We start from the raw sequence: 55,830 nt of genomic DNA on the forward strand, positions 1-55,830 counted from the left end.
CAACAGCGCGAAGGCGAAGTCGCGCAGCGTCTCGCCGCCGAACAGCATCAGGGCGAGGACCGGGAGCAGCGTGCAGAAGGACGTCGCCAGCGAGCGGACGATGACCTCCGACAGCGAGCGGTTGACGATCTGCGAGAACGCCGCGCTCGGCATCCGCGGGATGTTCTCTCTGATTCGGTCGAACACGATGATCGTGTCGTACAGCGAGTAACCGAGGATCGTCAGGAGCGCCGCGACCGTCGACGTCGTCACCTCCCGGCCGACGAGAGCGTAGACGCCGGCCACGATCAGGACGTCGTGCATCAACGCGATCAGCACCGGCACCGCGAACTTCCACTGGAATCGCAGCGAGATGTAGATCGAGATGATCAGCAGCGACGCGATGATCGCGTAGATCGCGGACTTGGCGACGGTCTGGCCGAAGCTCGGGCCGATCTCCTCGATGTTCGGGCGATCCGCCTCGCCGAACGTCGCGTTGAGCTTGGAGACGACCGCGTTGGACCCGCCCTTCGGCAGCTCCTTCGTCGAGATCTGGACGACGTGCTGGCCGAGCTCGGGGTTCTGCAGGGTCTGGATCTTCGCGTCGGCGAGGCCGAGCGGGGCGACCGCGTTTCGGACCTGATCGACGGTCGCCGCCTTGGCCAGCGGCGCGGTGATCCGCGTGCCGCCGTCGAAGTCGATGCCGAAGTTGATGCCCTTGCCGGACATCGCCAGGGCGCAGATGAGCAGGATGCAGCCTGAGAAGGAGAAGAACCACTTCGCCTTGCCCGTGTAGTCGATGCGCCAGCGGTTCGACTTCGGCTCGGAGGCGCCGAGCGCTGCCTTGGAGGCCAGCAGCTTGGTGCCGCGCAGCGAGTACAGGATCGCCTGGGTGGCGAGCACCGCCGTGAACAGCGAGACGATGACGCCGAGACCGAGGGTGAAGGCGAAGCCCTGGACGCCCGCGGTGGCGATGATGAAGAGGATGAACGCGACCAGGAACGTAACGATGTTCGCGTCGATGATCGCCGTCAGGCCCTTGCGATAGCCCGTCGTGATCGCGGTGGCGACCGATCTTCCGGCCCGCACCTCCTCTTTCACGCGTTCGAACACCACGATGTTCGCGTCTGCCGCGACACCGAGCGTCAGGATCAGGCCGGCGATGCCGGGCAGGGTCAGCGTGATCGGGATCAGCTTGACCAGCGCGTAGAAGTACAGCGCGTAGATGCACAGCGCCAGCGCGGCGATCACGCCGAGCACGCGGTAGAAGATGATCAGGAAGAGCGCGACGATGATGAAGCCGGCGATGCCCGCCTTCAGGCCCTGGTCGAGCGCCTGGGCGCCGAGCGTCGCGGAGACCTGCGAACGCGAGACCTCGGTGAGCTTCAGCGGCAGGGCGCCGATCTTGAGGATCTTCGCCAGGTCCTGCGCGGACTGGATCGTGAAGTTGCCGGAGATCTGCGCGCCGGTCGCGCCGTCGATGCCGTCCGGGTTCTCGCGCCAGTTGATGTACGGCGCCGAGACCAGCTCGTTGTCGAGCGCGATCGCGAAGTGCTGCGAGGTCGAGATCGGGTCCCCGCCGAGCGCGTTGTCGGCGCCGCGCTGGGCGACCCGGCGCGTGATCGCCTGGAACGCCTTGCGGCCGGCGCTCGTGAAGTTGAAGGTCACGATCGGCTCGTTGCCGAGGTTCGTGTCCGCGCTCTGCTCGGGGTTCTTGATGTCCGTGCCGCTCAGGCCCGGGCGGTCCTGGATGATCCACCAGCGGTCCGGCTTGACCTCGTCGCCCTTGTTGTTGGTCGTCGACTCGGCGCGCAGGACGAGGACGCCCGCGGGGACCTCGAGGATCTCGGCGTTGGCGCGGTCCTTGTCCGACAGCGCCTCGAGGGCCTGCTCGCGGGTGTCGTAGGACTGCCCGTTGTCGAACGCCTTCTTGGTGGTCTTGTCGAACGCGTAGAAGCGCGGCTTGGCCGCCGCCTGGGACTCGCCGCCCGGCGACTCCTCCCCGAGCGGGTCAGAGCCCTTGCCGACACCGACGCTGGTGCACTTGGACGCCTGCAGAACCGCGGTGCGCAGCCCGACGACGGGCTGGCGGCCGTTGGCGTTCTGATCAGGATTGGTCTTGCACTTCTCGTCCAGGATGTTGGCTTCCCAGTCGTAGAAGAACAACTGGGCGGTCGAACCGACCTGCTGTGCAGCGCTCTCGGCGTCCGTGACGCCCGGCAGGTTGACCTCGATCTGGTCTTTGCCGGACTGGAAGAGCTCGGCCTCGGAAACACCGAAGGCGTTGACGCGCTGCTGCATGAGGTCGATCGACCGCTGCATCGCGTCCGCGTCCACGACTGGCTGCGCCGCGGTGGGCTGCGCGTGGTAGACGAGCTGGACGCCGCCCTTCAGGTCCAAGCCGAGCTTGGTCTCCTTGGTGGCGACAACTGCGATCGAGCCGCACATGAGTGCGACGACGATCAGCAGAATGAAAAATGAGCGGCGACGTTCGGACACGGGTTATCTCGCGAAAAGGGTACTTTGGGAACGCGGCACGAACGCACCGCTGGGCGGACGAAAGACTTGCTGGACTACCTGGACGGCGTCAAGACGAGCAGAAGACCGCCGTCATCATCGTAGGCCGGAAAGAGATCGGCAACCGCTTTTGCGGGCAGATCTCCTTCCGCGTTGACGGTGACGGGCTTCCCGAGTCGACGCACGCCCCACTCTAGGGCCACACCGACAGGATCTTCTTCGCCATGGAAGTCGAGACCCAGGACATCGCGCACCGGGCGGCCGATCACCTTCTCGTCCGAAAGCCCCGTGAGCTCGCGTGAGCCGCGGCCGCAGCCGATGATCCGCCCCTCCCGATCGCAGACGAAAAAGGCCGCGTTCGGCGCCGGGTAATAGTCGTCCAGCAGCTCGAACAAGAAGCCGAAACCGCACTTCGAGCACCCTTTGGGCACGTTGCGGAACCCGGCGGTGCGTTCAGTCGCAGTCGTCCGGTTGCCGCAGTTCGGGCAGATGAACAGATGGGCCATTACGAATCGGGAGAGTAGCTCTCGCGCTAAAGGCGCGATATGGACATCCGCTTAGGGGCCCGCTGATGCCTAACGGTTCGCCCGCTGCGGCACATCCGCAGCGCCTCGCGCCACCCACGCTGCTCACGGCCCAGAAGGCCGCATCGCGAGCGCGGCCGTCGCGAGCCACTGGCGGCTGCACCACATCGGTCGGACCGACCATGCATCACCGAACCCCTAGAACAGGGCCTGTCCGCTTGAGGGAGGCTCAAGACCGAGGTGGGCGAAGGCGTGCGGGGTGGCGACGCGACCGCGCGGGGTGCGCTGGATGAAGCCGCGCTGGAGCAGGTACGGCTCGTACACGTCCTCGATCGTGTCCTGCTCTTCGTGGACGGCCACGGCGAGCGTCGACAGGCCCACGGGCCCGCCGCTGAAGCGCACGCAGATCGCGTTCAGGATCTCGCGGTCCAGGCGGTCCAGGCCCTCGTGGTCGACCTCGAGCATGTCCAGCGCCGCGTAGGCGGTCGCGGCGTCGATCGAGCCGTCGCCGTGGACCTGCGCGTAGTCGCGGACGCGCTTGAGGAGGCGGTTGGCGACGCGCGGCGTGCCGCGTGAGCGCTCGGCGATCGCCCGCGCGCCGTCCAGGTGGACCGGGACCTTGAGCACGCCGGCGGAGCGGGCGACGATCGCCGCCAGCTCGCGGGCGTTGTAGAGATCGAGGCGGTGCTGGATGCCGAAGCGGTCGCGCAGGGGGGCCGTCAGCAGACCCGCGCGGGTGGTCGCGCCGATCAGCGTGAACGCCGGCAGGTCGATGGTCACGACGCGCGCGCCTGGGCCGACCCCGAGGGTCACCGGCAGCTGGCGATCCTCCATCGCGGGATAGAAGGTTTCCTCCACCGCCCGCGGCAACCTGTGGATCTCGTCGACGAAGAAGACCTGCCCCGGCTCGAGGCTGGTCAGGAAGGTCGCGATGTCCTTCTTGTCCTCGAGCGCGGGCCCCGCGCTCTCGGTGATCCGCACGCCGAGCTCGTTGGCCACGATCCGCGCGAGCGACGTCTTCCCGAGCCCTGGCGGCCCGGCGAGCAGCACGTGGTCGAGCGGCTCGCTGCGGCCGGCGGCGGCCTCGATCGCGAGGCTCAGCTGGGCCTTCAACGAGTCCTGGCCGACGAACTCGTCGAGCCGCCGCGGGCGCAGCCGCGCCTCGTTCTCGTCGTCCTCGCGCAGGTTCACGGTCTGGATGCGGTCGACGTCGGCGCCGGGGGTCCGGATCATCGGCGGGCGACTTTCAGGGCGTGCGCGATCAGTGCCTCAGGCGTGTCGCCGGGGGCGCCGTCGAGCAGCCCGTCGACCTCCTGCGGCGAGAACCCGAGGCCGACGAGGCCCTCGCGTGCGAGCGCATGCGGCTCGTCGGTTCGCGTGATGACAATCGGGTCATCCACCACGGCGGTGCCGACCTTCTCGCGCAGCTCGACGATGATCCGCTCCGCCGTGCGCTTGCCGATGCCCGGGACGGCCACCAGCCGCGCCGTGTCGCCGCTCGCGACGGCGCCGAGCAGCTCACGCGGGGTACCGCCGGAGAGCACCGCCAGCGCCATCTTCGGCCCGACGGACTGGACGCCCAGCAGCAGCAGGAACAGGTCCCGCTCCTCCTCGGTGGCGAAGCCGTAGAGCGACAGCGCGTCCTCGCGCACGACGAGGTGCGTGAACAAAGTCGTGGATTCGCCTACACGGGGCACGTGGCGCAGCGTCTCGGCGCTCACAGCGAGCCGATACCCGACGCCGGCGCAGGAGACGACGACGTGATCGCCGCGACGGACCGCGACCTCGCCCGCGACCAGCGCGATCATGCCGAGGCCCTCGCCAGCGCGGCCGCCAGCGGCGCGCCGTTGGCGTGGCAGATCGCCACCGCGAGCGCGTCCGCCGCGTGGTCGGGCTTCGGGAGCTCTGAGAGTGAGAGCAGGGACTGCACCATGCGCTGGACCTGATCCTTGGCGGCTTTTCCTGAGCCGCACACCGCGGCTTTGACCTGCTGAGGGGTATAGGACGAGCACCGGATGGATCGCTGGCCGGCCGCCAGGATCACGACGCCGCGCGCCTGCCCGACGGCGAACGCCGAGCGCGCGTTGGTGCCGAAGTAGAGGTCCTCGACCGCGACCGAGTCGGGGCGATATTCGTCGAGCAGCTCCCCCACGCGGGCGTGGATCGTCGCCAGGCGGGCGCCCTGGTCCTCCCCGGCGGGCGTCTCGATGACGCCGCCGTCGAGCGCGATCAGCCGGCCGCGGTCGTGCGCGACCACGCCGAATCCGGTGTTGGCGAGGCCGGGGTCGATGCCGAGGACGATCACGTGCACGCGTGGGATTCTCCGTTGCGTGCCGGACGCCTTCCGCCAGGATGCAGGGCGATGACGCTGACAGGAGCCCGCGGCCGGCCGGGCCGCACCACGATCGAAGGCGACCGCGTGCGACTGGAGCCGCTCGACCCCGCCCGCCACGCCGATGACCTGTTCGCGGCCGCCCAGGGCGACGACGCGCTCTGGGACTACCTCCCGTACGGCCCGTTCGCCGACGTGGCCTCGCTCACCGAGCACCTGCGCGCGCAGGCGGCGTCGGAGGACCCGCTGTTCTTCGCCGTGATCGTCGACGGCACCGCCGTGGGCGTCGTCAGCTACCTGCGCATCGAGCCCGTGCACGGCGTGATCGAGATCGGCCACATCTGGTTCGGCGGGCCGTTGCAGCGCACGCCGGCCGCCACCGAGGCGATCTACCTGCTCGCCCGCGAGGCCTTCGACGAGCTCGGCAACCGCCGCTTCGAGTGGAAGTGCAACGCCGAGAACGGCCGCTCGCGGCGCGCGGCGGAGCGCTTCGGGTTCACCTTCGAAGGCGTCTTCCGCCAGCACATGATCGTCAAGGGCGCAAACCGCGACACCGCCTGGTACTCGATCCTCGACGGCGAGTGGCCGGCCGTGAAGGCAGGCTTCGAGGCCTGGCTGGACCCCGCGAACTTCGACGCCGACGGGCGCCAGAAACGGTCTTTGACGTCAGTTCGTGGGCAGTGAGGACCCGGCGAAGCCGAAGAACCAGATCCCGAACGCGACCAGCGCCAGGCCGACCGAGACGACCATCACCTGCTCGAGCACGCCGCCGCGGCGTGTCGACGTGCGCTCGGCGCGCATCGAGCGCAGCCACGTCGCCCGGTGGCGTTCCTCCTCGCGGCCGGTGAGGCGGCCGTGCAGCCGGTCGAGGATCCCGAGCCCTTTGCCGACGATCGCCATGCCCACCGGCAGCCCGATCAGCACCAGCAGGTACGGGCCGGCGCTCGGCTGCGAGGAGCCGGCGATCCGCGACGCGAGGTAGATCAGGCCGACCGGGACGCCGATCCACATCACGACGGACCCGACGGCCATCAGCAGCACGAGGAACAACGCGGGCGGCGACCAGGACGAGCGCATAAGCATCACGGACCATCCATGTTCCCGGAATTCGCTGCGACAATCGCCGGGTGTACCGCGAGTTCGCCCCGCCGCCCGACCTCGCCCCCCACGTCGCCTGCGTGTGGGCCTCGATCCACCACGGCGGCGTGATCTTCCCGGACGGCTGCGTGGACCTCGTGTGGCATGGCACACACTTGGTCGTCGCCGGGCCCGCGACCGGGCCGGCGAGCCCTGACCTGGCATTCGGCGACCGGGTGATCGGGGTGCGCTTCCGGCTCGGCGTGGCGGGCACGGCGCTCGGCCTTCCCGCCGAGGAGTTCGCCGACGACGCCGTCCCGGTCGCCGACGTCTGGGGACCCGAGGTCGACGAGCGGGTGGCCGCGGGCGGGATGCCGGCGCTGCTCGACGTCGTCCGCGAGCGCGTGCGCGGCGTGCCCATCGACCCGCTCGCGCGGGCCGCGGCGGTCGCGATGGCCGCGCCGGGCGCCCGTGTGGACGCGCTCGGCGCCACGCTGGGCGTCAGCGAGCGTCAGCTCCGGCGCCGTTTCGCGGATGCGGTCGGCTACGGCCCGAAGACGCTCGCTCGCGTGCTGCGCTTCCAGCGGTTCCTCACGATCGCCCAATCCGGCGACGACCTCGCCCGCCTCGCCCTCAGCGCCGGCTACGCCGACCAGGCCCACCTCACCCGCGAGACCCGCCGCCTCGCGGGCCGCACCCCGCGCGAACTGCTGCTGGCCGGCGCGACCCCCGCCGGCGAGCGCTTCGCGGCGCCGGGTGCGCCGGGCGTGTCTGGCCTCGCCTGACCATTTCGGCTCACCTCGTGGCCGATTCGTTCAAGCGCTCGGCCTCGCCGCGCCCTAGCGTGCCGTGGCGATGATCGACAAGGCACAGGACTATGTGTGGGCGACGGCCCGCGTGCTCGAGCAGCGGCGCTTCGCCTTCCTCTTCGCCGATGGGGACGCCGCGCCCGTGAAGGCGGCGCTCGAGCCCTACAAGACCGCGGACGGCGGCTACGGATACGCGCTCGAGCCCGACGGGCGCGGCCCGACGAGCCAGCCGCCGCACATCTGGACCGCGCTCGAAGTGCTCGAGGAGATCGGCGAGACCGACGACGGGATCGGCGACCACATCGCGTCGCTGACCGCGCCCGACGGCGGCGTGCCGGTCGCGCTGCCGAACATGGAGCAGTGGGCGCACGCGCCCTGGTGGGGCATCGGGAGCGACGGCACGCTGCTGGCGACCGCGCTCCTCTACGCCCGCCTGCACGGCGACCACCCCTGGAAGGCCGGCGCGGAGGCCTTCTGCTGGCACGCGATCGAGGGGATCGAGAAGACGCACCCGTACGAGGTCGAGTCGGCGATCACCTTCCTCGACGCCGCGTCCGACCGTGACCGCGCGACGGCGCAGGCCGAGCGGCTCGGCAGGCTCGTCCGCGAGCAGAACCTCGTCGGCGTGCAGCCCGAGGGCTACTCGGCGGGCGAGATCCACCACCCGCACAACTTCGCCAAGACGCCGGACTCCCTCGCTCGCGCCTGGTTCTCAGATCAAGAGATCGACGCGAGCCTCGACCACCTCGCCTCCCAGCAGCGCGAGCACGGCGGCTGGGAGATCACGTGGGCGCACTGGCTGCCCGCCATCCCCTTCGAGTGGAGCGGGCTGGTGACGATCGACGCGCTGAAGACGCTGAAGAGCTACGGCCGGATCTAGCCGGCAACCCGCTCCAACACTTCGGCGTCGATGTCGAAGTTCGCGTGGATCTCGTCGGTGTCGTCGAGGTCCTCGAGCGTGTCGATCAGCTTCATCAGCTTCGTCGCGCCCTCCTCGTCGAGCGGGACGAGCGTCTTCGGCCGCTGCTGCACGGAGGCCTCGGAGACCTCGATCCCCGCCTCGACCAGGGCCGCGCGCATCGCGGTCAGGTCCGACGGCTCGCAGAGGATCTCGAAGACGTCGTCGTCGGCGACGATGTCCTCGGCCCCGGCGTCCAGCGCCGGCATCAGGTCGTCCTCGGAGTACTTCTCGCCGTCGACGACCACGACGCCCTTCTTGTCGAAGAGGTACGCGACCGAGCCGGGCTCGCCGAGGCTGCCGCCGTGCTTGGAGAACGCGTGGCGGACCTCGGAGCCGGTGCGGTTGCGGTTGTCGGTCAGCGCCTCGACCAACAGCGCGACGCCGCCCGGGCCGTAGCCCTCGTACATCACGGCCTCATAGGACTCGGTGTCCGCGCCCTCGCCGGTGCCCTTGGCGATCGCGCGTTCGATGTTGTCCTTGGGCATCGAGGCGTCCTTGGCCTTCTGCACCGCCAGACCCAGAGCGGGATTGCCGTCGAGGTCGCCGCCGCCCTCCTTCGCGGCGACGGTGATCGCGCGCGCGAGTTTCGTGAAGAGCTTGCCGCGGCGCGAGTCGACGATCGCCTTCTTGTGCTTGATCCCCGCCCATTTGGAATGGCCTGCCATGCGGGTGATTCTAGACGGGCGAGAAAAGGCGCCACACCCGCTCAATGGGTTCGTCAACAGGGCAGACACGCCGGCGACGCAGGGGTTCATTCCCCGCCCCGCACAGACCGCGCCGGCGCCACCTGAAGACGAATAGGAGCGCCATTTGCCCGCCGCCACGCGGCGCGGCTTCATGCTGGGCTCGAGCGCACTGCTCGCAAGCCTGCTGATGCCGCGCGCGGTCACCCCTGCCGTAGCCCAGACGCCGGTCGACCCGGCGTCGTTCGACGACGCCGCCTACTGGGCGTTCGCCGACCGCATGCAGGACCAGCTCGACCGCTACTGGGACGGCAAGACCTACACGCCCAAACGGGCGATGCTGAGCGCGAACCTGCTGCTCACGCACGCCGCGGCCGCGCTCGCCGGCCACACCGGTCCCGCGCGCCGCGACGACCGCGCGATCACGCTGATCCACGCGCTCTGCGAAGGCCCTGCGTGGGTCACGCAGGCGGGAACCGGCTCGCAGGGCCACAAGCCCGGCTGGCAGGACGGCATCAGCGGCAACAGCGGCATCCAGCACCTCGTGGTCGACACCGAGATCGCCTGGCCGCTGATGGTCGCCTGGCAGGCCCGCGACGCGCTCGGCCTCCCCCAGGCGACCGCCGACCTGATCGCCGACCGGATCATCTCGACCGTCAGCGGCAAGTTCTGGCAATGGCCGACATTGCGGCTGAACCAGATCAACTGGTACACGCGGATGTACGTCGCCGCCGCGACGGTCGGCGGCAACAAGCAGGACCTCCACACCCAGCTGCTGCAGCAGGTCCGCCGCTTCGTCGACGGTGCGCGCAAGCCGATGAGCGGCGCGACGGTGTCCAACCTCGGCGGCGGCTACCGCTTCCACTACCTCCCGCAGGCGCAGGAGCACCACAAGTTCAACCTCGACAGCGCCGAGTACGCGAACATCGTCTGCGGCTTCCTGGTCGCGTACAAGCAGGCGCGCGACGCGGGCATGCCGCCGCTGGACTCCGCCCGCGCGGACGTCGTCCGCGCCTGGAGCGAACGGGTGCTGACCGGCTACTGGACCCACGCCGGCTACCTGAACTGGGACACCGGGCTCGGCTTCAAGCGCTGGCACCAGGGCAAGAAGCTCGGGCTCTCGCAGGCCGCGCTGCTCGGCATCGCCGTCTGCCCGGAGCTCGCGCCGCACGGGCAGTGGGCCAAGTACATGCTGGACCGCTCCTTCGAGCTCTTCGACCGCTGGGTCGCGCGCGACCGCGGCCTGCCGCCGGCGAACGCGTTCAGCGTGCCCTCGATCGACAACAACGAGTCCTCGCAGGTGCTCGCGGCCGCGCGCGTGCAGTCCAACGCCGCCCAGGCGGCGCTCCTCGGGCTCGGCAGGATGCGCGGCGAGCAGCCGCCGCCGCTGTACGCCTACGACCCCGACGTCGGCCGCCTGGCGATCACCACGCCCACGTACAACACCGCGATCGTCGCCGTCTCGCGCAACGCGTTCCCGTACGGCGGCGTCGACATCGCCCGGCTCTTCGACGGACAGCAGGAGGTCGCGGGCGGCGTCGGCGGCCGCCCGCCCGCGTCGTTCGGCGTCACCGTGCGCAGCGGCGGCAAGCTCGTCGCCGCCTCCCAGCACGCGGTCGAGCAGGGCGACAGCGATCCGCTCGAGCTGCTCGAGGCCCCGCGCGGGACCGGGAAGGCCCCGACCCCGTACCCGAAGCGCCCCTACGCGGGCGCGTTCGAGACGATCCGCGTGCGCGGCACCCGACGCGAGAACGGCGTCTCGATCCAGACCACGCACCGCTTCGCGGCGACGTTCATCGAGACCGAATGGCGGGTGAGCGGCGCGAGCGGCAAGACGATCGACGCGCTCTTCCCGAGCTGGGGCTCGACCGCCCGCGTCACCGCGGTCAACCAGCGCGGCGAGCGGCGCGGCATCACCCGCAACATGTCGCTCTCCGACATCGCCTGGTTCCATGTCGAGAGCGAGCGCAGCGGCTACGTCGTGGTCGTCGACGGCGGCAAGAGCGCCACCGTCCCGCGCCCCGCCAAGCAGTCGAGCGCGCCGAAGCCCGGACCGACGCTGACGATCCGGGCGAAGGGCACGACGATCAAAGCGCGAATCGCCCCTGCCTCCAACGCGGAGGAGGCGAGAGCGATCGCGACGCAGCTGATCACAACATAAAGGGGTCAGGCCCCTTTAGGTTCACGCGGTTGGGGCCGCCTCGAAGCGGCTCGGACCTAAAGGGGCCTGACCCCTACTGAACCGGGACCGCCGTAGGCGTCTCGGTCGGGACGGGTGTCTCGGTCGGGACGGGCGTCGCCGTCTCGACCGGGGCGGGCGTCGGCGTCGCCGTGGGGGTCGGGGTCGGCTGCGGCGCGACGGGCGTCGGCGCCGGCTTGACGATCCCCTTCGGCGGCGGCGCCGGGGTCGGCGTGAAGACCGGCGGGCGGTCGCCGCCGAACGCCTTCTTCTGCAGCTCGGTCATCGCCCGCGAGCGTTCCTTGGAGCCCTTGGGCAGCTTCTGCAGCTTGCGCAGCATCCGGTTGACCTCGGCGCGCTCGGCCGGCGAGGCGTTGCGCTGGTTGAGGACGCGGAAAGCGAAGCCGAGGCGGGTGAGCTCCGAGCGCGACAGCATCGCGGCGCGGGCGCGAGCGACCTTCGGCGGGCGCTTGGCCTTGGCGCTCTTCGGCTTGGAGACCGCCACGGAGGTCGGGGCGGCCGTGGCGCGCGGCGCCACCGGCGTCAGCACCACCGCGGCGGCGCTCCCCGGCTTCCCCGGCCGCGGCGCCCGCTGGACCGCGTCCTGGATCACCAGCTCAGGGTCCACCGACGCCACGTCCTGGCGGTGGCGGGAGTGCTCGGCCAGCTCCGGGACCGCCACCGCGCCGCCGCCGACGATCAACGCGCAGCAGGCGCCGGCGGCGACCTTCTGCACGCCCGCGAACCCGCCGCCGCCCAGCAGCTGGGCGACGATGCCCCACGGGCTCCAGCCCGCGAGCCGGCGCAGGCGCGACGGCGTCGCGGTGCGCAGGTCGCGCTGGTAGGTGCGGCAGTCCGCGCAGGTCCACAGGTGCCGGCGCGCGATCTCGCTCGCGCGCACGCCCGCCAGCGCGGCCTCGTCGAGCGCGGCGCAGACGCTCGTGCAGGCGGTCTCGCGCGCCGCGGCGGTGCGGCGCAGGTTCTCGCGCGCCCGCGCCAGCAGCGAGCGCGTCGTCTCGACCGTCGTGCCGAGCCGGCCGGCGACGTCCTCGTGGGACAGCCCGTCGATCGCGCTCATCACGAGCACCGAGCGCTGCCGGTCAGGGAGGCGGTGGATGTCGCCGAGCAGCGCGCGGGCCTCGGCGCGGCGGGCGAGCTCGTCCGGCAGCTGCGCGGTGAGCGCCGGCATGCCGTCGAGCTCGATGTCGCCGACGGGGCGGGTCCGGGCGCGGCGCAGCTCGTCGACGCAGGCGTTGTGGACGAGCCGCAGGAGCCACGCACGCGGCTCCATCGGCACCACCCCGCCCCGCAGCGCGGTGTGCACGCGCAGGAAGACGTCTTGAAGGACGTCCTCGGAGTCGTGACCGGAGGCGTACAGCAGCCGGGCCGCCTGGCGTCGCAGGGCGGGACGGTGGCGTTCATACACCACCGCGAGCGACTCTTCGTCACCCGCGGTGAAGCGCGCGAGGAGGGCGCGGTCCTCTAGTGAAGTGGAGATGGTCCTGTGCGGTTGGGGAGAGATCGGCCGGTCGTCGATGGTGCAGACGTATCGCTACCGACTATGTGTCGCCTCTTCTTCGTTCCTTACATTCTTGTGATGCGAGCCGCGGAACGTGACGCGCGCGCCGCCGCCTACGAGCGCGCGCGCCCGGAGATCCTGGAACACGTCCCACGCACCGCGAGGCGCGTATTGGACCTCGGCTGCGCGACCGGCACGACCGGCGCGGCGCTCAAGCAGCGCCAGCAGGTGGAGGTCGTCGGCGTCGAGCTCGAGCCCGAGTATGCGCGCGAGGCGGCGACCCGGCTGGACCACGTGATCTGCGGCGATGTGGCGACCGCGGAGCCCGAGGGGCGCTTCGACACGCTGATCGCGGCCGACGTCCTCGAGCACCTCCCGGACCCGTGGAGCGCGCTGAAGCGCTACACCGCGCTGCTCGAACCGGGCGCGACCGTCGTCGTGAGCCTGCCGAACGTCGCCCACTGGAGCACCTACGCCCACCTCGCCCGCGGCTCGTGGCCGCGCAAGCCCGAGGGCATCTTCGACGCCACCCACCTGCGCTGGTTCACGCTGCGCGACGCGCAGGAGCTGCTGGCCGGAGCCGGGCTGACGCCGCGCACCGTCGTGCGCCGCGGGTGGATCTACACCCGCGGCTCGCGCCTCGACGTCCTCGCCCCGCCGCTGCTGCGCGTCCCCGGCCTGCGCACGATCTTCACGTTTCAACACGTCCTCGCGGCCAATCTCTGACTAAAGTCAGAGATATGCATGTCGAACAGGTCAGGTCGTTCAATCGCACGGTGACCGAGCGGATCGGCGCGCTGCAGGACTCCTATCTGGCCACGGACCGCCCGCTCGGCGCGGACCGCGTGCTGTGGGAGGTCGGCGACGGCACGGATCTGAAGACGTTGCGGACGCGGCTGAACCTGGACTCGGGCTACCTGAGCCGGCTGATCGCCGCGCTCCAGCGCGAAGGGCTGGTCGAGACCGCGCCGGGCGAGGACAAACGGGTGCGGGCGGTGCAGCTCACCGAGGCGGGCCGGGCCGAGCGGATGGAGCTGGACCGCCGCAGCGACGAGCTCGCCGAGTCCCTCCTGGCGCCGCTGAGCGCCTCGCAGCGTGAACGGCTGACGGACGCGATGGCGACCGTCGAGCGGCTGCTCACGGCGGGTCTGGTCGAGATCGCGCGCGAGGACATGAACAGCCCGGACGCCCAGTTCTGCCTGGGCGAGTACTTCAAGGAGCTCGACGCGCGCTTCGAGGGCGGCTTCGACTACGCGCGCAGCCTGCCGACCGACGACGCCGTCTTCCTCGTCGCCCGACTGCGCGGCGAGCCGGTCGGCTGCGGCGCGATCAAGGTCGCGCAGAGCTACCTCAAGCGGATGTGGATCTCGCCCAAGGTGCGCGGCCTCGGCCTGGGGCGGCGGATGCTGAGCGAGCTCGAGGCGCTCTCGCCCAACGGGGTCGCCCGCTTGGAGACCAACCGCGTGCTGACCGAGGCGATCGCGCTCTATCGGGCCGCGGGCTACGTCGAGGTCGAGCCCTTCAACGACGAGACCTACGCGCACCACTGGTTCGAGAAACGGCTCGCCTGAATATCCTGCGGCCGCATGCCCGTGACCGATCTCTCTCGGATCTTCAAGGCCTACGACGTCCGCGGCATCTACGGGGACGACATCGACGGCGACACCGCTGAGGCGGTCGGCCGCGGCCTTGCCCGCGCGCTCTCGGACCTCTCCGGCAAGCCGGTGGGCGAGCTCAGGATCGGCCTCGGCCGCGACATGCGGCTCTCCGCCCCGGAGCTGGCCGCCCGCTACCGCGACGGCATGGTCGCCGAGGGCGCCCACGTGGTCGACGCCGGGCAGGTCGGGACCGAGATGGTCTACTGGCTCGTCGGCTCGCGCGACCTCGACGGCGGCCTGATGTGCACCGCCAGCCACAACCCGAAGGCGTACACCGGCGCGAAGATGGTCGAGCGCGGCAGCGTCGCGCTGTCGGGTGACCGCGGGTTGCAGGAGATCCGCGCGCACATCGAGAACGGGCTCGGCGATGCCCCCGGCGGCGGCTCCTACGAGGAAGTCGACATCTACGAGGCGTTCCAGCGCGAGGCGCTGAAGGTCATCGACCCGAGCGTGGTCAAGCCGCTCAAGGTCGTCCTCGACGGCGGCAACGGGATGGCGGGGCCGATGGTCGGCCCGATCCTGAAGCGGTTGCCGCTCGACCTGGTCGAGACCTACTGGGTCCCGGACGGCGAGTTCCCGGACCACGAGCCGAACCCGCTGCTGCCCGAGAACCGCGAGTTCATCGTGCGCAAGGTGGTCGAGACCGGCGCCGACCTCGGCATCGCGTGGGACGGCGACGCGGACCGCTGCTTCTTCATCGACGGCGCCGGCGAGTTCGTCCCCGGCGACTTCCTCACCGCGCTGCTCGCCGCGAGCATCCTCGAGAAGGTCCCGGGCGCCGACATCCTCTACGACGTGCGCGCCTCGCGAGCGGTGCCGGACACGGTCACGCGGCTGGGCGGACGGGCGGTCGTGAACCGCGTCGGCCACGCGTTCTTCAAGACGCGCATGCGCGACGAGGGCGGCGAGTTCGGCGGCGAGGTCTCCGGCCACTACTACTTCAAGGCCTTCTACAACGCGGATTCGGGCACGATCCCGGCGCTGCTGATCCTCGAGCTGCTCTCCAAGCGCGAGACCACGCTGGCCGAGCTGCTGGCCGACCTGCGCTCGAAGTACTTCATCAGCGGCGAGATCAACTCCACGGTCGCCGACCAGCGGGCCAAGATGGACGAGATCAAGGCGCGCTACTCCGACGCCGAGATCACCGAGCTCGACGGCGTGTCGATCGACTACGAGGACTGGCACTTCAACGTCCGCCCGTCGAACACCGAGCCGCTCCTGCGCCTCAATCTGGAGAGCCTGATCTCCCAGGAGGACATGGAGCGCCGGCGCGACGAGGTCCTTGCCCTGATCCGGTCGTGATCCACCGCTTGCCGATCCCGACGCCGTTCCGGGTCGGCCGGGTGAATTGCTACCTGATCGACGACGACCCGCTCACGCTGGTCGACGTCGGGCCGAACTGGGGCGAGGCGCTCGTCGCGCTCGAGGCCGCCGTGGGCGCGACGGGGCGTCGGCTCGAGGACGTGGAGCGGATCGTCATCACGCACCAGCACGCCGATCACGTCGGGCTGGTGCGGATCGTCGCCGACCGGTCGGGCGCCGAGGTCTGCGCGCTGGAGGCGTTCGCGCCGCTGGTGGAGGACTTCAGCGCCTACGCCGATCGCAACGACGAGCTGGCGCAGGCCGTCATGCGCCGCCACGGCGTGTCGGTCGACGTGGTCGCGGTGCTCGCCGCGGTGACCCGCGCGCACCGTGGCTGGGGCGGGAGCGCGCCGGTCACCGCGCTCCTGCGCGACGGCGGCGAGCTCGCGTTCGCGAACCGGCGCTTCGACGTCCATCATCGGCCCGGACACTCGCCCTCGGACACGATCCTGTTCGATCCCGGGTCGAGGGAGCTCGTGGCCGGCGACCACCTGATCAAGAACATCTCCTCCAACCCGGTGATCTCCGCTCCGCTGGACCCTGCGGCGAAGCGGCCGAGCGCGCTGCTGACCTACATGGCCTCGTTGCGCGCCACGCGCGAGCTGCCGGTCGAGACCGTCTTCCCCGGCCACGGCGAGCCGTTCGGCGACCACGCGGCGTTGATCGACGAGCGCTTCGCCATGCACGAGCGCCGCGCGCGCAAGATCCTCGGGCTGATCGAGGAGCGGCCGCGCACCGGGCACGAGCTCGCCCACGCGATCTGGGGCGGCGTGGCGCTCACGCAGACGTTCCTGACGTTGTCCGAGGTGCTCGGGCACATCGACCTGCTGGCCGAGCGCGGCGAGGTCGCCTCGTTCGAGGACGAAGGCGTGGTGCGGTGGAAGACGTCGAAGTAGTCATCGTCTCGGTGCTGCTGTCCGTGGTGGTCCTGTCCGCCGCGGCCCGCGCGATCAACGTGCCGTACCCGATCGTGATGGTGCTCGGCGGCGCCCTCATGGGCTTCGTCCCGGGCCTGCCCGAGGTCGCGATGAACCCGGACCTCGTGCTGCTGATCTTCCTGCCGCCGCTGCTGTACACGAGCGCGTTCTTCGCCAACCTCACCGACCTGCGGGCCAACCTGCGGCCGATCACGCTGCTCTCCGTCGGGCTCGTGCTGTTCACCGTGGTCCTGGTCGCGGTCGTCGCGCATGAGCTGATCGACGGCATGTCGTGGCCGGTCGCGTTCACGCTCGGCGCGATCGTCGGCCCGACGGACCCGATCGCGGCCACCGCGATCGCGCGGCGTCTGGGCGTCCCGCGCCAGCTCGTCTCCGTCCTCGAAGGCGAGTCGCTGATCAACGACGCGACGGCGCTCGTGGCCTACAACATCGCCCGCGCCGCGGTCTTCGGCGCGAGCTTCTCGCTGCTGGACGCCGGCTGGGACTTCGTCTGGAAGGCGGCGGGCGGCGCGGCGCTCGGGCTGCTCGTCGGCTGGGTCATCGCCGAGGTCCGCCGGCGGCTGGACGATCCGCTGATCGAGAACACGATCAGCCTGCTGACCGGGTACGCCGCGTACGTCCCGGCCGAGAAGCTGCACCTCTCGGCGGTCGTCGCGGCGGTCACGGTGGGGATCTACGTCGGATGGCAGGCGCCGCGGATCGCCTCCCCGGCCACCCGCATCCGCGGCTTCGGCATGTGGGAGCAGCTCCAGTTCCTGCTCAACGCGATCCTCTTCGTGCTGACCGGGCTGCAGTTGCCGACGGTGCTCGACAGCCTCGACGCCACGCACGCCGGGGAGCTCACCGGCTACGCGGTCGCCATCAGCCTGGCGGTCATCCTCGCCCGGCTGGTCTGGCAGAACACGATCATCTACGTGGTCCGCGCGCTCGATCGCCGCGCCTCGCAGCGGGCGCGCCGGACGACGTGGCGCTATCGGCTCGTCGGCGGCTGGGCGGGTATGCGTGGCGCGGTCTCGCTCGCCGCGGCGCTCGCGCTGCCGAGCGACTTCCCACAGCGCGACCTCGTCGTGTTCCTCACGTTCGCGGTGATCTTCGCCACTCTGGTGCTGCAGGGGTTGACGCTCGCGCCGCTGATCCGCTGGCTCGGGGTGACCGACGACGGGTCGCTCGAAGCGGGCGAGGAGCTGCGGGCGCGCCTGGTGGCGACCGAGGCCGCGCTGGCGCGGATCGCCGCGCTACGGGACGAGGACTGGACCCGCGACGACACGCTCGAGCGCTTGGAAGGCGCGTACACCTACCGCCGCCGGCGCCTGAAGGCGCGGGCGGGCAAGATCGAGGACGACGGCTACGAGGACCGCTCGTTCGCCTACCAGACCGTGCTGCGCGAGGTCCTGGAGGCGCAGCGCGGCGAGATCGTCCGGCTGCGCAACGAGGGGACGATCTCCAACGAGGTCATGCACCGCCTCGAGCGCGAGCTCGATCTCGAGGACGAGCGGCTCGAAATCTAAAGGGGTCAGGCCCCTTTAGGTTCAGGCGGGGCGGGCGAAGTCGGCCGGTTCGATGAGGCCGTGCCGGAGGGCGCCGATCATCGTCTCGACCTGCTGGATCATCCGCTCGCGGTCGAGCTTGTGCAGGGCGCGATGGATCAGGTCGGCGCGCCGGTCGAGCTCGATGTCGAAGCGCTCGGCGACCTTGTTCGTGACCGTGACCTCACGCCAGACCTCGCAGGAGCCGCAGCGCAGTTGCATCCACCAGGACTCCGGCGTGACCGGCTCCCAGTTGACGGGGTTCACGAAATCCTTGCCGCAGGCGGCGCAAGCATGAAGGTCATCCTCAGCCGGACGCTTGTTCCGACCGAGAGCCCGTGAGAGCCAGTTGGAGTCCGGGGAGGTCATGTCCCCGAGTATCGGCAGGCCCTGCCCGATTCTCCAGGGTGCAAACCGAACTTTTTATGACGAGCTAGCCGCGTGTCACATGGCTTACGGGAGCCATTCCAGCATGGCGCGGGCCGCCTCGTCACCCTCGCGTACGGCGTAGTTCGTGCCGCGGTCCTCGGGGAAGATCTGGGTCGTGTTGGCCAGCACCAGCCCGCGCGTCGGGGTCTTCATGGCGGGGATCTTGGCGCGGTAGCCGACGGTGACGATCGGCTGGGCGGCGGGTTCGCGGTGCAGCCAGGTCTGCTTGACCCAGCTGTGGTCGAACGCGGGCGTGACGGCTTTCAGGCCGGGTGTGTAGGTGTCGAGGACGCCCTGCGCGTCGAGGTCGAGCAGCTCGTGCCCGCGAGGCAGGTAGTTGGCGACGTAGAGGAAGCGACGCCCGTCGTAGCGGGCGGGGTCGATGAAGTTCGTGTGCTCGATCAGGCCGACGAACGGGAGCGCGTCGTCGCCGATGTTGGTCCAGTAGTAGGGCGAGAACTGGCGGTCGAGCTCGATCAGCAGGCAGAGCGCGGTGAAGTACTCGATGTCGCGCAGCTGGGCGAGGTAGTGCTCGGGGACGAGGCCGGGGGCGGCGAGCTGCTCGAAGACGTCGGACGGGACCGTCGCCAGGACGGCCTCGTAGCGCTCGGGCTCGAGCGTCTCGAAGTCGCGCGGGTCGTGGCCTTTGCGGAAGGAGTTGGGCGCGCCGGGGGTGATGACGAAGCCCGGCTCGACCTTGGCGGCGGGGCGGTCGATCAGCACGCGCCCTCCCCCGTGTTCGATCCTGCGTCGCAGCTCTTCGAAGAGCAGTTCCCAGGAGTGCTTGGGGTAGCCGAGCTTCTCCTCGGCGGCGTCGTCGCCGCGGCGCAGGCGGAACTTGTTCTGCAGCCAGACCATCGCGATGTCGTCGGCGCGCTCGCCGAACTTGCCGCGCAGCAGCGGGCCCCAGAGCGTGCGGTAGGCGGCCTTGCCCATGTAGCGCTCGATCCACTTGCGGGCGGTGACCTTCTCGAACGGCGCCGGGTTGCCCGGGCCCCGCTGGATGGCGAGAACCGCCATGCCGAGGCGGATGCGCGCGAGCGGCGGCATCGGCTTGAAGCGCAGCAGGTCCATCGGGGTCACGAACGGCCACTGCTTGCCCTGGGTGAAATAGGCGACGCTGGACGTGATCCAGTCCAGCTCGTCCTCCATCCCCAGCTCGTCGTAGAGCCCCGCGATGTGGCGGTCGGTCGAGAACAGGTGGTGGTAGTAGCGCTCGAGCAGGTGGCCCTGGCCGACGTCGAGCGTCGCGGCCTGGCCGCCGAGGCCGGGCCAGCGCTCGTAGACGTCGACCGTGTGGCCGGCTTCGGTCAGGCGCAGGGCGGCGACGAGGCCGGCGACACCGGCCCCGAGGACGGCGATCCTCATCGGTCTTCGGGCTCCTCGAGGTTGATGCGTTCGCCGACGACGTAGAGCGGGCGCTTCTTGACCTCGTCGTAGATGCGCCCGATGTACTCGCCGATGATCCCCAGCGTGATCAGCTGGATGCCGCCCAGGAGCAGCACGATGATGATCGTCGTCGGCACGCCGCGCTCGAAGATGTTCGCGTAGCGGGCGACGATCGTCAGCGGGATCGCCAGGAAGGCGATGACGCTGAACAGGAAGCCGAGGAACGTCGCCCACTGCAGCGGGCGGCTGGAGAACGACGTGATCGCGTCGAAGCTGAACCGCAGCATCTTGCGCAGCGGGTACTTGGTGACGCCGGCGTGGCGCTCCTGGCGCACGAACGGGACGGCGATCTGGCTGAAGCCGATCCAGACGGTCATGCCTCTCAGGAAGCGGTTGCGCTCGGGCATCGCGAGCAGCGCGTCGAGCGCCTTGCGGTCCATCAGGCGGAAGTCGCCGGACTCGACCGCCAGATCCAGGCCGGTGAGCCGTCTGAAGGTGCGGTAGAAGCCGCGCGCCGTGATCCGCTTGAAGGCGGTCTCCCCCAGCCGCTGCTCGCGCACGGCGTACACGACGTCGATCCCCTCGCGCCAGCGCTCGATCATCTCCGGGATGACCTCGGGCGGGTCCTGGAGGTCGCCGTCGAGCATCACGATCACGTCGCCCCTGGCGTGCTCGAGGCCGGCGGTGAGCGCGGGCTGGTGGCCGAAGTTGCGCGCGAGGCTGACGATCTTCACCCGCGGATCGCGCTCGGCGGCCTTCGCCATCGCGTCGCGCGTGCGGTCCTTGGAACCGTCGTTGACGAGGATCAGCTCGTAGTTGAGGTGGCCGAGCGCCTTTTCGACCCGCTCGGTGAACGGGTCGACGGTGTCCTCTTCCTCGTACATGGGCGCCACGACGCTGAGCAGCCCCACCTCGCGGTTCATGGGCGCCAGGGTACCGGCGCGAATACGCTGTGCACCCATGGCCGACGAGGGCGCGGTTGAACGCGAGCTGTTCGAGGTGGGCCGCAAGCTCGCGGCGGCGCTGCCGACGACCCGCAACCCGCTGAAGGCGCTCGACGACAAGGCCATGGATCTCGCGTCCTCGGACGCCGAGCTCAAGGCGGCGCTGTTCCGGTTCGTCGACGTCGTCCCGGCCTGTCGCAACCTCGACGACCTGGCGCGGCACCTGACCGCCTTCCTGGAGGACGTGGGTGAGCCGCCGCCGCCGATCGGCGTGGCGCTTCGGATGGGCGGCTCGAAGGCCGGGCGCCGCGCGCTGGGGATGGCGGCGGCGTCGGGCGTCAAGCACATGGCGCACCGGTTCATCGTGGGTGAGGACCCTCGGGCGGCGCTGGGTGTGCTGCGCGATCTGTGGAAGGACGGGGTGGCGTCCTCTGTCGACCTGCTGGGCGAGGCGACGGTCACGCAGGCCGAGGCGCAGCGCTACGCGGACCGCTGCGCCGACGCGCTGGACACGATCGCTCGCGCCGCGTCCGGCTGGCCGTCGCGTTCGCAGCTCGAGCAGGACACCGCGGGCGCGCTGCCGCGGGCGAACCTGTCGGTGAAGGTGAGCGCTCTGACGCCGCTGCTGCGGCCCGACGCGCCGGAGCGCGGCAAGCGCGATGCCGCCGACCGGTTGCGCCCGCTGCTCCGGCATGCACAGGAGCGCGGCGCGCACCTGCACATCGACATGGAGTCGATGGACTCGCGCGATGCCGTCCTGGATCTGATCCTCTCGTTGCTGGCCGAGGACGAGTTCCGGCCGGGGCCGTCGGCCGGGTTGGTGCTCCAGGGCTACCTGCGCGACTCGCCGGACACGTTGGACACGATCCTGGCGTGGCTGGACGGCCCAGGAGCAGGACGTGCTCATCCCTTGACCATCCGGCTGGTCAAGGGCGCCTACTGGGATCACGAGCTCGTCCAGGCCGCGCAGCACGGCTGGTCGCCCCCGGTCTTCGACGTCAAGGCCGACACCGACGCGAACTTCGAGCTCCTGACCCGGCGGCTCCTGGACGCGCGGCCGAAGGTGCGCGTCGCGATCGCCTCACACAACTTGCGCAGCGTCTCACACGCAATTGCGTACAACCGGCTCAGCGGCGGCGCGGATTCCGACCTCGAGTTGCAGGTTCTGCGCGGTCTGGGCGATCCGCTGCAGGCCGCGATCGCATCCTTGGGGCTACGCGTTCGAACGTATTGCCCCGTAGGAGACCTCGTCGCGGGGATGGCGTACCTCGTCCGGCGCCTGCTCGAGAACACCTCGAACGAGTCGTTTCTGTACGAGCAGGCCCGCGGCGTGCCGCTCGAGGTACTGCTCGCGCGCCCCGGCGGCACCGTCGCCCGAACCCCCTGACCGCGGGCGAGGTCTCGCCGCGCGGTGCCACGCCGCGTCCCGGGTGCGACGCCACGCGCGGACTCGCCGCGCGGTGCCACGCCGCGTCCCCGGGCGCGACGCCCACGCGCGGACTCGCCGCGCGGCGCGGCGGCGCGTCTCGACGCCCGGACTCGCGGCGCACCGGCGCGGCGCGACGTGCGCCCGGACTTCCCGCCCGGCGGCGCGACCGCACGCGTGGCCGTTGCCGCGGCGCGCCGGCGCGGCGCAGCGCGACGCGCGGGGTGCCGCATACGGGTGTGATGCTCCGCTCCCGCATAGCGAAACACCAGCAACACACCCCCACCCGCGCGCCAACTCGACCGGTCGGTTGTGATCCCTCCGGCCGGTCACTTTGACCAAATCGATCATGGGATCGGGGGTGTGATGCTCCACCGTCCTGTGAGGACGGCGCAGCATCACACCCCTGTTGTGGGCACCCGGCGGGCGCGGCGGGAGGCGGGCGCTGACAGACTGTCGGGCGTGTCCCTGACGCCGTTCAAGAACGAGCCGATCCTCGAGCTGCGGCGGGCGCCGGTGCGGGCCCAGCTGCGCGGTGCGCTGGAGGCCTTCGACGCCGAGCCGGTCATCCAGGTGCCGGTGTGGGTGGGTGACGACGCGCGGCATGGTGGCGCGCTCGTGTCGGTCGACCCCGGCGAGCCCGAGCGCGTCGTGGCGGAGTCCGCGATCGCGTCCGACGCGGATGTCGACGCCGCCCTGGCGCTCGCCACGCGCAGTGAGTGGAGGCACACCTCCGCTACGCACCGGGCCGACGTGCTCATACGCGCTGCTGCGTATCTACGCGAACGGCGGCTGGAGGTCGCGGCGCTGGAGGTACGCGAGACCGCGAAGCCGTGGCGGGAGGCCGACGCCGACGTGTGCGAGGCGATCGACTTCCTCGAGTACTACGCGCGGGCGGCGGTCGCGCTCGCCGAGCATCCCGCGGGGCTGCCGGGGACCGCCGGCGCGGAGCTGATCCAGCTGCCGGGTGAGCGCAACGAGCTGCGCTGGTCGCCGCGCGGCGTCGTGGCGGTCATCTCGCCGTGGAACTTCCCCGTGGCGATCCCGCTCGGGATGGTCGCCGCGGGGCTGGCGACGGGCAACGGCGTCGTGCTCAAGCCGGCCGAGCAGGCGCCGGCGTGCGCGTACATGCTCGTGCGCGCGCTGCGGGAGTCCGGTCTGCCGCCCAGCGCGCTCGCGCTGCTGCCCGGCGAGGGCCCTGTCGGCGCGCAGCTGGTCGGCGACCCGCGCGTGCACACGATCGCGTTCACGGGGTCGGGCCCAGTCGGGTTGGAGATCGTCCGGCGCGCGGCCGAGCTCGCGCCCGGGCAGAAGCATCTCAAGCGCGTCGTCGCCGAGATGGGCGGCAAGAACTGCGTGATCGTGGACTCGGACGCCGATCTCGACGACGTCGTGCCCGCGCTGGTGAAGAGCGCGTTCAACTACGCCGGCCAGAAGTGCTCCGCGGCCGCCCGCGTGCTCGCCCACGAGGCGATCCACGACGGGCTCGTCGAGCGCCTCGCCGGCGCGATCGAGGTCCTGCACGTCGGCCAGGCGTCGGATCCCGAGATCGACGTGCCGCCGGTGATCGAGCGCGAAGCGCAGGACCGTGTCGCCCGCTACGCCGCCACCGCGCAGGCGACGGGCAGGATCGCCGCGCGCGCCGCCGAGCTGCCCGACCGCGGCTTCTTCGCCCGCCCGACGCTCGCCACCGACCTCCCGGCCGACTCGCCGGTGCTGCACGAGGAGATCTTCGGCCCGCTCCTGGCGGTCGAGCGCGTCAAGTCGGTCGAGGAGGCGTGCGACCGCGTCGACGCGTCCTCGTTCGGGCTGACCGGCGGGCTGTTCAGCCGGAGCCCGCGCACGGTCGACTACGTCGCGGGTCGCACACCCGTCGGCAACCTGTACGTCAATCGTGAGATCACGGGCGCGATGGTCGGGCGCCAGCCGTTCGGCGGGAACCGGCTCTCCGGCACCGGCACGAAGGCGGGCGGTCCCGCGTACCTCCTGCAGTTCGTCGAGCCGACGGTGATCACGGAGAACACGGTCCGGCATGGCCTCGTCGTTTGAGGGCGTCTACGCCGCGGCGCTGACGCCGCTGCGCGAAGACCTGACGATCGACCGCCGGGCGTACGCCGCGCACTGTCGCCGCCTGCTCGACGAAGGCTGCGACGGCCTGGCGATCTTCGGCACCACCGGCGAGGCGAACTCGTTCAGCGTCGGCGAGCGCGTGAGCGCGTGGCAGGACCTCGTGGCCGACGGAATCCCGCCTGAGACGCTGCTCCCCGGCACCGGCGCGTGCGCGCTGACCGACGCGGTGACCCTGACCCGCGAGGCCCTCGCGGCCGGCGCGCCCGGCGTCCTCGCACTGCCGCCCTTCTACTACAAGGGCGTCTCCGACGACGGGCTGTTCGCCTTCTTCGCCGAGCTGATCGAGCGCGTGGCCGACGACCGGCTGCGCCTCTTCCTCTACCACATCCCGCCGCAGACGATCCTCGGCTTCTCGTTCGCGCTGATCGCCCGGCTGCTCGACGCCTATCCGGGGGTGATCGCCGGCACGAAGGACTCCAGCGGCGACGCCGCGCGGATCGAGGCCGTGTGCAAGGAGTTCCCGCAGCTGCGCGTGTTCGCCGGGACGGAGTCGCTGCTGCTCGACACGCTCCGCTGGGGCGGCGCCGGCTGCATCTCGGCGACGGTCAACGTCACCGCGCCACTCTCCGCCGAGGTGTTCCGCACCCGCGACGACGCGGCGCAGGCCCGGCTGACGGCGCGCCGCGAGCACCTCGAGCGCTTTCCGGTCATCCCCGCCCTGAAGGCGATCATGCGCCACCGCACGGGCGAGGACACCTGGCATGTCCGCCCACCTCTGGTCGGGCTCGACGACGACCGCGCGCGCGAGCTTCTCGCCGGGCTCTGACGTCCGAGGCGCCACGTGCCGTGAGGTTCGAGCGCGGACATCTCTTGGGTAATGAACCAGAATGGCGTACTCCCAGGACGACCTCCCACTCCGGAACTACGACCGCCAGCGCGCGTCGGCGATCGCGGCCAAGCTGCCCGCGTTCAGCCAGCACGAGCTCGCGGTGATCCGCGCGTACGAGGCCGAGCACGAGCAGCGCGCCGTCGTGCTGGAGCGGATCGCGGAGCTGTCGGTGGGCGAGCCGTGGTCGGGCTACGACGACGAGTCGACGGAGACGATCCTGATGACGCTGTCCGGCGCGGATCCGGGCGTCGCGCGCCAGGTCGCAAATTACGAACGCGAGCACCGGGCGCGGGCGAGCGTGATCAAGGCCGCGGGCCGCTAACGGTGTCGATCTCGTAAAGAGTGCGGGCTGTCCGGCCGATGACAGGGCCGACATGCCCTCACTCGTCACACGCCTCGGTATCCGCGGTCAGCTGCTGATCGCTCCCGCCGCCGTCCTCATCCTCACCGCGATTCTCGGCGTCATCAGCATCCGCCAGCTCGGCGCTTCGGCTGACATGGCGAAGACCCAGGCGTCCGAGACGGCCGCGGTCGAGGTCCTCCGCGACTCCAACTCCCGCCAGTTCGAGGGCGACCGCTTCCAGCACCTCGCGCTCGCCTCGGCCGATCAGAAGGAGTTCGACGCCAACCGCGCCGAGGCCGCGGACGTGATGAAGGAGTCCGCCGACGGCTTCACGGCGTTCGCCGCCGACGCGCGCACGCCAAAGCTGCGCGACGAGGCGCGCAAGCAGGCCGAGCTGATGACCCGGATCCAGAGCGAGCGCGAGCGTGCGCTGGCGCTGGTCAAGCCGGGCCAGCCGCTGCCTGAGGAGGCGGCGAAGATCATCGACGGCGTCGAGACGCTGATCGAGCAGGCCGACGAGTCCAACGACGCGCTGGTGACCGACGAGCAGAAGGTCACCGACCGCATCGCCGCCGACGCGTCCGCGACGGCCGCCCGCGGCAAGCGCCTCGTGATCGTCGTGCTGGCGCTGGCGGCCCTGCTGGCCGCGCTCGTGAGCTTCGCGATGGCGCGCCCGCTGGTGAGCGCCTCGCGGCGGCTGCTGACCGCGGCGAGGGGCATCGCGGCAGGTGACCTCGACCAGAACGTCGACGTCGCCGCGGCCGGCGAGCTCGGGGCGACCGCCGCCGCGTTCGGCGACATGGTCACCTATCTGCGCGAGGTCGAGCAGGCGGCCGGGCGGATCGCCGACGGCGACCTGACGACCGACATCGAGCCGAAGTCCGAGCGCGACGCGCTCGGTCACGCGCTGCACCGCATGACCAACAGCCTGCGGGACATGATCGGCGAGGTCGTCGCGACCGCCACGACCGTGAGCACCTCCTCCGACGCGGTCACCCGCACCTCCAACGAGTCCGGCCGCGCCGTCGCGGAGATCGCCGGCGCGATGAGCGAGATCACGAGCGGCGCCGAGGCGCAGCTGCGGATGGTCGCGGGCGCCACGCAGTCCGCCGCCGACATGGCGCAGGCCGTCGACGCGTCCGCCGAGGCCGCCCGGCAGTCCGCGGACGCGGCGAGCGAGGCCCGCGAGCTCGCCCGCGAGGGCGTCGAGGCGGTGCTCGAGGCGTCGACCGCGATGGTCGCTGTGCGCGAGTCCTCGCGTGCCGCCTCTGAGGCGATGTCCGGCCTCGAGGGCAAGTCGAGCCAGATCGGCTCGATCGTCCAGCGCATCACCGAGATCGCCGAGCAGACCAACCTGCTGGCCCTCAACGCCGCCATCGAGGCCGCCCGGGCGGGCGAGCAGGGCAAGGGCTTCGCCGTCGTCGCCGAGGAGGTCCGCCGGCTCGCCGAGAACGCGGGCGGGGCCGCCCGCGAGATCGAGGGGCTGATCGGCGAGATCCAGTCCGAGACGATCGCGGTCGTCCAGATCGTCACCGACGGTGCGGCCCGGACCGAGGAGGGCACGGGCACGGTGGAACGGACCCGCGAGGCCTTCGAGCGCATCGACGCCGCGATCGAGCGGATGCACACGCGGATCGCCGAGGTGGCCGACACCGCCCGCGACGTCGCCGCCGGCAGCGAAACGCTTCAGAGCGATCTCAACGAGGTCGCGAGCGTCGCCGAACGCTCGACCGCGGCGAGTCAGCAGGTCTCGGCCGCGGCGCAGGAGACGACCGCGTCGGCCACCGAGATCACCGGCTCGGTCGAGCGCCTGCACGGCACCGCGGACGAGCTCCAGCGGCTCGTCGCGCGATTCCAGCTCGTTTAGTACTCGATCACGCTGCGGATGCCGTCCTGGTGGTGCATCAGGTCGAACCCGCGATTGACCTCGTCCAGCGTGATCCGGTGCGAGATGAACGGGTCGACGTCGAGGTCGCCGTCCAGGTAGCGCTGCACGAGCTGCGGGACCTGGTCGCGGCCCTTGACGCCGCCGAACGAGGAGCCGGCCACGCGCCGGCCGGTGATCAGGTAGCGCGGGACGATGTCCAGCGTCTCCCCCTTGCCGGCGACGCCCGCGACCGTGCACAGGCCCCAGCCCATGCGCGCGGCCTCGACGGCCTGGCGCATGACGGCCACGATGCCGGTGGCCTCGAAGGTGTAGTCGGCGCCGAAGCCGCCGGTCTCGTCGAGGACGCGCTGGACGGTGTCCTCGCCGCCGATCCACGTGTCCGTCGCTCCCTGGCCTCGCGCCAGCGCCAGGCGGTCCTCGGACAGGTCGACGCAGATGATCCGCTCGGCGCCCTGCAGGCGCGCGCCGGCGACGGCGCCCAGGCCGACCATGCCCGCGCCGAAGACCACGCACGTCGAGCCGGCCTCGACCTTGGCCGTGTACATCGCCGCGCCGAGGCCGGTCGAGAGCCCGCACGCGAACAGCGCGCAGCGGTCCAGCGGGGCCTCCTCGGGCACCTTGGCCAGCGCGATCTCCGGCATCACCGTGTACTCGGAGAAGGTCGAGGTGCCCATGAAGTGGCGGATCGGCTCGCCGTCGCGGGAGAACCGGGTCGTGCCGTCGGGCAGGTGGCCGAGGTTCTGCTCGGCGCGGATCGCCATGCACAGGTTCGTCCGCGGCGACACGCAGTGCACGCACTCGCGGCATTGCGGCGAGAACAGCGTGACGACGTGGTCGCCGATCTTGAGGTCCTTGACGCCCTCGCCGAGTTTCTCCACCACGCCCGCGCCCTCGTGGCCGAGCACGGCCGGCGCGTAGCCGGACGGGTCGGCGCCGGAGGCCGTGTACATGTCGGTGTGACAGACGCCACAGGCGACCAGCCGCACGAGGACTTCACCGGCCTTGGGCTCGGCGAGGTCGATCTCCTGCACGTTCAAGGGGGCCCCGAACTCCTCCAGGACCGCGGCTCGCGTCTTCATGGCGCGCACCCTACCTAGGGCGCAGCTTCACCCGCAGCCCGTCGGGGCTCATCGTGAACCCGAGCTTCTCGCGGGGCGGCGCGCCCGCGAGCTCCCACTCGAAGCTGCGCGCGAGCATCGCCAGCGCGGTCTTGCCCTCCAGGAACGCGAGGTTGCGGCCCGGGCAGAAGCGCGGCCCGGCGCCGAACGAGAGGAACGTCTTCGGGTCATGGCCGTTGGTCAGCCAGCTCCCCGGGTCGAATCGCTCGGGGACGGCGGGGCGCCCGACCTGGCGGGTGAGGCAGGCGATGCGGGTGCCGGCGGGAAGCTCGACGCCGCCCACCTCGGTGTCCGCGAGCGGCTCGACGAAGATGATCGGCGCGACCGACTTCAGCCGCGCGGCCTCGCGGAAGACGGCCTCGGCGTAGACCATGCCGTCGACGGCCTCGGCGTCCGCGGGCCAGCGAGCGTCGCCGAGGACCGCGTCGGCCTCGGCCTGCAGGCGCGCCCGGGCGGCCGGGTCCTGGGCCAGCAGCGAGGTCGCCCACGCGAGCGTGTTGGCGGTCGTGTCCTCGCCCGCGAAGAGCATCGTGAAGACGTTGCCGACGATGTCGTGCTCGGAGTACTCGGGGGTCGCGAGCATGCTCTCGAGGAAGTTCTCCGGCGCCTCGCGCAGCTCCGGACGCGCCTCCATCCGCTCGCGGGCCTGGGCGATGAAGCCGGCGATCTCCTGCTTGATGACCTCCAGCGAACGCTCGGCCTCGCGGTCGGCGGGCGGCTTGACGACGCGCCAGTACGGGACCGGCGAGAGGATCCGGCGGGCGAGCAGCTCGAAGACGTTGCCGATGTGGACCTGCAGCTCGCCGTCGCCGTGCTCGAGCGTGTTGAGGTCGGCGCCGAAGGCGAGCGCGGTCGTCACGTCGACGCTGTAGGCCATGAAGTCGTCGAGGATCGCCGCCTCGGTCTGGCGCGCGAGGCGCCCGTGCAGCCGCTCGGTGGCGACCTGGATGACGTCGAAGTAGCGCCGCAGGTGGTTCGTGTTGAGCGCGGTGACCGCGAGCCGGCGCTGCCGCTTCCAGTCGTCGCCCTCGGACGTGAACGGCCCGATCACGCCGATCTCGTTGGCGACCGCCTCGACCTCGCGCCAGCGGCGGTAGCCGTGCGGGCGCTCGCGCAGAATCGCGTTGACCGTCTCGGTGTCCGTGAAGCCGATCACCTCGCGCGGGCCCATCGAGAACCGGAACACCGGCCCGTAGCGCCGCCCCCACCGCTCGATCATCAGGTGCAGGCGGTCCGGGCGCAGCTGGAGCGCGTTGCCGAGGCCGGGGACGCCGGCCGGTCCTGGGAGGTCAGCGATCGCCGTGGTCATGGCGCCATCCCCGGGACGCCCGAAATCGAAAGGTCGGTCCTGCGAAGGCGGTTGCCGGGCTCGGTCACACGTGGACAGTATCCGTGCGGCGGCGCAGGAAGGATGCGGCGAGGGCCGCAAGGGTGCCTGGGAGGAGCGCCAAGGCGACGATGCAGGGCTGACGCGACAGGACCGGAAGCGCGAGCGTGGCGCTGCTCGCCGCCGTCCGGCCCGCCAGGAACGCGACGAGCACGAGCAGGACGAGCGCGGTGAGCACCCCGAGCGCGGTGCAGAGCGAGAGCGCGCGGCCCGGTGGGCGGCCGAGCAGCGAGTCGACGCGGCCCGCCTCGATCCCGACCGCGCCGTCCGGCGCCTTCGCCAGCCGCAGCATCGCGCTCGCGAGCGGCGCCGCGTCCCCGCCCGCGCTGCGCAGAGCGGCGGCGTCGGCGTCGATCTCCGTCGCCAGCGCGTGCTCGCGGGCGAGCCGGCGGACCGGCGGCAGCGCGTCCCCAAGGACCTGCGCGATCGCCAACCGCAGCGGGTCGCGGCGGGCGCGGTGGTGCGCCTCGTGGGCGAGCACGGCCTCGAGCTCGCGCGGCGGCAGCACGTCCAGCGCCGCCTCCGTGACGTAGATGCGCGGCCGGCGCAGGCCGGCGCACATCGCGCGCGGCGCGTCGCCGCGGATGACGATCACGTCCCCCGCCTCGCGGACCCGGCACGCCTTGAGCGAGCGGGAGAGCGCGCGTTGCGCGACCGCCTGGTGGGCGACCGAGCGCAGCGCGCGCAGGAGCGTGAGGAGCCCGAGCGCGGCGAGCGCCAGCACGATCAGCGCGCTGGGGTTCGCCGTCGGGTAGACGATCGTGCGGCCGAGCGCGTCGAGCTCGTGGACGGGTGCCTGCGGCCCGACGGTGAGCGAGCGCTCGACCATCACGAGCGCGGTCAGCGCCAGCGCCAGCGCCGCCGTCGCGAGCGCGAGCGTGAGCCGGAAGAGCGGGACACCCATGGACGTTCCCGACGCTACCGGGGCGCGCAGGGCGCGGGGCGAAAACAAGTGGTGAACGAGGGTCGACCCGGGCGGCATCTACTACAGATAGTAGTAGGCAAGGTCGCCCGTTCGCTCGCGCGCGCCGCCGGCGTCGCGCTCTCGCCGGTCGCCGCCCTGATCCTGGCAGCGCCCGGGTCCGCCCCACCGGTCGCGGCGCAGCATCCCGGGCGCCTCGAGCTGCGCGGCCGCCACCGCTTCGCGCGCTACGCACTCGTGTTCCTGATCGACGGCGGCCGCGTCCGGGCGCAGACCTACGCGGCGTTCCCGGGGGTCGAGGGACGCGCATATCGGGCGTTGGTGATCGGCTCCGGCGCGCACCGCGTGGTGACGAAACGCCTGCTCCGGCGGGGCGCAGCCGCCCGTTGAGCTGAACGAACGGCCCTTGTGGAAAGACGCGGGCCGCAAGTAGCGTCGGCGGATGCGTCGTTTCCTCCCCCTGCTCGCGAGCCTCGTCCTGCTCGCGCTTCCTGCCGCCGCCCAGGCCTACACGTTCTACGAATGGGACGCGACCGGCTCGCCGACGGGCATCGTGGCCGGAGCCACCGGCCTGTCCCTCGCGTTCAACACGAGCGGGGAGATCGGCGGCGTCACGCTCAACGCCGTTCCGGCCGCACGCACCGCGATCACCGGCGCCGCGCTGAGGCCGACCAACCTCGCGCAGGGGCCGAACGGGCTCCTGTGGTTCGTCGATCCGACCAACGACAAGGTCGGTCGCACGGACCCCGGGGCGGGAGCGATCACGCTGGCGTCCGCGACGATCAATGACACGCCGTCGGATGTCGTGGCGTCCGCGAACGACCTCATGTGGGTCACCGAGTTCGACTCCGGCAACCTCGACTGCATCGTCCCGGACACGGGCGCGGCCACCTCGAAGACGTCCGGGGTCGACCACCCGATCGCGATCGCGCGCGCCAACGACGGCGCGCTCTGGTACGTGGACACGGCGGCCCACAAGGTTGCTCGGCTGGCGCAGCCGGACACCTGCGGGGCGACCATCAACCCGCAGATCTTCACGCTCGCCGACGACGTCTTCCCCGTCGACGTGACCGCGGCGCCGAGCGGGAACGACGTGATCGTCGGCACGACGTCCGGGCTCGTCCGCGTGTCCGCCGCCGGCGCCGCCGCGCCGGTCGCCGGCGTCGCGGGCAGGCCCGGCATCGTGCACACGGCGGCCTCCGGCGTGTGGTGGATGGACTCGATCAACAAGCGGATCGGCCGGCTCACGGCCGCGAATGTGGTGACCGAGTGGGCGCTCCCGCGCAACTCCGCGAGCCCGGTCGAGTTCGCCATCGCGTCCGACAACTCGCTCTGGTACACGGCCGCGCCGAACGTGATCGGGCGCTTCTCGGAGGAGACGGGCGCGCAGGGTCCGCAGGGGACGCCGGGCCAGACGGGCGCCACCGGCGCGACGGGCGCGACCGGCGCGCAGGGGCAGCCGGGCGCCACTGGGGCCACCGGGGCGGCCGGACAGCCCGGCGCCACGGGTCAGACCGGCGCGCAGGGCGAGAAGGGCGACAAGGGTGACCCGGGCGCCTCGGTCCTCGGTTCCCCCGGCGCGCAGGGCCCGCAGGGCGCCCAGGGGGCGCAGGGCCCGGCCGGCCCGCGCGGCGCGACCGGCGAGCAGGGTCCGCGCGGCAAGACCGGCGCGGCGGCCAAGATCCCGAAGATCACCTGCAAGCTCTCGGGGAGCAAGGTCACGTGCAAGGTCGCCAAGAGCGGCAGCGGCGGCTCGGGCGGGACCGGCGGCGGTGAGGGCAACACCGGCGGCGGCGAGGGCCTGCGCCTGCGCCTCAGCCGCGCCAGCAAGCTCTACGCGACGGGCGGCCGCGCGGCCAAGAGCAACCGAACGACGGTGAAGCTGCACACCCTGCGCAAGGTCAAGGCGGGCAGGTACACGCTCGCCGTCGACCTCGGCGAGGACGTGACCGTCCGGATCTCCCTGCGGCTCTAGATCCCGAAGCGCGCCAGATACGCGGGCCATACGTCCTCGAGCACCTCGAGGGCGTAGGCCTCCGCGTACGGCTCACCGCGCGCCATGTAGCGCTTGGTCCGCGTCGTCATCCGGTCGTGGTGGTGGCCGAGCTCGTGCGGGAGGATGTGCAGGAGCTGGAACGCGCGCGCCTGCGCCTCGGTCCAGCGCACCTCGGTCCCGACGACCTCGACCTCGAGCCGGTCGAGCAGCTCACGGTGCTCGTCCATCCACGGCTCGAGTGCGTCTTCCCACCACAGGTCGGCGTCCCAGTCGCAGACCGCGACGACGCCGTCCGCGCACCAGCCCATGCAGTCGTCGGCGCCGTCGAGCACGATCGCCTTCAGCCCGACCGCCACCTCGTCCCACATCGGCAGCAACGCGATGAACTTGCGCAGCTGCGCGATCGTGATCAGATGCCGCCCGCCCCACGCGGGAGCGCGGCGCTCGAGGACGATCTCGTCCGGCGCGGGCGTCGGCGCCCAGTTGTTCTTCTTCTGGACGCGGCCGTCTTTGACGCGGGTCGCCGTCCGCCGGTGCACGCCTACAAGTGTGCCTGATCGTTCCAGGTCTGCAGCGCCCAGCCGTCGAAGCGCACGCCCTCGATCAGGTAGTCGCGGCGGTGATGGAAGAGCGTGATGCCGGTGTTGATGTGCGAGATCCGGTAGAGCGCCGGGAGGTGGTGGGGCGAGAACGCCTCGCGGAAGATCGCCGCGCCGAGGAAGAAGTGCAGGAAGCCCCAGTGCGAGACGCAGAGGACGCGCTCGTCGAAGAGCCGCGACTCCAGGCGCCGCTGGACGCGGTGGACGCGGTCGACGATCGCCTGGAAGGACTCCGCGCCGGGCTCGGCGTGCTCGGGCGGGTGCTCCGGCATCCAGGTGACGTGGCCGGTGCCCTCGTAATGGGGCGACGCCTCGCGGTACGCGTCGGACTGGCGGACCTCGAACAGGTCGTCGTCGGTCTCGTGGGTGAGGCCGAGCACCTCGCCGATGCCCTGCGCGGTCTCCTGCGCACGGCGGAACGGGCTCGCGATGATCGCTTCGATCCCCTCGTCCTGCAGGCGTTTCCCGAGACCGCGCGCCTGCTCCCAGCCGCGCTCGGACAGCCGGTCGGCGTCCGCCGGCTCGGCCTGCATCGTGCGGTCGGCGACGTTGGCGACCGACTCGCCATGGCGGGTGAAGTAGACGATCACTTGACGGCCTTCAGGAAGAGCTCGTGGACGCGGGTCTCCCCCGCGATCTCGGGGTGGAACGAGATCACGAGCATGTTGTCCTGGCGGGCCGCGACCGGGTGGCCGTCGACCTCGGCGAGGATCTCGACCGTGTCGCCGTACTCCTTCAGCCACGGCGCGCGGATGAACACGGCGCGCACGGGCGACTCGATCCCGGGGATGTCCAGGTCCTCCTCGAAGGAGTGGATCTGGCGGCCGAACGCGTTGCGCTCGCACAGCGTGTCCATGCAGCCCAGGTGCTGGCGGTCGAGCATGATCATCCCCGCGCAGGTGCCGAAGACCGGCTTCCCGGACTTCACGAACGCGCGCAGCGGGTCGCCGAGACCCTCGCGCTTGATGCCGAGCGTCATCGTCGTCGACTCGCCCCCGGGCATCACCAGGCCGGCGAGGCCCTCGAGGTCCTTCGGGGTTCGAACCTCACGGACCTCGGCGCCGAGGTCCGTGAGCATCTTCGCGTGTGCTTCGAAGTCGCCCTGCAGGGCCAACACGCCGATCATCGCCGAGCCTGGAGGTCTGATGATCGGGGTGGGGCGGAGGGGCTGCCCTGCCTCCTATTCACCACCCGCGGTTCGCGAGCAGCTGGCCCTCTTCGAGCTTGCGCGTCTCCAGGGACTGCATCGCCATGCCGAGGCCCTCGGAGGCCTTCGCGACGCGCTCCGCGTCCTGGTAGTGCGTGGTCGCCTCGACGATCGCGGCCGCGCGGGTCGCCGGGTCCTCGGACTTGAAGATGCCCGAGCCGACGAACACGCCCTCGGCGCCGAGCTGCATCACGAGCGACGCGTCGGCCGGCGTGGCGATCCCGCCCGCGCAGAAGGTCACGACCGGCAGCTTGCCGGTCTCGGCGACGCCGCGCACGAGGTCCAGCGGCGACTGCAGGTTCTTGGCGGCCGTGGCGAGCTCGGAGTCGTCGAGCGTCTGCAGCCAGCGGATCGCGCCGCGGATCTCGCGCAGGTGGCGCACGGCCTCGACGATGTCGCCGGTGCCCGCCTCGCCCTTGGAGCGGATCATCGCCGCGCCCTCGCCGATGCGGCGCAGCGCCTCGCCGAGGTTGGTCGCGCCGCACACGAACGGCACCTTGAAGCCCCACTTGTCGATGTGGTTGGCCTCGTCGGCGGGCGTCAGGACCTCGGACTCGTCGATGTAGTCGACCTCGAGCGCCTCGAGCACCTGCGCCTCGGCGAAGTGGCCGATCCGCGCCTTGGCCATGACCGGGATCGTCACGGCCTCCTGGATGCCCCGGATCAGGATCGGATCGGACATCCGCGCCACCCCGCCGTCGCGGCGGATGTCGGCGGGGACACGCTCGAGCGCCATGACGGCGGCAGCACCGGCGTCCTCGGCGATTTTCGCCTGCTCAGCGTTGACGACGTCCATGATGACGCCGCCCTTCAGCATCTCGGCCAGACCGGCCTTTACACGGAACGTCGCCTCGTCTCTCATTGCCTCTCGATGTTAGCCGGGGGCCGATGTACGATCCGGCGCATGGCGACGGAAGATCCTGACCTCATCGGCCCCGACGATGTGGCCTTCACGCTGGACCTCACGCCGCGTGAGCTCAAGATCCTCCACTCCGCCCTGCACGCGTTCCGAAACGACTTCGGCCACGATCAGCGCGACGTCAACACGATCATCCAGGGGCTCATGACCAAGCTCCCGGACGAGGCGTCGATCCGCTCGATCAACCTCGACACAGGGCTCTAGCGAGGTCTCCGGCGGGCGGGCGCGCGGCCCGCGGGCTGCGTCGGCTCCGGGCCCGGGTCGGGCACCGACCACGCGCGCGTCACCGGCTCGCCGTGCCGCACGGTGACGACCTCGTCGTCGTGGCGCACGGTCAGCGGATCGCCTTCGTGCGGGAGCTCGTACACCGCCTCACCTGCCGTGATCGTCACGCACAGGCACGTCCCGCGGTACATCACGCGGAAGCGCAGCTTCGCCAGCGCCGACGGGAGCCGCGGGCGGAAGCTGAGCTCTCCCCCGTGGCAGCGCATGCCGCCGAACCCGCCGACGGCCGCCACCCACGAGCCCGCCAGCGACGCCATGTGCAGGCCGTCGCGGGTGTTGTGCTCGAGGTCGTCGAGATCCATCAGCGCGGCCTCGCCGAAGTAGTCGTAGGCGAGCTCGAGGTGCCCGACCTCGGCCGCCACCGCGGCCTGCACGCACGCCGACAGCGATGAGTCGCGGACGGTCAGCGCCTCGTAGTAGGCGAAGTCGCGCGCCTTCTCCTCGGGTGTGAACCGGTCGCCGCGGGCCAGCAGCGCCAGCACGAGATCCGGCTGCTTAATGACCTGCTTGCTGTAGAGCAGGTAGTACGGATAGTGCAGCAGCAGCGGGTACTCGAGTCCTTCGAAGTCCATGACCTCGTGGTGGGTGAACGTCGAGTCCTGCGGGTGGACGCCCAGGCGCCGGTCGTACGGAATGTGCATGTCGGCCGCGGCGTCGCGCCAGCCGGCGATCTCCTCCTCGTCGACGCCGAGCGCCCGCGCCTCGTCCGGGTGCCGCGACGCGATCTCGGCCGCCATCCGCAGGTTCTGCTCGGCCATCAGGTTCGTGTAGACGTTGTCGTCGACGACGGCCGAGTACTCGTCCGGCCCGGTCACGCCGTCGATGTGGAACGCCCCGGCGTGGTCGTGGTGCCCGAGCGAGCGCCACAGCCGCGCCGTGTGGACGAGCAGCTCCAGCCCCTGGGCGGCCTCGAACGTCTCGTCGCCCGTGGCCTGGATGTAGCGGATCACGGCGTCGGCGATGTCGGCGTTGATGTGGAACGCGGCGGTCCCGGCCGGCCAGTACGCCGAGCACTCCTGGCCGCGGATCGTCCGCCACGGGAACGCGGCGCCCTCCAGCCGCAGCGTGCGGGCGCGGTCCATCGCCAGGTCCAGCGTCCCGTGGCGCCACAACAGGGCGTCGACGACGGCGCTCGGCTGCGTGTAGGTCAACACCGGCAGGACGAACGACTCGGTGTCCCAGAAGACGTGCCCGTCATAGCCCGGGCCGGTCAGCCCCTTGGCGGGGATCGCGCGCCGCTCGGCCCGCGCGCCCGCCTGCAGCGTGTGGAAGAGCGCGAAGCGCACCGCCTGCTGGAGCTCGCCGTCGCCCTCGATCTCGACGTCCGAGCGCTCCCAGAAGTCCGCCAGGTACTCGCGTTGGGAGCGCACGAGCTCGTCCCAGCCGATCCGCCGGGCGGACGCGACCGCCGCGTCGACCTGATCGCGGACCGACGGCGTCGAGCGCTGGCTCGACCAGCCATACGCCAGGAACTTCGTGAAGCGCAGCGGCTTGTCGGGCCCGATCTCGGCAGTCATCCAGACGCGGCCGAGATCCGGCGCGGCCTCAGAGCCGGCCACGAGCCCGTCGACGTCCTCGAGCACGTGAGCCATCCCGGCCGCCATCCGCAGCCCGCTGGTCCTGGTGCGGTGCACGAGCACGACCCGCAGGTCGTGCACCTCCTGCTCCTCGGCCTCGAGCGGCGCGCGCAACGCCGCGGCGGCGCGCGGATCGCCGGATTGGGCGCCGCCGGGCTCGTTGGCCACGAGCTCGGAGACCGCCACGACGCGCACGGCGCGGCCGTCGAGCGGCCGGACCTCGTAGCGGATCGCGGCGACCGAGCGCTGGACGAAGGACACGATCCGCGTCGACTTCACCTCGATCTCGCGCCCCGCGGGCGAGCGCCAGCGCACCTCGCGCCGCAGCTCGCCCGCGCGCAGGTCGAGCGTGCGCGTGTGGGCGAGCAACTCGCCGTAGCGGATGTCGAACGGCTCGTCGTCGACCAGCAGCCGGATGATCTTGCCGTTGGTCGCGTTGACGACGGTCTGGCCGTCCTCCGGGTAGCCGTAGCCGGCCTCCGCGTACGGCAGCGGCCGCGTCTCGTAGAAGCCGTTCAGGTAGGTCCCCGGGAGGCCGAACGGCTCGCCCTCGTCGAGGTTGCCGCGCAGGCCGATGTGCCCGTTGGAGAGCGCGAACACCGACTCCGCCTGGGCGAGCACATCGAGCTCGAGCGTGTCCTCGGTCACGGCCCAGGGCTCGACCGTGAACGCGGGGTGCGTGATCACAGGAGCTCTTGGAGGTCGTCGACGACGACGTCGGCGCCATGGGCGAGCAGCGCGTCGCGGTGGCCGACGCGGTCCACCCCGACGACATGGCCGAACCGGCCCGCGCGGCCCGACTCGACGCCCGCGAGCGCGTCCTCGAACACCACGGCGTGCTCCGGCGCGACACCGAGCCGCCGCGCGCCCTCCAGGAACGAGTCCGGCGCCGGCTTGCCGTGCAGCCCGAGCGCGTCGATCACATGCCCGTCGACGCGCTCCTCGAGGTATTCGGTGAGCCCCGCGACGCGGAGCACGTCCTCGCAGTTGTGGCTCGAGGAGACCACCGCGCGGCGCAGGCCCGCGTCGCGCGCGGCCTTCAGGTAGGCGACGCTGCCCGCGTAGGCCTCGACGCCCTCGTCGTGGATCAGCTTCAGGACGAGGTCGTTCTTGCGCTCGGAGAGGGTGTGGACCTCGGCGTCGGAGATCTCGATCCCGCGGCTCTTCAGGAAGTCGCGGATGCCGTCCTCACGCGGCTTGCCGTCGACGTAGTCGTTGTAATCGGACTGCTCGAAGGTGCCGCGATCGCCGAGGAACTCGTCGAACGCGGCCTTCCACGCCCGCTCGTGCACCACCGCCGTCTTCGTCAGGACGCCGTCCAGATCGAAGAGACAGGCGGTGATGCCGTCGGGAAGGCCCAGCACGGCTCCAGGCTACTTCAACCGGAACGCGCGGATGCGGTCGTCGTAGGAGGCCGTGTCGCGCGCGTAGACCCCGTAGGCCAGCGCCTGCAGGATCGAGAGCAGCCCCGTGTGCGAACGCACGAAGGCCGGCGAGTTCGAGGAGTAGTAGAGCGTGCGCTCGGCCAGCTTGGAGACGTCGCTCAGCGTCGCGTCGACGATCGCGAGCGTCGACGCGCGGCGGTGGCGGGCGATCTTCATCGCCCGCACGACCAGCGGGTGCGGGCGACCCGCGGAGAGGCCGATGACCAGCGTGCGCTCGTCGATCCGTCCCAGCCGCGACAGCGCCTCTTGCGAGGGTGAAGCGGCGATCTCGGCGCGCACGTCGAGGAGCATCAGCAGGTGGCGCAGGTAGGAGGCGAAGAACGCCATCTGGTCCGTGCCGGCGATCAGGATCCGCTCGGCGGCGGCGATCGCCTCGATCGCGCCGTCGACCTCGGAGCGGCTTACTCGCCGCGCGGTGTCCTCGACGTTGACGTGATCGGCGGCGACGGCCTGCTCGAACGGTGACTGATCGAGGCTGAACAGCGGCGTGGCCTGCTCGGGCGTCTTGGCGGTGCGGTGGTGGTGCCGGTATTCCTCGCGAGCGGCTTCCTGGAGCTCCGGGAAGCCCTCGAACCCGAGCGCCTGGCTGAAGCGCACGACGGTCGAGGAGGACGTACTGGCGCGACGGGCGAGCTCTTCCGCCGTGTGGAAGGCGACCTCGTCGAGGTGGTCGACGACGTACTGCGCGACGTCCTTCTGCGAGCGTGAGAACTCGTCGAAGCGTGCGGAGATGTACGTCGAAAGTGTCTGATGGCCGCGGGCGGCCGGAGGCATCGTGGCGGTCCTCGGCATGGCGAGGCGATCTTTCGACGGTCGCTCCCTAACCTCCTCCCCGCATATGCAACGGCTTGAGACTCGACTCGACGGACTCGTGTTGCTGGCGCCGACCGTCCACGGCGACGAGCGTGGCTTCTTCGTGGAGACGTTCCGGGCGGACACGGCGCGCCAGCACGGGATCCCTACGGAGTTCGTGCAGGACAACCATTCGCGCTCTCGTCAGGGGACGCTGCGCGGCATCCACTTCCAGACGCATCCCGGCCAGGGGAAATTGGTGCGCGTGGCCCGCGGAAAGGTGCTCGATGTCGTGGTCGACCTACGTCGGGGCTCTGACACCTTCGGCGAGTGGGAAGCCTTCGAGCTGACCGACGAACGCGGCGAGATGCTGTGGATCCCGGTCGGGTTCGGGCACGGGTTCCTGGTGCTGAGCGAGGTCGCGGACTTCGTCTACAAGTGCACGAACTACTACGACCCGGCGACCGAGGCGGGCATCCGGTTCGACGATCCCGAGGTCGGGATCGAGTGGCCGACGTCGATCGAGCTCCTGTACTCCGAGCGGGACGCGACCGCGCCGACACTGGCCGACGTGGCCGACTCGCTGCCGTTCACGGTGTGAAAGGCCGTTTCGCCCCGTCCCCGACGGGCGTCCTGCACCTGGGCAACCTGCGCACGGCGCTGCTGTCCTGGCTGTTCGCGCGCTCGGCGGGGTCGGGGTACGTCGTGCGGGTCGAGGATCTCGATACCGGCCGGGTCCGCCCGGGGCTCGCGGAGCAGCAGCTGGCGGACCTGGACGCGATCGGGCTCGACTGGGACGGACCGGTGTGGGTGCAGTCCGAGCGTGTCGCGTATTACGAGGCCGCCTTGGCATCACTGCCCGTCTACGAATGCTTCTGCACTCGGGCGGAGATCCGCGAGGCGGCGTCGGCCGCGCACGGGCCGGTGGGCGTCTATCCGGGGACGTGTCTCGGGCTGTCCGAGGCCGAGCGGGCGGCGCGGCGGGCCGAGGGACGCGAGCCGGCGTTGCGGGTGCGGGCGGATGCGACGGTCGTCCAGTTCACGGACCGCGTGCTCGGGCCGCAGGAGGGTGTGGTCGACGACTTCGTCGTGAGGCGCAACGACGGCGCCTTCGCTTACAACCTCGCGGTCGTCGTGGACGACGCGGCGCAGGGCATCGAGGAGGTCGTCCGGGGGGCCGATCTCATCGATTCCACGCCGCGACAGGTCTGGCTCTCCCGGGCGCTCGGGTATCCGGACTGCGCCTACGCCCACGTCCCGCTGGTGTTGAACGCGGAGGGCCGCCGGCTCGCCAAGCGCGACGGAGACGTCACGCTGCGCGAGGTGGGCGCGGAGGACGCGGTGCGCTGGATGGCGGGCTCGCTCGGGCTGTCAGGAAGGACTGCGGCGGATCTGCTCGAAGGGTTCGCTGTGGATTCGATCCCCCGCGAACCGACGATCTGGACGCCGGTAGGGTCCAGCCCTACCGAATAGCGTGCCGCAGATCGCGCCCTGGAGCGAAAACGCCTATTCGTCAGGGTCACACCCTGGCGAACCATCCACTCCGGGTCGGTGGCGCCCTATTCAATAGGGCGGTACCCTCCGCCCGACATGGAGACCCGCAGCTACAACGCTCCCGCCAGGGTCGCCTCCACGAAGCGCACGCGGGCGGCGATCCTCGCCTCGGCGAAGTACTCGTTCGAGGAGATCGGGTGGGCGCGGACGACGATGCCCGCGATCGCCGGCGGCGCCGGTGTCTCGTTGAAGACGGTCGAGGCCCATTTCGGTACGAAGGCGAACGTGCTCGCGGAGGTCGTCGCCGCGCTGGGGCGCGAGATTCCCGACACGGACGCGGGTCGCGACTTCGCCGAGGCGACCAGCGCGATCTCGGCGCTTCCCGCCCACGCCAGGTACGCCACGCCGCTCGTCGCCCGCTCGGCCAAGCTCGCGCTGGCGATCGACGAAGCGGCGCCGACGGACCCGAAGGTGGGTGAGCTCGCCGAGCGGCTGCGCCGCAACCACGACTACGGCGCCAACTGGGCGGCCCGGATCATCATGGACAAGCGTGGCCTGGCGGCCGACATGACGGTCGAAGAGGCCACGCGGGTCTTCCGGTTCGCCATCGATCCGGCCACCTACCGCACGCTCACGGGCGAGCTCGGGCTCGACGACGACGGCGTCCAGGCGTGGATGCTGCGCTACACGCGCGGCATGCTCCTGCTGCGCACGTAGACTCACGCCGTTATGGTCGGCCGCAAGGACGAGCGAGCCCGCCTCAAAGCGCTCCTCGACGCCGCACGCGAAGGGCGCAGCGGCGCGCTGCTGCTGCATGGACCTCCGGGCATCGGGAAGACCGAGCTGCTCCGCTACGCCATCGAGGAGGCCGACGGGTTCCAGTTGTTGCGCGCTCGCGGCATGGAATCGGAGTCCGACATCCCCTACGCCGGTCTGGCCGAGCTCGTCTCGCCGCTTCTAAGGCTCTTGGAGGAGATACCCGAGGTCCAGGCATTGGCGTTGCGTGGCGCGTTGGCGCTCGGTCCGGCCACTTCGGGGGACCGATTCACGGTCCCGGCGGCGTTGTTGTCGCTGCTCGCGCGCGCCGCGGACGAGCAGCCGGTGCTCGCGATCGTCGACGACACGCAGTGGCTGGACGAGCCGTCGCTGGAGGCGTTCCTGTTCGCCGGCCGCCGGCTCGGGCAGGAGAGCGTCGCGATGCTCGGGGCGATCCGCGACGACGCCACCCGGCTCGAGGTTCCGTGGCTGGAGCGCCTGAAGGTCGCGCCGCTGGAGGATGAGGAGGCGCGCGCGCTGCTCGGCGAGGCCGTCGCGCCGGGCGTCGTGGACCGGCTCGTCGCCACCGCCGCGGGCAACCCGCTCGCGCTGCTGGAGATCCCTGGGCTGCTCAGCCCCGGCCAGCTCGCCGGCCGCGAGCCGCTCGAGGACCCGCTCCGCCCCGGCACCAACGTGGAGCGCGCGTTCGCCGCGGCGGTCGAGGCGCTGCCGGAGCCGACGCGGCGTGCGCTCCTGCTCGCCGCCGCCGCGAGCACGCGCCGGCTGGACGCGATCGGACGCGGCCTGACCGCCGCCGGCCTCGGCTTGGGCGACCTCGATCCCGCCGAGGCCGCCCGGATCGTCGTGCTCGCCGACGGCGAGCTCGAGTTCCGCCATCCGCTCCTGCGCTCGACCGTCTACCACGCCGCGCCGCTGCCCGCGCGCCGTGCCGCCCACCAGGCGCTCGCCGACGCCACCGACAGCGCCGAGCGCGCCTGGCACCTGGCGGCGTGCGCGGTCGCCCCGGACGAGAGCGTCGCCGCCGCGCTCGAGAAGGCGGCGATCGAGGCCCGCGAGCGCGGCGCCCACGCGACCGCCGCTCGCGACCTCGGCCGCGCCGCCCAGCTGACGCCCGAGGACGAGCCGCGGGCGAACCGGCTGCTCAAGGCCGCCGAGGACTGCGTCCGCTGCGGCGAGGCCGACCGCGCCCGCGGCCTGCTCGACGAAGCGGCGACCCTGACGCAGGACCCGCTGCTCGCGGCCGACGTCGAGCGCGTCCGCGGCCACGTCGAGATGCGCCGGGGCTCGCCGGTCGCCGCGCACGAGCGGCTGGTCCGCGAGGCCGACCGGGTCCGCACGCGCGACCCGCGCCGCGCCGCCGCGATGTTCCTCGAGGCGAGCGTCGCGCACATGATGACCGGCGACATGGAGGCGCTGATCGCCTCCGCGGAGCGCGCCCGCGCGCTCTCGGCCGGCGCCGAGCCCGCCGTCGAGCTGCTCGCTACCGCGGTGATCGGCGAGGGACAGGTCGCCCTCGGCGACACCGACAGCGGCGCCGCGCTGCTGAAGGCCACCGAGCCGTACCTGATGGAGGCCGACCCGCTCGCGATCGTCGAGATCGTCGGGATGGCCGGGAGCGCGGCGATCTGGCTCGAGGACTGGGACGCGGCCGGCCGGATCCTGAGCCGCGTGCTCGGCGCCGCCCGCGCGGCCAGCGCGGTCAGCGCGCTGATCCACCCGCTCGCGGTCCAGGCGCACCTGGACCTGCGCCGCGGCCGCTGGGCGCCGGCGCTGGCGGGCGCGTCGGAGTCCGCCGAGCTGGCCGAGGACACCGGCCAGCTCGCGCTGCTCCCCCACTCGCTCGCTGCGCTCACGCTCGTCGAGGCCAGCCTCGGCCACGAGGCCGACTGCCGCAAGCACGCCGAGCGCGGGCTCGCGCTCGCGAGCGGCGAGACCGACACGGTCCACCTGCACGCCGCCCTCGGCCTGCTCGAGCTCGGCCTCGGCCGCATCCCCGAGGCGATTGAGGCGCTCGAGAACGGCCATCGCCAGATGCTCCGCCGCGGCCTGAGCTCGTCGGTCGTGCTGCTCCGGGGCGACCTGGTCGAGGCCTATATCCGCGCGGGTCGCCGCGAGGAGGCGGAGGTCGTGCTCGCACATCTGGAGTCGCCGGCGACCAACGGCGCCGGCGACCCGCGCGGTGGCGAAGCCCCCCGCGTCGCGGGCGGATCGCGGTGGGCACGCGCGGTCGCGGCTCGCTCCCGGGCCCTGCTCGCGCCCGACGAGGACGTCCGCGCCCTGTTCGACCACGCGCTGAGCCTGCTCGAGGGGCTGCCGATGCCGTTCGAGCGGGCGCGCACGCAGCTCGCGCTCGGCGAGCGGCTGCGCCGCGCCAAGCAACGGGCCGAGGCGCGCGAGCCGCTGACCGCCGCACTGGACGCGTTCGAGCGCCTCGGCGCGCGGCCCTGGGCCGAGCGCGCCCGGGCCGAGCTGCGCGCGACCGGCGGGCAGGCGAGCGGCCGCCGCGCCCAGGCCGCCGCCGAGCAGCTCACGCCGCACGAGCTGCAGATCGCGGTGCTCGTGTCGCAGGGCATGACCAACCGCGAGGCCGCCGCCGCGCTCTTCCTCTCACCGAAGACGATCGAGTACCACCTCGGCCAGATCTACCGCAAGCTCGACGTCCGCGGGCGCGCACAACTCGCGCGGCTGATGGCGATGGAGCTGCCCGACGGCGAGCGCGACCCCGCCGTGCTCGCCGACGCATTGTCGTAACCGATTTCCGTCCGTTCTCCGGACGAGAATCGCGGCGGGTGCTCGAAGACCCCTTACAGCTGCGCGCGACCTTCTTCACTCTGATCGTCGTCGGGTGATGGCGTTCGCGGTCGCCGCATGGACGCGGAGCCGACGTGACCCTGCGGTGCCGTACGCACGCTCGTGCATCCGGCTCGCGGTCTACGCGTTCGCTCTCGCTGCCCTACTCGCGACGGTTGGCGCCGTGGCTGACGGTTGGCTGATCGACGGCAGGAGAGGCGCTGTCCTCGCGATCGGAGTCGCAGCATGCCTCGCGTTCGGGATCGCGCTGCTATTCGTCGGGTTGCGGCGTCTGGGACTGGCGCTGCCACGGTGGGCGGGCCGGAAGACTCGCCGTCGACTCGAGTCGCGGGATCTGGCGCGCATCCTCGACTTCCTGGCCGACTGGATCGTCCCCGTCCCGTGGAGCTGGCCGTTGGTGGTCGTGTTCGCCGTCGTCGCGACTGAAGCCGTCGCGACGTGCGCCGCTCTGATCATCGGAGTGCCCGACTTCGAGCAACAAGCCGGCAGCCGCGAGTTCTTCGGGATCATGGCCCAGATCAACGGAACGCTGCTCGTCGCGGCCGGGCTCACGATCGCCGCGCCGCGGGAGTGGCGGAAGAACCGCCGGCGTCACCGAGCGTGGGTCACGTGTGCCCCGCTCATGGCAGTGGTCGGCCTTGGCGCCTCGCTCGCCCGAGCGAAAGGAGCCATCCAGCGTGATCGCATCCTGCCGTGGCTCGCATCAGGCGTCGAGGTCGACGGCGTCCTGTTCGTCCTCGCGATCGGCGCCGTGTTCCCGATCGTCTTCAGCTTGCTGTTGGGTGCGTTCGACCGGCTCCGCGTGAGTATCGGTGATGGCCTGGATTCCACTGCGCGCGACACGTTCACCCGGGCGTACCTGCGGGCGGGCGGCGCGGTTCTCGGCGAGCCCGACGGGGACGTGGCGATCACGCGCGAGGGCGCGTTCCAGGCCTTCAGAGGCGGCAGCGCCGGCCAGGCGGGGATCGTCATGACGTGGGATCGGCCTCCGGTCGTGCTCGAGGGCGAGGCGTGGGGAACGTTCTGCGCGTCGACAGACGAGCGCCCACCGGCGTCGCGCGTCGCCGACGCGCTCTCTTAAGTTCCCGCGCGCGGTCGGCAGGTTCGCTCAGACCTTGAGCGGGCGGTCGCCACTCTCAGTCAAATATGGTAAATGTTTGACACTTCAAGCCGAGGAGAGCGGTGGCGAGCGAAGCGGCAGCAGACGGGCGTGCCTGGGGACGGCGCGTTCTCGAGGTCGAATCCAACAGCGTCCTGATCGCGACGGTCGCGCTGATCGGCGCGATCGGGATCGCGCACCCGGACTTCCTCGCCTGGGGGCAGTTGAAGGAGGTCGTCCAGAACGCGGCCTACGTCGGGATCATCGCCGGCGGCATGGCGTTCCTGATCTCGATGCGCGAGATCGACCTGTCGGTGGGCTCCATGTTCGGCCTGAGCCTGATCAGCGCCGCGCTGTTCATGCAGCACGGGATGAACCCGTGGCTGGCGGCGATCGTCGGGATCCTGCTCGGTGGCGCGATGGGCGCGCTGAACGCGGTCCTGGTCCAGGTGATCGCGATCCCGGCGATCGTCGCGACGCTCGCGACCCTCTCGATGTACCGGGGGCTGAGCCAGGCGCTCAGCGACGGCGAGCAGGTCACCGGCCTCCCCGCGCAGAACTCGTTCTTCACCTTCGTCGGCGGCGACTTCGCAGGCCTGCCGGTGAGCGTGTGGGTGCTGATCCTGACGACGATCGCGCTGACCGCGGTGCTGCGCTTCACGCCCTACGGCTACCGGGTGCGCAGCATCGGCTCCAACCCGGAGGCGGCGACGTTCAGCGGCATCAGCATCCCGCGCGTGCGGGTGCAGACGCTGATCCTGGTCGGCCTGTTGTGCGGGCTGAGCGGGATGCTCGGGCTCGCGTTCTTCATCTCCGGCGACCCCAACATCGGGTCCGGGTTCGAGCTGACGGCGATCGCCGCGGCGGTGATCGGCGGGACGCCGCTGCGCGGCGGGAGCGCGACCGTCGTGGGCGCCGTCCTGGGCTCGATCCTCCTGAGCGCCGTCAACAGCGGCCTCGCCTACTTCAACGTGCCGGTCAATTGGAGCTCGTTCGCCACGGGCGCGGTGATCCTCACCGCGGTCGCGTTGGACAGCCTCATCCGCGGCCGCCGCCGGCACCAGCGTGGATCGTTGATCGATTGAGGGGAGCGGACGACATGCGGGTGAGATGCCTCGTCGCGCTGACCGCACTGGCCCTGGCCGGCTGCGGCTCGGCGAACAAGAGCGCGAACAGCGAGAGCACCGCCTCCGGCGCGGGCAGCGGCGGCGGCGAAAAGACGGCGAAGGTCGCGTTCATCTACCCGACCACGACCACGAACTTCGCGCAGGAGATGGCGCTGGGCGCGAAGGCCGCCGCGGGCGACACCGCCGGCGTGAAGCTGACCGAGGCCGCGCCCGCCGAGGTCAACGGGCCCAAGCAGGTGCAGCTCTTCCAGGCCGCGACTCGCACCTCGAAGGACGGCGTGGCGATGATGACGCTCACCCCCGACCTGTTCATCCGCCCGCTGCAGACCGCGGCGTCGCAGAACGTCCCGCTGGTGGCGGTCGACGTGCCGCCGCCGAAGGGCGCCGAGGACGCCGTCAAGCTGCTGATCGGCAACTCGAACGTCGAGATCGGTCAGGACCTGGCCAAGGCGCTGCTGGCGAAGATCCCCGAAGACGCCAAGGGCGAGATCCTGATCGGCACCGACACGCCCGGCCTGCCGGTGCTCGAACAGCGCAACCAGGGCTTCAAGGACGTCATGCAGAAGGAGCGCCCGGGCGTGACGTTCCTGGTCTTCGACGCCAAGCAGTCCCCGACCGACGACTTCAACACCTGGAGCGCGCAGGTCAAAGCGCACCCGGACGCGCTCGCCTACGTGGGGCCGGGCTCTCAGGCCGCGGTCTCGCTCACCCGCATCCAGCGCAAGCCGGGCCAGAAGAAGCTGCTCGTCGGCGCGTGCGACCTCGACCAGGTCGCGATGGAGGGCGTGCGCGACGGCTACGTCGAGGCGCTCATCTCCCCCGAGCACTGGCTCAAGGGCTACCTGGCGGTGAAGCTGATGGCCGACTCCGCGCAGGGCGGCAAGCCGCTGCCCGAGGGCATGTGGAACTCGGGCGCGCTCACGGTCAACAAGGACAACATCGACGAGATCATCGCCCGCCAGAAGGACCCGGCGAGCCGCTCGGCCTACTTCAAGGACGAGGTCGCAAAGCAGCTCGGCGCGCCGGATCAGTACCTGAGCGCGATGCCCTGATGCTCGAGGCCCGCGACCTGAGCAAGAGCTACGGCGGGGTGGTCGCCCTTTCCGGCGCGGGCTTCACGGTCCGCGCCGGATCGGTGCACGCCCTGCTGGGCGAGAACGGCGCGGGCAAGTCGACGCTGGTCAAGATCGTCGCGGGTGCGCTCGCGCCGGACTCGGGAACGGTGGAGCTGGACGGCCTGGCGGTTCGTTTCAGCTCCACCGCCGAGGCCGTCCGGGCGGGCGTCGCGGTGGTCTCGCAGGAGCTGAACCTGTTCCCGGACCTCGACGTCCTGGCGAACCTGTACCCGATGCGCGAGCTCAAGCGCGGGCCGTTCGTCGACCGCGGCGCGATGGCCTTGCGTGCACGGCCGGTGCTCTTCGAGCTGGGGCTGGACGTGTCGCTGCGCGCACCGGTGGCCGAGCTGGCGCTCGCCGAGCGCCAGCTGCTCGAGATCGCCAAGGCGCTGCTGACCGACCCGCGGGTGCTGATCCTCGACGAGCCGACGTCCGCGCTCGGCTCGACGTCGACGGCGATGCTGCTGGACACGCTGCGGGTGCTGCGCGATCGGCAGGTGGGCGTGGTGTTCGTGTCGCACATCCTCGAGGACGTGATGGCGCTGTGCGACGAGGTCACGGTGCTGCGCGACGGCCGCGTCGCGATGGCCGCCCGCCCGCGCGCGCAGTTGACCGTGCCGCTGATCGTCGAGGCCATGCTCGGTGATCCCCCCGAGGCGCCGCCGGTCCGTGTGGCCGGCGCGATCGAGGTCGAGCGGGGCGGGCTGGAACTGCGCGACGTGGCGGTCGAGGGGCGGCTCGAGCCGCTCGACCTGTCGGTCGCGCGGGGTGAGGTCGTGGGGTTGGCGGGCGTCGCCGGCGCCGGGCATCACACCGTGCTCGAGCTGGTCAGCGGGCTGCGGCGGCCGGACAGCGGGACGGTGATCCTGCCCACCGGCGCGCCGGTCCCGCACGGCCTGCGCAACGCGATCCGCGCGGGCGTCGCGCTGGTCACCGGCGACCGGCGGCGGCTCGGGCTGATGCTCGACAAGCCGCTCTGGGAGAACATCGGCCAGATCCGCTCGGTCGGGCTCGCGGCCGACGGCCCGATCGTGCGCTCGGGCGCGCTGCGCGTGCGGGCGCGCGAGCAGGTGCGCTCGCTGCGGATCCGGTCGTCGTCCGTCGATCAGTCGGCCGGATCCCTCTCCGGCGGCAACCAGCAGAAGGTCGTCTTCGCGAAGTGGCTGGACGCGGCGCCGTCGGTCGTGCTGCTCGACGACCCGACGCGGGGCGTCGACGTCGGCGCCAAGGGCGAGATGCACGCGCTGATCCGCTCGACCGCCGCCGCGGGCGCGCCCGTCCTGCTCTGCTCGACCGACATCGACGAGCTGGCGTCGCTGTGCGACCGCGTCGTCGTCCTGCACCAGGGGCGCGTGTCGGCCGTCCTGGCCGGCGGCGCATTGCGCACGCACGCCGTGCTCGAGGCGATGAATCAGGGGTCGAACGTCGCGTCCTGAGCGACGACGATCTCGAGCAGGAGCGGGGTCGTGCGCGCGGTGAGCTCCGTGTCGAGCGCCGCGATCAGCTCGTCGTGGGTGTCGATCCGGCGCGCCTCGACACCCTGCGCGCGGGCCATCGCGGCGATGTCGACGGGTTCGATCGCCGGCCACGGGCCGGGCGCCCCGGCGCGCTCCGCCAGCCGGTCCATGATCGCGTAGCCGCCGTTGCGCAGGACGAGGAAGAGGACGCCGGCCTCGTACGCGGCGGCGGTCCACAGCGCCTGGATCTGGTAGAGGCTCGAGCCGTCGCCGACGACCGCGACCACGGGCCGGTCGGTCGCCATCCGCAGCCCGATCGCGGCGGGGAGCGCGAACCCGAGCATCCCCATCGCGCTGAGGAAGCCGAGCGGGGCCCTCGCGGGGATGCGGGCGTGGAGCTCCGGACGTGACGAGGGCGTCTCTTCGAGCAGGATCGCGTCGCCCGGCAGCCGGTCCGCGAGCGCCTGCAGGACGTGGCCCGCGCGCAGCGGCTCGGCCGGCTCGAGGGGCGCCGGCCGGGGGAACGGGGTGACATGCGGCTCGCGCGGAGGCACCGCGTTGGCGAGCGCGGCGCAGGTCGCGTCCGGGTCGCCGAGCACGGCGAGCTCGACCGGGCTGCGGTGCGCCTCCTCCGGGTCCTGCGTGATGACCGCGAGGAGGGTCGTCGGGTGGACCAGCGGGCCCGGCTCATACGGATATTGCCGCAGCGCGCCGGTGCCGACGACGAGCACGAGGTCGTGCGGCTTGAGCAATTCGCGCACACGCGCGCGACGTGCGGGCACGTGGCCGGCGAACTGCGGGTGGTCCTGCGGGAACCCGGCCTGGCCCCCGAACGGCTCCTGGAAGACGGGGCACCCGAGGCGCTCGGCGAGCTCGGTGAGCCCTTCCCACCCGGCGCTCGCCCCGGCGACGATCGCGGGGTTCAGCGCGTCGTCGAGCAGCGCGGCCAGGTCGTCGATCGCGACGGGGTCGGCGGCGCTCGAGCGCACGATGCGTTGCGGCCCGGTGATCTCGTGCGGCTCAGGCGCGGGCTCGGCCCAGTCCCCCATCGGGACGATCACCAGTGCCGGCCCGCGGGCGGTGACGGCCTCGTGGTAGGCGCGGACGATCGCGCCCGGGACGTCCTGTGCGCGAGCTGGGTGGGCGGTGTGGACCGGGTAGGCACCGGCGAGGCCGTCGAGCTGCCCGGCGAGGAACGGGTCGAGCGTGAGGTGGCGGCGGTCCTGCTGGCCGACGACGACCACCAGCGGCGCGCGGTTCAGGCGTGCGGTGGCGAGCGCGGCGACCGCGTTCCCGAGGCCGGGCATCGAGTGCAGGAGGGCGAGCGCGGGGGCGCCGCGGCCGAGCGCGTGGCCGGCGGCCATCGCGACCACGCTGCCCTCGTGCAAGGCGAGCACGAACGTCAGGTCGTCGGGCAGACCGGCGAGCAGCGGCACCTCGGTCGAGCCGGGATTGGAGAAGATCGTCGTCAGGTCGAGGCGCCTGAGCACGTCGAACGTGGCGTCGCGAACGGTCTTCACGGCGCGTACATTACGACAAATCGTTTGAACTTTTGGAGGCGGCGATGCGGCTGGCGGGCAAGGTGGCGTTCATCACCGGCGGGGCCGGCTCGATCGGGCTGGCGACGGCCCGATTGTTCCTGGCCGAGGGCGCTTCCGTGGTGATCTCCGACATCGTGGCGCCCGCGGAGTCGGGCGGCGCGGTGTTCGTGGAGGCCGATGTGACCTCGTCCGACGCGGTCGCGCGGGCGGTGCGGACGTGCGTCGACGAGTTCGGCGGGCTCGACATCGCGTTCGCCAACGCGGGCGTCTTCGGTTCCGTCGCGCCGGTCGAGGACTACCCGGAGGACGTCTTCGCGCACGTGCTCGCGGTCAACGTGCTCGGCCCGTTCCACGTCGCCAAGCATGCCCTCAAGGCGATGCGCCCAGGCGGGTCGCTCGTGCTGAACTCGTCGGTCGTGGGGTTGACGTCGGACCCCGGGATCGCCGCCTACGCCACCTCGAAGCACGCTTTGGTCGGCTTGATGCGCACGGCCGCGAAGGAGGTCGCGTCGCGTGGCATCCGCGTGAACACGATCCACCCCGGGCCGGTCGACAACGCCTTCCAGCACACGATCGAGGTGACCGCGACCGGGCTGGAGGAAGAACGCGCGGCAGGCGTCTTCGATGGCATGATCCCGCTCGGCCGGCACGCGTCGGCGGACGAGATCGCCCGCGCGGTGTTGTTCCTCGCTTGCGACGACAGCTCGTTCCTCACGGGCGCGACGATCCCCGTCGACGGCGGAATGTCAGCATGAGAGCGCTCAGCCCTTGCATATCCGTGTGCTTTGACGTACAAAGCACGCCGTAAGTGCTCGACACGCTCTACATCGACACGGTCGAACAGGCCGACGCGCTCCTGAAGCCCAAGCGGGTCGAGGTGCTGCGTCAGCTCGCCGAGCCACGCACCTGCACGCAGATCGGGCAGGTCCTCGGCGACACGCCGCAGGCCGTCTACTACCACGTCAAGCGCCTGCAGGCGCACGGGCTGGTCACGCTCGTCGAGGAGAACCGCGTCCGCGGGATCATCGAGGGCGTGTACCAGGCGGTGGCGAAGTCCTTCTGGGTCTCGCCGACGATCGTCGGCCGCCTCGGCGAGCCGCGGACTCGCGACCAGCTGCTGGGGCTCGGGTTCCTGCTCGACCTGACCGAGAGCCTGCAGCGCGACCTGGCGACCCTGGGCGCGGGTCCCCCGTCGTTGCCGTCGTTCGGGATCGCGGGTGACATCAGGCTGGCGCCGGAGGACGGCGCGGCGTTCGTCGCCGAGCTGCAGCGCGCGTTCGGCGAGGTGCTGACGCGCTACGGCGGCGGCGAGGGCCACGCGTTCCGGCTCGCGCTCGCCTGCTACCCGAACGTGCCGCCGGCCGCAGAGGGTTAGTACCGGAAGCTGCCGTCGGCGTCGGCGGCCATCAGGGTCAGGTCGTCGCCGGCCGGCGGCTCGATCCGGACCGCGACCAGCGCCTTCTGCACGCTCCACTTGACGACGTCGAGCAGGAGCTCGGCGATCTCCGCGTCGGTGAAGTGGGCGCGGGCGTCGTCGCGGTCGGGTTCCGTGCCGAGGATCATCGCGTCGGTGAGGCGCAGCGCGGCCTTCTGGCGAGGGGTGAGGTCTGAGGCCTCGTAGTCGTCGATCTGCGCGCCGAGGACTTCGTCGAAGCCGGCTTCGATCGCGGCCTCGTCGCGCACCGAGCGGCAGCGGCGGCAGTCGTGGATGCGGGCGCAGCGCAGGCGGACCAGCTCCGTGGTGAGCGGGTCCAGGCCCTTGATGCGGACGACGGCGCGCTCGAAGTCGCGCATCGCCTCGTCCAGCTCGGTGCCGTAGCGGCCGCCGTGGGTGGGTGCGGCGATCCGCGTCACAGCACGGCCTCCGCGACCCGTTGCAGGCGCAGTCCCATGTCGGTCTCGTAGATCGCGCAGACGAACGCCCACAGGTCGCTGTCGTCCATGTTGAGGGCTTTGATGTGCTCGTCGGTGACGCTGCCGACCGCGAACGCGAACTGCTCTGCGAAGGCGTCGCGGGCGTCGAGGGGATCGGCACCCTCGAGCGTCGCGCGGCACTGCTCGCCGGCGAGGTCCTGCGCGCGCTGCAGCAGGGCGGCGGCTTCCGGGTGCAGCCGGGCGATCGCTTCGGGGACGACCATCGCGTGATCCTACCAAGCGTTTGGTCGTGGTCACAACATCGTGAGAGGTCGCCACTTTGGGGGTGATGGAGCCGCTGACCACCTCCGCAGGGTTCGTCGCCTTCTACCGCCGCGAGTCCGAGTTCGTGCTGCGCTTCTGCGCGCGTCGTGTGCTCGACGCCGACGCCGCTGTCGACCTGTGCGCGGAGACGTTCGCTCAGGCGTTCCGCGGCCGTGGCTCGTTCCGCGGTCGCACCGATCTCGAAGCGCGGGCGTGGCTGCTGACGATCGCGCGCCGCCAGGTCGGCCGGTATCTGAAGAAGGGTGCGCTCGACCGGCGTGCCCGCGAGGCGCTGGGCGTCCGGACGCCGGTGCTGCTCGACGGCGAGGCGGAGGAGATCGAGCGCTGGGCGGGGCTCGCTCCGCTGCGGGACGCGCTGGGCGAGGAGCTGGCGCGGCTCAGCGACGACCAGCGCGAGGCGCTGCGCCTGCGGGTGGTCGAGGAGCTGCCGTACCCGGAGGTCGCGAGGTCGCTCGGCGTGACCGAGGCGACCGCGCGCGCCCGCGTCTCCCGCGGGCTGCGTGCTTTGGCGGCCGCGCTGGAACTGCGATCGGAAGGAGATCTCGCATGAGGGTCTTGGACGAGCTGGAACGTGAGATCTCGCGGGTCGCGGTCGAGGCGGGCGACGTGCGGCGGCGCCGGTCGGGCGCGCGGATGGCGGTCTTGCCGTTGTCGCTCGCCGTGGTCGCGGTCGCGGCGAGCGCGTTCGTGCTGCTCGGCGGCTCGCCGAAGCACGCGTCGCCTCCCCCTGCGGTCGCGCCGCAGCAGGGCGTCTACGGTTCGCCGCGCGGCGCGGCCAAGGTGCTCGACGTGCGAGCGGACGACCCGGCCGGCGGTCCGCCGTGGGCGCTGCGACTGACGAGGACCACGCGCGGGTTCGGCTGCGTCGAGCTCGGGCGCCTGCAGGACGGCAAGCTGGGCGTGCTCGGCGCCGACGGCACGTTCCACGAGCGCGCGCCGCGGCTCTCCGCCCCCGCCAACTGCCAGGTCCCCGACGCCGCCGGGAACCTGTTCATCGCGATGACGTACGTCGGTCTGCCCGCGGGCGGCGACATGCGCTCGTGCAACCCGCAGCGCGCGGTGAACGGGGTGCCGAAGTGCCCGGCGGATTCGCTGCGCACGGTCTACTACGGCCTGCTCGGGCCGGACGCGACGGCGGTCACCTACCGCGACGGCTCGCGCATCGTCCGTCAAGCGGTGAGCCGTCCGGAGGGCGCGTACCTCGTCGTCAAGCAGACCGAGCAGGGGCGGGGCAACGTGGGCTACTTCTCCCCCGGCGTCTCCCCCGGGAGCGGGCTGCGCAGCGTCGAGTACGCGGACGGGAGCCGGTGCGTGATCCCGAACCCGAGGCGTCTGGGCGGCGCCCGTTCCTGCCCGCTTCGTGGCTACGTCGCGCCGAAGCTGCCGCACGTCGACGCGAGCGACTTGGCGAGCACCGTGCGGGTCGTCGTCGGTTCCAAGCCCGAGAAGCCGCCGGGCGTGCAGGCGCCGACGAAGATCCCGGCCCAGCGGCGGGTCACGATCCGGTTCCGCGCCCGCGTCGGGGCGGACGTGCGCTCCTTCTACACGGTCCGGTACCAGGTCAAGAACGGCAACGCGGGCTGCTCCACCGGCATCGTCGGCGGCCCGATCATCAAGGACGTCGCCGCTGGGGCTGTGGTGCGGCACGACGTGTGGGTGTCGTACGGGTGTCGCGGCACGATGGAGATCAGCGTCGGCTTCGAACAGCAGCGCAAGCCGGCCACGATGCCGTTCATGGTCTCAGGGCTCGGCGACGCACGCGTCGGGCGCGCGGAGGTCGCGGTCGGTTAGAGCGGCTTGGCGTGGACTTCGAGGTCGCACGGCGTCGCGAGGTGCGGCGCGAGGTGCGGGTACGCGTCGTCGAGCTTGCCGGTGCGGATCAGCCGATAGCCGCGGCGGCCGTACCAGCCCTTGAGGAACTCCTTGCTCGGGTGCGCCCACCCGCGCGGGACGAGCAGCTCGAGCTGCATCGTGGTCATGCCGCGCTCGGCGCTCGTCCGTTCCGCGAAGTCCAGCAGCGCGCGGCCGATCCCGGTGTTGCGCTCGTCGGCCGCCGCGACCAACATGCCGAACTCGGCGGTGTCGGCGCTCACGTCCCGGAGGCGGACCATGCCTGTCGGGGCGCCGTCGCGGGTGGCGACGGCGATCTGCCCGTCTCGGATCATCCCGGCCAGCTCGGCGGGCGTGGTGCGTTGCGCGCCCGGCTGCCACATGCCGTCTTCGGCGACGGTGTAGACCGCGTTGACGAGGTCGCTGAGGCGTTGCACGAGGCCGACGTCCTCGGCGGCTCCGGGCTCGAGCACCCCGATGTCATCCCTGCCCATCGCCCCCAGGATGGCGTACGGCGCCCGCGTCAGTCGAGGCGCTCCTCGAGGCGGGCGACGGTGTCGCGCGCCTGATCGAGCGCGTCGCGGGCGTGGTCGCGCACATGGTCGGCGGCCTCGGCCTCGGCGATCGCGTCCTCGACCGCCTTCTGCGCCTGCTCGAGCGCGGCCTTCGCCTGCCCGACCCCGTCGTGCGC

55 protein-coding genes (2 of these 55 cut by a window edge) are annotated in these 55,830 nt (G+C 71.6%); 29 read left to right on the forward strand and 26 right to left on the reverse strand.

Annotated features, from left to right (window positions below; all coding sequences use genetic code 11):
- The 5 genes from G569_RS0123080 to ruvC form a co-directional block, all read right to left on the reverse strand.
- Positions 1–2,427 carry the 5' portion of a protein translocase subunit SecDF gene (locus G569_RS0123080; RefSeq protein WP_028065169.1) on the reverse strand. It extends 474 nt beyond the left edge of the window, so 2,427 of the gene's 2,901 nt are visible here — the first part of the coding sequence; its start codon is at positions 2,425–2,427; the stop codon falls past the left edge of the window.
- A gap of 125 nt (positions 2,428–2,552) precedes the next feature.
- Positions 2,553–3,002 (reverse strand): PAS domain-containing protein, encoded by a 450-nt coding sequence (locus G569_RS0123085; protein WP_028065170.1) that lies wholly within the window; start codon positions 3,000–3,002, stop codon positions 2,553–2,555.
- A gap of 216 nt (positions 3,003–3,218) precedes the next feature.
- Positions 3,219–4,253, reverse strand: a complete 1,035-nt coding sequence (gene ruvB, locus G569_RS0123090; protein ID WP_028065171.1) for a Holliday junction branch migration DNA helicase RuvB — start codon at positions 4,251–4,253, stop codon at positions 3,219–3,221.
- Positions 4,250–4,828: a Holliday junction branch migration protein RuvA gene (gene ruvA / locus G569_RS0123095; RefSeq protein WP_028065172.1), complete on the reverse strand. Its 579-nt coding sequence runs from the start codon at positions 4,826–4,828 to the stop codon at positions 4,250–4,252. The genes ruvB and ruvA overlap by 4 nt, the downstream gene beginning before the upstream one ends.
- Positions 4,825–5,331, reverse strand: coding sequence for a crossover junction endodeoxyribonuclease RuvC (gene ruvC / locus G569_RS0123100; RefSeq protein WP_245602540.1), 507 nt, complete (start codon positions 5,329–5,331; stop codon positions 4,825–4,827). Before ruvC ends, ruvA begins: the two co-directional genes overlap by 4 nt.
- A gap of 51 nt (positions 5,332–5,382) precedes the next feature.
- On the opposite strand from ruvC, the gene G569_RS0123105 reads away from it, so the two are divergent.
- A complete protein-coding gene (locus tag G569_RS0123105; protein WP_037498453.1) occupies positions 5,383–6,036 on the forward strand; it encodes a GNAT family N-acetyltransferase in 654 nt (217 codons plus the stop codon).
- Here the strand turns inward: G569_RS0123105 and G569_RS0123110 are convergent.
- Positions 6,019–6,429 carry a hypothetical protein gene (locus tag G569_RS0123110; protein WP_028065175.1) on the reverse strand — a complete coding sequence of 137 codons (411 nt, stop codon included), beginning with the start codon at positions 6,427–6,429 and terminating at the stop codon, positions 6,019–6,021. The two genes, G569_RS0123105 and G569_RS0123110, sit on opposite strands and share 18 nt — an antisense overlap.
- Positions 6,430–6,479: 50 nt before the next feature.
- Between G569_RS0123110 and G569_RS50855 the strand changes: the two genes are divergently transcribed.
- Positions 6,480–7,214 (forward strand): helix-turn-helix domain-containing protein, encoded by a 735-nt coding sequence (locus tag G569_RS50855; RefSeq protein ID WP_053226854.1) that lies wholly within the window; start codon positions 6,480–6,482, stop codon positions 7,212–7,214.
- A 70-nt stretch (positions 7,215–7,284) separates the two neighbouring features.
- Positions 7,285–8,118 (forward strand): hypothetical protein, encoded by an 834-nt coding sequence (locus G569_RS0123120; RefSeq protein WP_028065176.1) that lies wholly within the window; start codon positions 7,285–7,287, stop codon positions 8,116–8,118.
- Here G569_RS0123120 and G569_RS0123125 read toward each other — a convergent pair.
- Positions 8,115–8,864, reverse strand: coding sequence for a YebC/PmpR family DNA-binding transcriptional regulator (locus G569_RS0123125; protein WP_028065177.1), 750 nt, complete (start codon positions 8,862–8,864; stop codon positions 8,115–8,117). The genes G569_RS0123120 and G569_RS0123125 overlap by 4 nt on opposite strands.
- A 145-nt stretch (positions 8,865–9,009) precedes the next feature.
- Between G569_RS0123125 and G569_RS0123130 the strand changes: the two genes are divergently transcribed.
- A complete protein-coding gene (locus tag G569_RS0123130) occupies positions 9,010–11,043 on the forward strand; it encodes a hypothetical protein (protein ID WP_028065178.1) in 2,034 nt (677 codons plus the stop codon).
- Between the two features lie 73 nt (positions 11,044–11,116).
- On the opposite strand, the gene G569_RS0123135 is transcribed toward G569_RS0123130, so the two are convergent.
- Positions 11,117–12,490, reverse strand: coding sequence for an RNA polymerase sigma factor (locus tag G569_RS0123135; RefSeq protein ID WP_084285410.1), 1,374 nt, complete (start codon positions 12,488–12,490; stop codon positions 11,117–11,119).
- Between the two features lie 168 nt (positions 12,491–12,658).
- On the opposite strand from G569_RS0123135, the gene G569_RS50860 reads away from it, so the two are divergent.
- The 5 genes from G569_RS50860 to G569_RS0123165 are packed head-to-tail and all read left to right on the forward strand — an operon-like array spanning position 12,659 to position 18,046.
- Positions 12,659–13,306: a class I SAM-dependent methyltransferase gene (locus tag G569_RS50860; protein WP_053226855.1), complete on the forward strand. Its 648-nt coding sequence runs from the start codon at positions 12,659–12,661 to the stop codon at positions 13,304–13,306.
- A 14-nt stretch (positions 13,307–13,320) separates the two neighbouring features.
- Positions 13,321–14,151: a bifunctional helix-turn-helix transcriptional regulator/GNAT family N-acetyltransferase gene (locus G569_RS0123150; protein ID WP_037498455.1), complete on the forward strand. Its 831-nt coding sequence runs from the start codon at positions 13,321–13,323 to the stop codon at positions 14,149–14,151.
- Positions 14,152–14,166: 15 nt separating this feature from the next.
- Complete coding sequence (locus tag G569_RS0123155; RefSeq protein ID WP_028065181.1) at positions 14,167–15,540, forward strand: phosphomannomutase/phosphoglucomutase; 1,374 nt, start codon at positions 14,167–14,169, stop codon at positions 15,538–15,540.
- Positions 15,537–16,496 (forward strand): MBL fold metallo-hydrolase, encoded by a 960-nt coding sequence (locus G569_RS0123160; protein ID WP_028065182.1) that lies wholly within the window; start codon positions 15,537–15,539, stop codon positions 16,494–16,496. The genes G569_RS0123155 and G569_RS0123160 overlap by 4 nt, the downstream gene beginning before the upstream one ends.
- Positions 16,478–18,046 (forward strand): Na+/H+ antiporter, encoded by a 1,569-nt coding sequence (locus G569_RS0123165; RefSeq protein WP_028065183.1) that lies wholly within the window; start codon positions 16,478–16,480, stop codon positions 18,044–18,046. The genes G569_RS0123160 and G569_RS0123165 overlap by 19 nt, the downstream gene beginning before the upstream one ends.
- Before the next feature lie 21 nt (positions 18,047–18,067).
- Here G569_RS0123165 and G569_RS0123170 read toward each other — a convergent pair whose 3' ends face one another.
- From G569_RS0123170 to G569_RS0123180, 3 genes are all read right to left on the reverse strand, one after another.
- A complete protein-coding gene (locus G569_RS0123170) occupies positions 18,068–18,331 on the reverse strand; it encodes a hypothetical protein (protein ID WP_028065184.1) in 264 nt (87 codons plus the stop codon).
- Positions 18,332–18,517: 186 nt separating this feature from the next.
- Positions 18,518–19,861, reverse strand: a complete 1,344-nt coding sequence (locus G569_RS50865) for an NAD(P)/FAD-dependent oxidoreductase (protein ID WP_053226856.1) — start codon at positions 19,859–19,861, stop codon at positions 18,518–18,520.
- Positions 19,858–20,805: a glycosyltransferase family 2 protein gene (locus tag G569_RS0123180; RefSeq protein WP_028065185.1), complete on the reverse strand. Its 948-nt coding sequence runs from the start codon at positions 20,803–20,805 to the stop codon at positions 19,858–19,860. The genes G569_RS50865 and G569_RS0123180 overlap by 4 nt, the downstream gene beginning before the upstream one ends.
- Before the next feature lie 37 nt (positions 20,806–20,842).
- On the opposite strand from G569_RS0123180, the gene G569_RS50870 reads away from it, so the two are divergent.
- The 5 genes from G569_RS50870 (at position 20,843) to G569_RS0123205 (ending at position 27,421) form a co-directional block, all read left to right on the forward strand.
- Positions 20,843–22,213, forward strand: coding sequence for a proline dehydrogenase family protein (locus G569_RS50870; protein WP_028065186.1), 1,371 nt, complete (start codon positions 20,843–20,845; stop codon positions 22,211–22,213).
- A 501-nt stretch (positions 22,214–22,714) separates the two neighbouring features.
- A complete protein-coding gene (locus G569_RS0123190) occupies positions 22,715–24,301 on the forward strand; it encodes an aldehyde dehydrogenase family protein (RefSeq protein WP_028065187.1) in 1,587 nt (528 codons plus the stop codon).
- Complete coding sequence (locus G569_RS0123195) at positions 24,285–25,148, forward strand: dihydrodipicolinate synthase family protein (RefSeq protein WP_028065188.1); 864 nt, start codon at positions 24,285–24,287, stop codon at positions 25,146–25,148. Before G569_RS0123190 ends, G569_RS0123195 begins: the two co-directional genes overlap by 17 nt.
- A 61-nt stretch (positions 25,149–25,209) precedes the next feature.
- Positions 25,210–25,533, forward strand: a complete 324-nt coding sequence (locus G569_RS0123200) for a hypothetical protein (RefSeq protein ID WP_028065189.1) — start codon at positions 25,210–25,212, stop codon at positions 25,531–25,533.
- A 52-nt stretch (positions 25,534–25,585) separates the two neighbouring features.
- A complete protein-coding gene (locus G569_RS0123205; protein WP_028065190.1) occupies positions 25,586–27,421 on the forward strand; it encodes a methyl-accepting chemotaxis protein in 1,836 nt (611 codons plus the stop codon).
- On the opposite strand, the gene G569_RS0123210 is transcribed toward G569_RS0123205, so the two are convergent.
- The 3 genes from G569_RS0123210 to G569_RS58705 form a co-directional block, all read right to left on the reverse strand.
- Entirely contained in the window at positions 27,418–28,521 is a 1,104-nt protein-coding gene (locus G569_RS0123210) for an alcohol dehydrogenase catalytic domain-containing protein (protein ID WP_169542223.1), read from the reverse strand. The two genes, G569_RS0123205 and G569_RS0123210, sit on opposite strands and share 4 nt — an antisense overlap.
- 10 nt (positions 28,522–28,531) lie before the next feature.
- Complete coding sequence (locus tag G569_RS0123215) at positions 28,532–29,869, reverse strand: cytochrome P450 (protein WP_028065192.1); 1,338 nt, start codon at positions 29,867–29,869, stop codon at positions 28,532–28,534.
- A 64-nt stretch (positions 29,870–29,933) separates the two neighbouring features.
- Positions 29,934–30,851, reverse strand: a complete 918-nt coding sequence (locus tag G569_RS58705) for a M56 family metallopeptidase (protein WP_053226857.1) — start codon at positions 30,849–30,851, stop codon at positions 29,934–29,936.
- Positions 30,852–30,902: 51 nt separating this feature from the next.
- Here G569_RS58705 and G569_RS0123225 point away from each other — a divergent pair, with 51 nt between their 5' ends.
- Complete coding sequence (locus tag G569_RS0123225; RefSeq protein ID WP_157592243.1) at positions 30,903–31,259, forward strand: hypothetical protein; 357 nt, start codon at positions 30,903–30,905, stop codon at positions 31,257–31,259.
- A 52-nt stretch (positions 31,260–31,311) separates the two neighbouring features.
- Positions 31,312–32,844, forward strand: coding sequence for a Vgb family protein (locus tag G569_RS65480; protein ID WP_028065194.1), 1,533 nt, complete (start codon positions 31,312–31,314; stop codon positions 32,842–32,844).
- On the opposite strand, the gene G569_RS0123235 is transcribed toward G569_RS65480, so the two are convergent.
- The 4 genes from G569_RS0123235 to pdxS are packed head-to-tail and all read right to left on the reverse strand — an operon-like array spanning position 32,841 to position 35,533.
- A complete protein-coding gene (locus G569_RS0123235) occupies positions 32,841–33,404 on the reverse strand; it encodes a hypothetical protein (RefSeq protein WP_028065195.1) in 564 nt (187 codons plus the stop codon). The two genes, G569_RS65480 and G569_RS0123235, sit on opposite strands and share 4 nt — an antisense overlap.
- A 2-nt stretch (positions 33,405–33,406) precedes the next feature.
- Positions 33,407–34,054: a histidine phosphatase family protein gene (locus tag G569_RS58715; RefSeq protein ID WP_053226858.1), complete on the reverse strand. Its 648-nt coding sequence runs from the start codon at positions 34,052–34,054 to the stop codon at positions 33,407–33,409.
- A complete protein-coding gene (gene pdxT, locus G569_RS0123245; protein ID WP_037498457.1) occupies positions 34,051–34,590 on the reverse strand; it encodes a pyridoxal 5'-phosphate synthase glutaminase subunit PdxT in 540 nt (179 codons plus the stop codon). Before pdxT ends, G569_RS58715 begins: the two co-directional genes overlap by 4 nt.
- Positions 34,591–34,648: 58 nt before the next feature.
- On the reverse strand, positions 34,649–35,533 hold the full coding sequence (gene pdxS, locus G569_RS0123250) for a pyridoxal 5'-phosphate synthase lyase subunit PdxS (RefSeq protein WP_028065197.1): 885 nt from the start codon (positions 35,531–35,533) through the stop codon (positions 34,649–34,651).
- Positions 35,534–35,575: 42 nt separating this feature from the next.
- On the opposite strand from pdxS, the gene G569_RS0123255 reads away from it, so the two are divergent.
- The gene (locus G569_RS0123255) at positions 35,576–35,794 is read left to right on the forward strand and encodes a hypothetical protein (RefSeq protein ID WP_028065198.1); all 219 of its coding nucleotides are present in this window, start codon (positions 35,576–35,578) and stop codon (positions 35,792–35,794) included.
- Here G569_RS0123255 and G569_RS0123260 read toward each other — a convergent pair.
- Genes G569_RS0123260 through G569_RS0123270 form a run of 3 tightly spaced genes read right to left on the reverse strand, consistent with a single transcriptional unit; the run spans position 35,791 to position 39,689 of the window.
- Positions 35,791–38,139, reverse strand: coding sequence for a glycoside hydrolase family 65 protein (locus G569_RS0123260; protein ID WP_028065199.1), 2,349 nt, complete (start codon positions 38,137–38,139; stop codon positions 35,791–35,793). The genes G569_RS0123255 and G569_RS0123260 overlap by 4 nt on opposite strands.
- A complete protein-coding gene (locus G569_RS0123265) occupies positions 38,136–38,816 on the reverse strand; it encodes an HAD family hydrolase (protein WP_028065200.1) in 681 nt (226 codons plus the stop codon). Before G569_RS0123265 ends, G569_RS0123260 begins: the two co-directional genes overlap by 4 nt.
- 9 nt (positions 38,817–38,825) lie before the next feature.
- Complete coding sequence (locus G569_RS0123270) at positions 38,826–39,689, reverse strand: MurR/RpiR family transcriptional regulator (protein ID WP_028065201.1); 864 nt, start codon at positions 39,687–39,689, stop codon at positions 38,826–38,828.
- A 46-nt stretch (positions 39,690–39,735) separates the two neighbouring features.
- Between G569_RS0123270 and rfbC the strand changes: the two genes are divergently transcribed.
- The 8 genes from rfbC to G569_RS0123310 all read left to right on the forward strand — a co-directional run bounded on the left by rfbC (position 39,736) and on the right by G569_RS0123310 (position 49,548).
- Positions 39,736–40,290: a dTDP-4-dehydrorhamnose 3,5-epimerase gene (rfbC, locus tag G569_RS0123275; RefSeq protein ID WP_028065202.1), complete on the forward strand. Its 555-nt coding sequence runs from the start codon at positions 39,736–39,738 to the stop codon at positions 40,288–40,290.
- A complete protein-coding gene (gluQRS, locus tag G569_RS0123280) occupies positions 40,287–41,162 on the forward strand; it encodes a tRNA glutamyl-Q(34) synthetase GluQRS (protein WP_028065203.1) in 876 nt (291 codons plus the stop codon). The genes rfbC and gluQRS overlap by 4 nt, the downstream gene beginning before the upstream one ends.
- A gap of 117 nt (positions 41,163–41,279) precedes the next feature.
- Positions 41,280–41,900: a TetR/AcrR family transcriptional regulator gene (locus G569_RS58720; RefSeq protein ID WP_028065204.1), complete on the forward strand. Its 621-nt coding sequence runs from the start codon at positions 41,280–41,282 to the stop codon at positions 41,898–41,900.
- 12 nt (positions 41,901–41,912) lie between these two features.
- Entirely contained in the window at positions 41,913–44,711 is a 2,799-nt protein-coding gene (locus G569_RS50895; RefSeq protein ID WP_053226859.1) for an AAA family ATPase, read from the forward strand.
- Between the two features lie 223 nt (positions 44,712–44,934).
- Complete coding sequence (locus tag G569_RS0123295; protein WP_157592244.1) at positions 44,935–45,852, forward strand: hypothetical protein; 918 nt, start codon at positions 44,935–44,937, stop codon at positions 45,850–45,852.
- Between the two features lie 101 nt (positions 45,853–45,953).
- Entirely contained in the window at positions 45,954–46,955 is a 1,002-nt protein-coding gene (locus tag G569_RS0123300; protein ID WP_028065206.1) for an ABC transporter permease, read from the forward strand.
- Between the two features lie 14 nt (positions 46,956–46,969).
- Positions 46,970–48,049 (forward strand): sugar ABC transporter substrate-binding protein, encoded by a 1,080-nt coding sequence (locus tag G569_RS0123305; protein ID WP_028065207.1) that lies wholly within the window; start codon positions 46,970–46,972, stop codon positions 48,047–48,049.
- The gene (locus G569_RS0123310; RefSeq protein ID WP_028065208.1) at positions 48,049–49,548 is read left to right on the forward strand and encodes a sugar ABC transporter ATP-binding protein; all 1,500 of its coding nucleotides are present in this window, start codon (positions 48,049–48,051) and stop codon (positions 49,546–49,548) included. The genes G569_RS0123305 and G569_RS0123310 overlap by 1 nt, the downstream gene beginning before the upstream one ends.
- On the opposite strand, the gene G569_RS0123315 is transcribed toward G569_RS0123310, so the two are convergent.
- Positions 49,524–51,089: a thiamine pyrophosphate-binding protein gene (locus G569_RS0123315; protein ID WP_028065209.1), complete on the reverse strand. Its 1,566-nt coding sequence runs from the start codon at positions 51,087–51,089 to the stop codon at positions 49,524–49,526. The genes G569_RS0123310 and G569_RS0123315 overlap by 25 nt on opposite strands.
- 44 nt (positions 51,090–51,133) lie before the next feature.
- On the opposite strand from G569_RS0123315, the gene G569_RS0123320 reads away from it, so the two are divergent.
- A complete protein-coding gene (locus G569_RS0123320; RefSeq protein WP_028065210.1) occupies positions 51,134–51,865 on the forward strand; it encodes an SDR family NAD(P)-dependent oxidoreductase in 732 nt (243 codons plus the stop codon).
- A 53-nt stretch (positions 51,866–51,918) separates the two neighbouring features.
- Positions 51,919–52,485 carry an ArsR/SmtB family transcription factor gene (locus G569_RS0123325; protein WP_028065211.1) on the forward strand — a complete coding sequence of 189 codons (567 nt, stop codon included), beginning with the start codon at positions 51,919–51,921 and terminating at the stop codon, positions 52,483–52,485.
- Here the strand turns inward: G569_RS0123325 and G569_RS50900 are convergent.
- Positions 52,482–52,964 carry a carboxymuconolactone decarboxylase family protein gene (locus G569_RS50900; RefSeq protein ID WP_053226860.1) on the reverse strand — a complete coding sequence of 161 codons (483 nt, stop codon included), beginning with the start codon at positions 52,962–52,964 and terminating at the stop codon, positions 52,482–52,484. The two genes, G569_RS0123325 and G569_RS50900, sit on opposite strands and share 4 nt — an antisense overlap.
- Positions 52,961–53,248: a hypothetical protein gene (locus G569_RS0123335; RefSeq protein ID WP_028065212.1), complete on the reverse strand. Its 288-nt coding sequence runs from the start codon at positions 53,246–53,248 to the stop codon at positions 52,961–52,963. Before G569_RS0123335 ends, G569_RS50900 begins: the two co-directional genes overlap by 4 nt.
- Before the next feature lie 65 nt (positions 53,249–53,313).
- Between G569_RS0123335 and G569_RS50905 the strand changes: the two genes are divergently transcribed.
- Positions 53,314–53,859, forward strand: a complete 546-nt coding sequence (locus tag G569_RS50905) for an RNA polymerase sigma factor (protein ID WP_053226861.1) — start codon at positions 53,314–53,316, stop codon at positions 53,857–53,859.
- Positions 53,856–55,100, forward strand: coding sequence for a hypothetical protein (locus G569_RS0123345; protein WP_157592245.1), 1,245 nt, complete (start codon positions 53,856–53,858; stop codon positions 55,098–55,100). Before G569_RS50905 ends, G569_RS0123345 begins: the two co-directional genes overlap by 4 nt.
- Here the strand turns inward: G569_RS0123345 and G569_RS0123350 are convergent.
- A complete protein-coding gene (locus tag G569_RS0123350) occupies positions 55,097–55,633 on the reverse strand; it encodes a GNAT family N-acetyltransferase (RefSeq protein WP_028065214.1) in 537 nt (178 codons plus the stop codon). The two genes, G569_RS0123345 and G569_RS0123350, sit on opposite strands and share 4 nt — an antisense overlap.
- Before the next feature lie 29 nt (positions 55,634–55,662).
- Positions 55,663–55,830: the 3' portion of a hypothetical protein gene (locus G569_RS0123355; protein WP_028065215.1), read on the reverse strand. The gene runs 933 nt beyond the window's last position; 168 of the gene's 1,101 nt are visible here — the last part of the coding sequence; its start codon lies beyond the right edge, outside the window; it ends in the stop codon at positions 55,663–55,665.

This window comes from Solirubrobacter soli DSM 22325 (assembly GCF_000423665.1).
In the GTDB taxonomy this organism is placed as follows: domain Bacteria; phylum Actinomycetota; class Thermoleophilia; order Solirubrobacterales; family Solirubrobacteraceae; genus Solirubrobacter; species Solirubrobacter soli.

What these genes read in the sequence shown, in the direction of transcription:
- G569_RS0123320 (WP_028065210.1), top strand. Translation starts at nt 51,134, where the DNA reads ATGCGGCTGGCGGGCAAGGTGGCGTTCATCACCGGCGGGGCCGGCTCG.
- G569_RS0123125 (WP_028065177.1), bottom strand. Translation starts at nt 8,864, where the DNA reads ATGGCAGGCCATTCCAAATGGGCGGGGATCAAGCACAAGAAGGCGATC.
- G569_RS65480 (WP_028065194.1), top strand. Translation starts at nt 31,312, where the DNA reads ATGCGTCGTTTCCTCCCCCTGCTCGCGAGCCTCGTCCTGCTCGCGCTT.
- ruvB (WP_028065171.1), bottom strand. Translation starts at nt 4,253, where the DNA reads ATGATCCGGACCCCCGGCGCCGACGTCGACCGCATCCAGACCGTGAAC.
- G569_RS0123105 (WP_037498453.1), top strand. Translation starts at nt 5,383, where the DNA reads ATGACGCTGACAGGAGCCCGCGGCCGGCCGGGCCGCACCACGATCGAA.
- G569_RS50865 (WP_053226856.1), bottom strand. Translation starts at nt 19,861, where the DNA reads ATGAGGATCGCCGTCCTCGGGGCCGGTGTCGCCGGCCTCGTCGCCGCC.
- G569_RS50860 (WP_053226855.1), top strand. Translation starts at nt 12,659, where the DNA reads ATGCGAGCCGCGGAACGTGACGCGCGCGCCGCCGCCTACGAGCGCGCG.
- G569_RS0123195 (WP_028065188.1), top strand. Translation starts at nt 24,285, where the DNA reads ATGGCCTCGTCGTTTGAGGGCGTCTACGCCGCGGCGCTGACGCCGCTG.
- G569_RS58720 (WP_028065204.1), top strand. Translation starts at nt 41,280, where the DNA reads ATGGAGACCCGCAGCTACAACGCTCCCGCCAGGGTCGCCTCCACGAAG.
- G569_RS50895 (WP_053226859.1), top strand. Translation starts at nt 41,913, where the DNA reads ATGGTCGGCCGCAAGGACGAGCGAGCCCGCCTCAAAGCGCTCCTCGAC.
- G569_RS0123110 (WP_028065175.1), bottom strand. Translation starts at nt 6,429, where the DNA reads ATGCGCTCGTCCTGGTCGCCGCCCGCGTTGTTCCTCGTGCTGCTGATG.
- ruvA (WP_028065172.1), bottom strand. Translation starts at nt 4,828, where the DNA reads ATGATCGCGCTGGTCGCGGGCGAGGTCGCGGTCCGTCGCGGCGATCAC.
- G569_RS50870 (WP_028065186.1), top strand. Translation starts at nt 20,843, where the DNA reads ATGGCCGACGAGGGCGCGGTTGAACGCGAGCTGTTCGAGGTGGGCCGC.
- G569_RS0123215 (WP_028065192.1), bottom strand. Translation starts at nt 29,869, where the DNA reads ATGACCACGGCGATCGCTGACCTCCCAGGACCGGCCGGCGTCCCCGGC.
- G569_RS0123085 (WP_028065170.1), bottom strand. Translation starts at nt 3,002, where the DNA reads ATGGCCCATCTGTTCATCTGCCCGAACTGCGGCAACCGGACGACTGCG.
- G569_RS58705 (WP_053226857.1), bottom strand. Translation starts at nt 30,851, where the DNA reads ATGGGTGTCCCGCTCTTCCGGCTCACGCTCGCGCTCGCGACGGCGGCG.
- G569_RS0123120 (WP_028065176.1), top strand. Translation starts at nt 7,285, where the DNA reads ATGATCGACAAGGCACAGGACTATGTGTGGGCGACGGCCCGCGTGCTC.
- rfbC (WP_028065202.1), top strand. Translation starts at nt 39,736, where the DNA reads ATGCAACGGCTTGAGACTCGACTCGACGGACTCGTGTTGCTGGCGCCG.
- G569_RS0123255 (WP_028065198.1), top strand. Translation starts at nt 35,576, where the DNA reads ATGGCGACGGAAGATCCTGACCTCATCGGCCCCGACGATGTGGCCTTC.
- G569_RS0123205 (WP_028065190.1), top strand. Translation starts at nt 25,586, where the DNA reads ATGCCCTCACTCGTCACACGCCTCGGTATCCGCGGTCAGCTGCTGATC.
- G569_RS50905 (WP_053226861.1), top strand. Translation starts at nt 53,314, where the DNA reads ATGGAGCCGCTGACCACCTCCGCAGGGTTCGTCGCCTTCTACCGCCGC.
- G569_RS0123345 (WP_157592245.1), top strand. Translation starts at nt 53,856, where the DNA reads ATGAGGGTCTTGGACGAGCTGGAACGTGAGATCTCGCGGGTCGCGGTC.
- pdxS (WP_028065197.1), bottom strand. Translation starts at nt 35,533, where the DNA reads ATGAGAGACGAGGCGACGTTCCGTGTAAAGGCCGGTCTGGCCGAGATG.
- G569_RS0123350 (WP_028065214.1), bottom strand. Translation starts at nt 55,633, where the DNA reads ATGGGCAGGGATGACATCGGGGTGCTCGAGCCCGGAGCCGCCGAGGAC.
- G569_RS0123210 (WP_169542223.1), bottom strand. Translation starts at nt 28,521, where the DNA reads ATGAAGACGCGAGCCGCGGTCCTGGAGGAGTTCGGGGCCCCCTTGAAC.
- G569_RS0123180 (WP_028065185.1), bottom strand. Translation starts at nt 20,805, where the DNA reads ATGAACCGCGAGGTGGGGCTGCTCAGCGTCGTGGCGCCCATGTACGAG.
- G569_RS0123270 (WP_028065201.1), bottom strand. Translation starts at nt 39,689, where the DNA reads ATGCCGAGGACCGCCACGATGCCTCCGGCCGCCCGCGGCCATCAGACA.
- G569_RS0123335 (WP_028065212.1), bottom strand. Translation starts at nt 53,248, where the DNA reads ATGGTCGTCCCCGAAGCGATCGCCCGGCTGCACCCGGAAGCCGCCGCC.
- G569_RS0123310 (WP_028065208.1), top strand. Translation starts at nt 48,049, where the DNA reads ATGCTCGAGGCCCGCGACCTGAGCAAGAGCTACGGCGGGGTGGTCGCC.
- G569_RS0123155 (WP_028065181.1), top strand. Translation starts at nt 14,167, where the DNA reads ATGCCCGTGACCGATCTCTCTCGGATCTTCAAGGCCTACGACGTCCGC.
- G569_RS0123200 (WP_028065189.1), top strand. Translation starts at nt 25,210, where the DNA reads ATGGCGTACTCCCAGGACGACCTCCCACTCCGGAACTACGACCGCCAG.
- pdxT (WP_037498457.1), bottom strand. Translation starts at nt 34,590, where the DNA reads ATGATCGGCGTGTTGGCCCTGCAGGGCGACTTCGAAGCACACGCGAAG.
- G569_RS0123305 (WP_028065207.1), top strand. Translation starts at nt 46,970, where the DNA reads ATGCGGGTGAGATGCCTCGTCGCGCTGACCGCACTGGCCCTGGCCGGC.
- G569_RS0123150 (WP_037498455.1), top strand. Translation starts at nt 13,321, where the DNA reads ATGCATGTCGAACAGGTCAGGTCGTTCAATCGCACGGTGACCGAGCGG.